The sequence below is a fragment of the Methyloversatilis universalis FAM5 genome, from assembly GCF_000214035.2.
Taxonomy (GTDB): domain Bacteria; phylum Pseudomonadota; class Gammaproteobacteria; order Burkholderiales; family Rhodocyclaceae; genus Methyloversatilis; species Methyloversatilis universalis.
Genome location: NZ_AFHG01000031.1, coordinates 1 through 57,285, shown reverse-complemented (window position 1 = coordinate 57,285; position 57,285 = coordinate 1). Strand labels below are relative to the sequence as shown.

Sequence of the window (57,285 nt, the reverse complement as noted above, 5' to 3'; positions counted from 1 at the left end):
ACAGCATGCCGACCGCCCAGGTGAGCATGATTCCGAGATGCACCAGCAGCGGTGTCAGGATGCTGGGCAGGATTTCGCGGAACAGGATGCGGCTGCGCGGATAGCCCATCATTTCCGCCGCCTCAACGAATTCCTGGTTCACCACGCCGAGCGCGATGCCGCGCGACAGCCGCACCACGCCCGGAGCGAAGGCCACCGCCACGGTGAGCACGATGATCCAGTGGTCGCGCCCGAGCATCGACACGATGAGCAGCACCAGGATGAGGTCGGGAAAAGCCATGAACACATCGGTGAACCAGACGATGGCCTGGTCCACCCTGCGCCGCGCGAAGGCAGCCAGCAGGCCGAGCGCAGTGCCCGCCGCCAGCGCGATGGCAGCGGAAGCGAGCGACATCCACACCACCGACACGCCACCGGCCAGCACCCTCGACCACACGTCATGGCCGATGTAGTCGTAGCCCAGCGGCGCACCGGCGGTCGGCCGGCCGTAGGTGATGCCGACCAGATCAGTGGGCGCGTGCGGCGCGAACAGCGGGCCGAACAGCGCGAAGCCCACCACCGCCAGCGTGAGCACCAGACCGAAGCGCACCTGCCGCGCGGACAGCACCGCGCGCAGCGAAGAGACGTGTGCGCTCATACCGACACCCGCCAGCTCTTGCCGGTGCGCCACAGCGACGCCGCGTTGCGCAGGCCGGGCGAACGGGCGCGGATGCGGGTGGCGGTGCGCAGCCGCGGCGTCAGCAGCACGGTAATGAGGTCGGCGGCCAGATTGATCACCACCACGCCGACGGTGATCACCAGCACGATGCCCTGGATCAGCGGCAGGTCGCGCATTTCGATGGCCGCATTCAGCGTGTTGCCGATGCCGGGATAGCTGAAGATGACTTCGGCCAGCACCGCGCCGCCGAACAGCACGCGGAAAGTCATGGCCACGCCCTGGATCGCCGGAATGAGCGCGTTCGGCACCGCGTGGCGCCAGATGATGCGGCGCTCCGGCACGCCGCGCAGCCGGGCGGCGGTGACGTATTCCGAATCCATCGCCTCGATCATCGAGGCGCGCACCAAGCGCAGCAGATAGGTGGCCACCGACAGCGCCAGCGTCGCGGTCGGCAGCACCAGATACTGCGGCTGGCGCCAGGCCGGCAGCGACGGGTCGAGCAGCGAGGCGGCCGGCAGAATGCTGAATACCGAGGTCGAGAAGATCATGACCAGGCAGATGCCGATCACGAAACCGGGCACCGCCTTGAACAGCACCACCGACGACAGCACCGCGCGGTCGGCCAGGCTGTCGCGCCGCAGCGCCATGAAAATGCCCAGCACCAGCGCCAGCGGAAAGGCCACCGCGGCCACCGCCAGCGTGAGCGTCAGCGAATTGGCGAAGCGGCCGGCCATCAGTTCGCCGACCGGCACGTTGGAATCGATGGAGCGCCCGAGGTTGCCGGACAGCACCTGCTGCGCCCAGTCGACGTACTGTAGGGCCAGCGGCCGGTCCAGCCCGAGCTGGCGGCGCAGCGTATCCACCGTGTGCTCCGGCGCCTCCGGCCCGAGGATGATGCGGGCCGGGTCGGAGGGCAGCGCCTGGGTGGCGCCGAACACGATGAATGAAATGACCAGCACCACGCCGATGCCCGACAGCAGGCGACCGACGAACCAGGGCAGCCAGGCCGGCATCCGGCCGCGCAGCGCCTTCAGCGCGGCCAGCGGCCCGGTGCTGGCCGGCGACGGCGCGCCGGCATGCAAGGGAACGCTGCTCATGTGGTGAGGCTCCGGCGCCAGATGCGGTCGGTGCGCCAGCCGGCGAAGCCGGTGCGATCAGGCGTGACGCCGCCGATGTCCTTCGACACCGCGTCAAGCACGTTCGAATAGCCCCAGATCAGCATGCCGCCGCTTTCGTGCTGTATGCGCTGCGCCTCGCCGATCAGCGCGCGGCGCTTGTCCAGATCCGGCTGGCCCAGCGCCTGCGTGATCAGTTCTGCGAAGCGCGGATCCTTGAAGTGGGTCTTGTTGCCGACCGCGCGCGGGCCGTCGTGCTGCTGCACGGTGAGCAGGAAGGGACGGGACACGCTGCCGCCGGTGCTGAAGGTCCAGTCGTTGCGTTTCGGGCCGGTGAAGATGGAGCCGTCGACCTTGGTCACGGTCACGTTCACGCCGGCCTTCTTCGCCTGCTGCGCGAACACCAGCGCCGCGTTTGCACCGGCGCCGCCGGCGGTCACCAGCTCCACGTCCAGACCGTTGCCGTGACCGGCTTCCTTCAGCAGGCGCGTCGCTTCGGCCAGATCCTGCCTGCGCTGCGGAATGTCGTGGTTGAAGGCGGGGTCGCTCGGCGAATACAGGTCGTTCGCCACCCTGCCTTGCCCCTGCAGCACGCGCGCCACCAGTTCATCGCGGTCGGCGATCAGGCGGAAGGCCTTGCGCACGCGCGGATCGTCGAACGGCGCCTTCTCCAGATTCATGTCGAACGAATGCCAGACATCGGTTTCCGACGCCACCACCTCGAAGCGGGGGTCCGCCTGCAGGAAGGCCAGCTGTTCGAACGGCAGATTCGGCGCGATGTCGATCTGCCTTGCCTGCAGTGCCTGCAGGCGGCCGGTCTGGTCGCTGAAGTCGAGAATCTCGACCTGGTCGAAATACGGCTGGCCGGCCTTGAAGTAATTGTCGAAGCGGGTGAACACCGAGCGCTGGCCGGGCGTGAAGCTCTTGAGCTTGTAAGGGCCGGCGCCGACCACATTGCTCACCGGGTCGTAGTCGGTCGGCACGATGCCACCCCAGCTCATCCAGCATTCGGCCAGCGCCACGAGGCCGGCGCCCTTCTCGAACGGAATGCGCACCGTGCGCTCGTCCAGCTTCTTCACGTCATTGCGCAGCAGCGAATACAGATAGCCGGCATACGGCGACGCGAGCTGAGGATCGGTCAGGCGCAGCAGCGAGAAGATGACGTCATCGGCGGTGATGGTCTTGCCGTGGTGGAACTCGAGGCCCTTGTGCAGCCGTATGGTCCATTCGGTCGCATCGGCATTCACCTCGGTCTCTTCGGCCAGCGCGAGCTTGGGGCGGGCATCGAGGCCCCACTCCCACAGCTTGGCGTACAGCGCCCAGCCGCGGAAGGCGCCACTGCCCACCGGCTTGTGCGCATCCAGATTGCCGGCCTGACCACCTTCGATCACGCCGAAGCGCACGGTGCCGCCGCGCCGCGGCGTGTCGGTGAGCACCGCCGCGCCATCCGGCGCCTTGCCGCCGTCGGAGCAGCCGGGCAGCAGCCCGCCCAGCACCAGCCCACCGCCGGCCGCGAGACCGGCGCGCATGAATGACCTCCGCGCTTGAAAACTCATTGAAACCTTCCGTACTAATCCGTGTATCGATGCCGCTGCAGCCCGTGCGCAGACGGCGACTAGCCGTGATTAGCAGGAGCCGTGCCATGGCGGACGACAGAAATCCTTATGCAGATTTGCTTTCCCGCAGATCGGGAAAGGCGCGCGACGGCGGGAGCGGAAGTGACGCAAGCGATTGTTTTGACATGGGTCAACTTCGATTCGCGCCATGCACCTCTGCACGATCGCCACATCCGGGTCAGGCACACGGCATCGTGCAGTCGCCCCCTGCGGCAGGTGCAGCGGCGATTGCGACAACCGTTTGAGCGGATGTGCGCAGCTAAGGCCGGGCTGTGGTGATTGCGACACGCAGCCCTGTGGGCGCGACGCCTCGCCGCGATCCGGCTGTGAAGGGAGGGCGTTGCAGGACACAGGCTCCGTCGCGGCGGGGGCGCCGCTCCCACGATGCCCCTGCGACGCGTATGCCTCTGTTGCAGCAGCAGACCCGCCCTGCGATCAGGCGCTTGCCGGCTTGCTCGCGCCGGCCAGAGAGCTCAGCGCAGCCCCGTGGGAGCGGCGCCTCGCCGCGATCGGCGGTGAAGAAAGCGCGTTGCCGGGCACTGGCCTCATCGCGGCGGGGGGCGCCGCTCCCACGACACCCACGCGACGTCTGTGCGTCTGTCGCGGGAGCGCCGCCTTCAGGCTCCGGCGCGCAGCCAGAGCTTGTCGAAACGCCAGGTGGGAAAGTGGGAATGTTCGGCTTCGGCGCCACCGACCCGCGTGGACAGCGCGTCCAGCGTATTGGCGAAGCCCCAGATGAGCAGGCCGCCGCGTTCGTGCTGGATGCGTTGCGCCTCGAGCACCAGCGGCCGGCGGGCCTCGACATCCGGCTGCTGTACGGCCTGGTCGAACAGTGCGTTGAAGCGCGCGTCTCTGAACTGGGTCTTGTTCGCCACCGCCTGGCCCGAATCCACCGAAAAGGCAGTCGCCAGCCAGGAGCGTCCGAGCGACGAGCCGGTGCTGATCTGCCACAGCTTGCGTTGCGGGCTGGTGAAGGTGGCGGCATCCACCTTGCGCAGATTCACGGTAACGCCGGCGCGGCGGGCCTGTTCGGCGAATACCAGCGCCGCGTTGTTGCCGACCGCATCCGTCACCAGGTCCACCGACAGCGCCTCGTGGCCGGCGGCACGCAGCAGCGCGCGGGCGCGTTCGACATCGTGCGGGCGCTGCGGGATGTCGCGGTTGTAGTTCGGATCCTGCGGGGCATACAGGTCGTTGGCCACCCGGCCCTGCCCGTTCAGCGCGCGTTTCACCAGCTCTTCGCGGTCGGCGATCAGGCGGAAGGCCTCGCGCACGCGGACGTCGTCGAACGGTGGCTTCGACAGATTCATGTCGAAGGACTGCCAGCCGTGGGTTTCGGACACCAGCAGCGACAGCCGCGGATCGCGCGTGATCAGCGGCGACTGTTCAGGCGCGATCGCGTTCGCCATGTCGATCTGGCCGTTCTGCAGCGCCGCCAGTCGCGCGGTCTGATCCTTGAAATCGATGATTTCCAGTTCGTCGGCGTAGGGCCGCCCCGCCTTGAAGTAGTTGTCGAAGCGCACGAACAGCGAGCGGCGCCCGGGCAGGAATTCCTTCAGCCGGTAAGGCCCCGCGCCGACCGGATTGGTGACCGGGTGATAGTCGGTCGGCACGATGCCGCCGAAATTGACCCAGGTGTCCGGCAGCAGCACGAAGCCACGCCCCTCCTTCGTATGCAGACGAACCGTGCGCGCGTCGAGCTTGTGGATCCGGCTGCGGTCGATGGCGCCGACCAGCGCGGTGTAGGGCGAATTGAGCGCCGGGTCGCTGAGCCGCAGGATGGAAAACAGCAGGTCATCCGCGGAAATGGTCTTGCCGTGATGGAACTCCAGACCGGGCCTGAGCCGCAGCGTCCAGGTGGTCGCGTCCGCGCTCACCTCGGTCTCTTCGGCCAGCGCCAGCACCGGCGTCATGTCGGCACTCCACTCCCACAGCTTCGAGTACAGCGCGAAGCCTCGGATGATGCTGCCCATGCCCGCCGGCTTGTGCGCATCGAGATTGCCGGCCTGGTCGCCGTCGATGATGCCCAGGCGCAGCCGACCGCCGCGGCGTGGCCTGTCGTCGCCTTCGACCGCCGGGGCAGCCGGATCGCCGCCCGGCGCGCAGCCGGCCAGCAGCGTGGCCGCACCCAGCGCCGCGGCCTGCCGCAGGAAGTCGCGCCGTCCGCCGCTGGCACTCACGCGGCGTCTCCACGCAGCCACAGCTTGTCGAACCGCCAGGTCGGGAAGTGCGAATGTTCGGCTTCGGCCCCGCCGACCCGACGCGAAATGCCATCCAGCGTGTTGGCGAAGCCCCAGATCAGCAGGCCGCCCCGTTCGTGCTGGATCTGCTGCGCCTCGTGGATGAGCGGGCGGCGAAGCGAGAGGTCAGGCTGTGCCAGCGCCTGGGCGAACAGTTCACCGAAGCGGCCGTCGTAGAACTGCGTCTTGTTCGACACCGCGCTCGGCGCATCGATGTGCAGCGCGGTCGACAGGAAGGACTGGCCCAGCGTGCCGCCGGTACTGATCGGCCACTGCAGCCGCTGCGGGCTGCCGAAAGTGGCGGCATCCACCTTCTTCACGTTCAGCGTGACGCCGACGCGGCGGGCCTGTTCGGCGAACACCAGCGCGGCATTGGTACCGGCCGCGCTGGCGATCAGGTCCACCGTCAGATTCTCCTGCCCCGCCGCCTTCAGCAGCGCACGTGCCTGCTCGAGGTCCTGCCGGCGCTGCGGAATGTCGTGGTTGAACGCCGGGTCCTGCGGTGAATACAGGTCGTTGGCGATGCGGCCCTGCCCGTTCAGTGCGCGCTTCACCAGATCCTCGCGGTCGGCCAGCAGCCGGAAGGCCTGGCGCACCCGGATGTCGTCAAAGGGCGGTTTCGACAGATTCATGTCGAAGGACTGCCAGCCATAGGTTTCCGACACCAGCACCGAGGCGCGCGGGTCGCGTTCGAGCAGCGGCACGTGCTCGGGCGAGATCGCGTTGGCGAGATCGATCTGGCCGTTCTGCAGCGCGGCCAGGCGCGAGGTCTGGTCCTTGAAATCGATGATTTCGATTTCGTCGGCGTAGGGCTGGCCCGGCTTGAAGTAGTTGTCGAAACGCACGAACAGCGAGCGCCGCCCGGGCAGGAATTCCTTCAGCCGGTACGGGCCGGCACCCACCGGATTGGTGACCGGGTGGTAGTCGGTCGGCACGATGCCGCCGAAATTGACCCAGGTGTCCGGCAGCGGCACGAAGCCGCGCCCTTCCTTGAAATGCACCCGCACCGTGCGGTCGTCCAGCTTCACCACCCGGCTGCGGTCGACGGCCGACACCAGCCCGGCATAGGGCGACGCCAGTTCCGGGTCGGTCAGCCGCAGGATGGAAAACACCACGTCATCGGCCGAAATGGTCTTGCCGTGGTGAAACTCCAGTCCGGGCCTGAGCCGCAGCGTCCAGTGCGTGGCGTCCGGGCTGACTTCGGCCTCTTCGGCCAGCGCCAGCGTCGGCGTCATGTCCGGCGTCCATTCCCACAGCTTGGAATACAGCGCAAAACCGCGGATGACGCTGCCGGTGCCTGCCGGCTTGTGCACATCGAGATTGCCGGCCTGGTCGCCGTCGATGATGCCCAGGCGCAGCCGGCCGCCGCGACGCGGCGTGGCATCACCGGGCGCTGACGCGACATCCGGTCGCGAAGCCGGTCTGTCGTCGCGGCCGCAGCCCGCCAGCAGCGACGCACCCAACGCTGCGGTGCCGGTGAGCAGGAAACGTCGGCGGTCCATGCGATCGGACATGACGGCCTCCGGCTCAGGCAGCGCTGCGCAGCGACGCGGTCACGTCGCGACGGCGGGACGGATTGAGCACCGGCACCTCGAAGCCGTGATCGAGATCGAGCAGCGGGAACAGCAGGTCGGCCACCCGGTGCGCCTCCTCGATCAGCGGCCAGCCGGACAGGATGAAAGCGCCCACACCCTGCGCCTGGAACTCGCGGATGCGCGCAGCGACGTTTTCCGCGCTGCCCACCAGCGTGGTGCCGGACAGCGGACCAAGCACGTTGAAGCCGTGCAGCGCCGGACCAGTCCAGATGTTCGGATAGATTTCGTAGTCGCGCGCCGGCGGCAGGCGGCCGGCCTTGATGGCCTCCAGATTCTTCTGCACCTGCGGGTTGTCGCTCCGGTAGCTCTCCAGTGTTTCGCCCGGCGGCAGCTGGCGTTCGATCGACTGGATCGCGTACTCGACCGAGGTGTTATCGACCAGGTACTGCGCGTAATCCCAGGCCTCCTGCTCGGTTTCGCGCACGATGATCTGCAGCCGGGTGCCGAATTCCAGCGTGCGGCCCAGCTTGGCCGCCTCGGCGCCGACGCGGCGGAACTTGTCTCCCAGGCGCTGCGGCGTGTCGGCGAAGCTCAGGTAGAGGTCGAGCAGCTTGACCGAATGCGCCACGCCGGCCGGCGAAGTGCCGGCGCCCCAGATCGGGAAGTGGCCCTGACTGGCCTGCGCCGGACCGCCGCGCGTGCTGCCGGCCGCGACATTGGGGCGCGGCGCGATCTTGATGTACTTGCCGTCGTAACCGGCGCTGCTGCCGGCGTATTGCTGGCGGAAGGCGTCCCAGTATTCCCAGCTGTAGTCGTAGCGTTCGTCGTGCGGGTAATGCACGCCCTGCGCCGGCAGCATGCGGTCGTTGCCATTGACCGCGTTGTAGATCAGGCGGCCGCCGGAAAAGCGCTGGATGGTCTGCGCGATCTGCGCCAACTTGAAGGGCTGGATCAGGCCCGGGTAAATGGCGGCCACGAACTTCATCCGCTTGGTCGCGGTAAGTACCGACGACGCCAGCACATTCACCTCGTCGCCGCCGGTGGCCAGCAGTGCGCCGTAGTAGCCCAGCTTGTCGATGGCCTGCGCCAGCTGGACCAGATGATCGTGACCGGTGGCCCAGCGGCCATGCGGCTCCCACGGCACGGTGCCGTCGGGTGCGGTCAGATACCAGAGAATCTTGATGCCCATGTCGATGTCCTCGTCGAAAGCGGCTTACAGCGAATAGGAGAACTGCGCCAGCACGCTGAACGGGCGCGTCGGCTGCAGGAATTCGGTGGTGGAACCGGCCAGGCCGTTGGAGAAGTTCAGCTGGTCGGTCACGTTCAGGAAGCGCAGCGCGGCATTCCACTTCGGCGCGCGGTAGTACAGCGACACATCGACGTTGTACTGGTCCGGCACGGTGACGGTCTTGCTCAGATTGGTCGCCCACTTGCTGGTCCACCACGCCACCACCTCGACGCCGAAGCCGTTGTCGAAGCGGTAGTCGACGAAGCCGGTCAGCGAATAGGCCGGAATGCCGGCGGCGTCGTAGCGGCCGGCGGTGCGGCCGTTCAGCCGGTTGCTGTCGCCCCACACGGTGGCGTTGTCGGCATAGAAGCCGAAGGGCGAGAAGCCGGCCGGGATGATGGAGGTGTACCAGGCATCGATCCAGGTCAGGTTCAGGCCGGAACTGATGTGGCGGTCAGGCTGGAAGCGGATGGCCGACTCCACGCCGCGCACCTTGAGCTGGTGCATGTTGCCGTTGGTGTCCGGCGAGGTGTCGCGGGTCTGGTAGAAGCCGGCCAGCGACGCGAACAGCTTGTTCGGAATGAGGTCGGCCTTCACCCCCAGCTCCTTCAGTTCGCTCTTGCTCTCGAAGGCCAGCGGATTGAGCTTGTTGCGGTAGTCGCCGGCAACGGACAGGCCGCCCCAGGTCAGCACGTTGGCGAAGCCGCCGGTATTCAGCGCGGTCGAGCGGTCCAGCGTGAAATACACCGAACTGTCGACCGTGGGCTTGTAATACACGCTGGCCTGATAGCTGGGCAGGTAGAAGCCCTCGGAATCCGAACGGTCCGGACCCAGCGGGTTGCGGATGCGTGCGTCGATGAAGCTCGCGTTGCCGCCGATGTTCAGGCCGAAGCGTTCGTTGAACAGCAGGTTGTGCTGGGTGAAGAAGCTGGCGGTGGTCCAGCGGCCCTCGGAGGTGTAGCTCGCGCCCGGCGTACCGCCGATTTCGGCGTACAGCCCGTTGCCGGCCGGGAACATGGCCGGAATGTTGAGCAGGCCGAAGTAAGGCGAATTCACCACCAGCGTGGCCGGGTTGCCGGCGGACCGCGCCGCGGTGGTGCCGATCCACGAGCCGGACGCGCCGCTCTGCAGCGGCAGGCCGTACAGGCCGCCCGGCGTCTTCAGGCTGGGGTCCAGCGTCAGGTCATACGGATTGATGTTGAAACTGTTGTTGGCGGCCAGCGTCTGGTAGCTCTCGCGCCGGTAGGTGACACCGGTGTTGCTGTCGTTGGTGAGCTTGATGCCGCCCAGATCGAAGGCATGCTTGCCGCGCAGCTCCAGCCGGTTCTCGAAAATCTTGTCGTCGAACTGAGACAGGAAAGACCCGACCGAATCGCCGGTGTCCGCCGAGCGCTCGTAGAAAGTGCTGTTGCGCAGAGACCATTTCGGCGACAGATCCCACGCCACCCGCAGCTGCGACGTGAGCCGGGTGGCGGTGTTCTTGTCCTCCTCGCGGCCGGACTGGGCCGGCGAAATGGCAGCCAGCCGGTTGCCGGGCGCATTCGGGTCATACACCCAGCCCACCACCGTGCCGGCCCCGCCCGGCCGCGCGACCAGCGCCGGGTTGGCGATGTACTGGCCCTGGGCGTTGCGGGTGCGGGTCTGCCAGCCGGCGACGCCTGCGGTGTTGTAGACCGGCGAATAGACGGTGCCACCGATGCGGATCAGCGGCGTGGCGCGGCCGGCCGCGTACTGCTTGCCGCCGCTGTCCACCAGCTGCTGGGTCACACGGTTCCAGCCGTGAGTGACGTTGAAGTCGTAGTAATCGTCGTAGCTCGCGTTCCAGTCGATGCGCAGGTCGTTGCGCGGCTTGAAGGCCAGCGCGCCGTAGAAGGCGTTGAAGTTGTTCTTGACGTTGTCGAAGTAGTCGTCGGCACGCTGGCCGGTGATGCTCACGCGATAGGCGGTCGTGTCGTTGATCGGCGCCGTGGTATCGAAGGTGAGACGGGCCTGCTTCCACGATTCGCCGCGCGGCGCCCACGCGCCGAACAGGCCGCTGACCGTGGTGAGCGGCTTTTCGAAGCTGGGCAGTTTGCTCAGGTAATTGATGTAGCCGCCGCTGGAGCTGCTCGGCCCGAACACCACCGATGACGAACCGGCCACGATGTCCGCGCCTTCATAGGCGTTGAAATTGGTCGGGTGGCGCACGTTGTAGCCGCGCTGGCCGTCCTGGAACACCTCGGTGTTCTGGCCTCGGATCTGCGGCGCGATCGACACGTTCTGGCCGCCGCCGCGGGTGATGCCCGGCGCGTACTTCACCAGATCGTCGGCGGTGCGGATCGGGTCGCTGCCCAGCTGTTCGGCGTTGATCTGCGACACCGAGCGCGGGGTGTCGACCACCGCGCCTTCGGTGCCGTAGATCGCGCCCTGCGGGCGGGTGGGCAGCACCGCGGTCTTGCGGTCACCGGCCGCACCCTTGACGGTGACCGTGGGCAGATCGCTGTCCTGCACCGCTTCGGACGACGGTGCGGCGGGCACCGCATCGGCCGCGTGCACCACGGCAGCCGACGACGCGAATGCGAACGAGGCGATCAGCGCCGGCAAGGGCTTGATGCGCACGGGAATCTGTCTGGAATTCTTCATGATCGGACGTCTTTCCTTCAATGTCCGCACAGCGCGGACCGTTGGACACACCGCTCTGGCGGCGGCGTATTCGCTTTTCCTGCCGGAACAGGACCCGACCCTGTTCAGCAGAAGGCGTGCCACCCCGGAAACCCGCTCCGGACAAGGAATTTGATGTCTGCAGCCATCAAACCCTGCGGCGTATTCGGCAGCGGACCGGCCCGCTGCGCACACCCGGTCGCAGCGCGCTGTCGTGAAATCGGCACCCTTGTCCGGCGATCACCGACGGCGCCAGAAAGAAAAACGGCGCCCGATGCATGCACCGGACGCCGTCATCGCGGAGTGACCTGCAATCAGGCGGCCGCAGCTTTCGGCGGCGGGGCCAGACGCGGCTTCGCCTGTACCCCGAGCGAAGGCACATCGAAGCCATGATCGAGATCGAGCAGCGGGAACAGCAGGTCGGCGACCCGGTGCGCCTCGTCGATCAGCGGCCAGCCGGACAGGATGAAGGCGTTGGTGCCCTGCGCCTCGTATTCGCGCAGGCGGGCGGCGACGTTTTCGGCACTGCCGACCAGCGTGGTGCCGGATGCCGGACCGAGAATGTCGAAACCGAACCAGGCCGGCCCCACCCACACGTTCGGATAGATTTCCAGGTCCTTCGCACTGGGCAGGCGGCCTGACAGCAGGGTGTCGACGTTCTTCTGGATGATGGGGTTGTCGCTTCTGTAGTTCTCGAGCGTCACGCCCGGCGGCAGCTGGCGCTCGGCGGAACGGCGTGCGTGCTCGACCGAGGACTTGCTCAGGAACCACTCGGCCTGCGCCCAGGCCTCCTCCTCGGTTTCCCGCACGATCACCTGCAGGCGGGTGCCATATTCCAGCGTGCGGCCGATCTTTGCCGCCTCGGCGCCGACGCGGCGGAACTTGTCGCCCAGCAGCGGCGGCGTGTTGGCAAAGCTCAGATAGACATCCAGCAGTTCGACCGAGTGAGCGACACCGGCAGGCGACGTGCCTGCGCCCCACAGCGGTATGCCCGGCAGCTGGGTCGGCGGGTTCCAGGTACCCATCGGGCTCGGGCCACTGCTGCGCGGTGCCAGCTTCACGAACTTGCCGTCGTAACCGCTGGTGTCGCCGGCATAGACACGCCGGAAGGCGTCCCAGTATTCGCGGCTGAAGTCGTAGCGCTCGTCGTGCGGGTAATGCACGCCCAGCGCAGCCAGCCCGGCATCGTTGCCGTTGATCACGTTGAACAGCAGGCGCCCGTTGGAGAACGCGTCGAAGGTCTGCGCGTACTTGGCCAGCACCGCCGGCGACAGTTCGCCCGGATGCTGGGCGACGAGGAAGCGCATGCGCTCGGTCGCCGAAATGAGGGCGGAAGCGACCACCAGGCTTTCATTGGCGCTGGTGCCCAGCAACGCGCCGTAATAGCCGAGGCGGTCGATGGTGACCGCGAGCTGTTCGAGATGGCGGAAATCGGTTTTCCAGCGGCCTTTCGGATCCCAGGGGTAAGGGCCATCGGGTGCGGTGAGATACCAGAGCAGCTTGATCGACATGAGTGGACGGTCCTTTTCTGTGCCGTGTGCTTGATGAATCGGGAACGCCTACTTCAGCAGCATTCATGCCATCCGCCTTGTGCCGACGCCGGCTGCGCACGGCATCGGCGCAAATGACCGGCCGGCGCCGGACCGTCGACCTCGGTCGCGCACGACGGCACCCGTCGCGCTGCGCCCAAGCCGACAGGGCTGCCGAAATTTCCACCGAGCGCGCGCAGCCGGTGCGCACCACTGCGCACCGAAGTACCCGAAACGCGCATGCCGACGTGTTTTCCGCATGGCACGCGACATGCAAGGCAGGCGGGCGACCTGCGCGCGCACCGGGACCACCCGGCGATGACGACGCGGGCCAGACATTTCAAGACAGGAAGAAGCTCCCCATGCACAGACGTACACAACTTTCGGCGCTGCTCATGCTCGCCTTCCCGCTGTTCGCGCAGGCACAGAGCGCCGACGCGAACGCCTCTGCCGCCGCAAAGGACGACAGCGCCGAACCGGCGCTGCAGAAACTGGTGGTGACCGCCCAGCGCCGCGAACAGTCGGCACAGGAAGTGCCGGCCGCGCTGTCGGTCATCAAGGGCCAGGACCTCGGTGGCAACGGCGACACCTTCCTGGGTGACGCGATCAAGTTCGTGCCGAACGCGGCCGCCCAGAAGGCCGACGGCGACACCCGCCCGCGCTGGTACATCCGCGGTCTGGGCACCGGCGACACCGGCGTGTCCACGGTCTACCCGACCGGCATCTACGCCGACGACGTCTATCTGAATGCGCCGATCGCCGGTGGCGTGGCGCTGTTCGACCTGAACCGCATCGAGGTGCTGCGCGGCCCGCAGGGCACGCTGTACGGGAAGAACACCACCGCCGGCGCGGTGAACATCCTGTCCAACAAGCCGGTGTTCGAGAACGGCGGCTATCTGACGCTGGGCGCCGGCACCAAGAAGCTGCGCACGATCGAAGGCGCGGTGAATGGCGTGGTGAGCGACACGCTGGCCATCCGCGCCTCCTTCTACGACGAACAGCGCGACGGCTTCACCCGCAATCCACTGCTCGGCGAGACCGTGGGCGACGTGGACAAGCGCGCTTACCGGCTTCAGTTCCTGTTCAGGCCGAACAGCGACTTCGACGCACTGGTGAAGCTGCATTCGCGCACCTACGACGGCGACGGCAACACCGGCTCGCTGCCGGTCGGCACCTATGCCGCCGGCTATGTGCGCCCGTCCGGCCGCATCCTGGAAGCGAACTTCCCGAGCACCAGCGAGCTCGAGCACGACGGCGCATCGGCCACGCTGAACTACCGCTTCGGCGGCTATCAGTTCACCTCAATCACCGCCTTCGACAACATCAAGAACAAGACCTTCAGCGACGCCGACAACCTGCCCTCGACCGCCGGCCAGACCGACCAGCGCAGCTATGGCAACACGCGCTACGACCAGGTGTCGCAGGAGTTCCGGCTCGCGTCGCCGAAGGAAGAACTGCTGCGCTGGATCGTCGGCGCCCACTACTTCCAGGAAGACATCGATTCGGTCGCGGTCACCGCCAACCTCACCACCGGCACGCCGCGCTTCCAGCAGACCAGCATCGAGCACGACACCCGCAGCTTCGCGCTGTTCGGCAACGTCACCTACGACTTCACCGAAAAGTTCTCCACCACCGCCGGCCTGCGCTGGACGCATGAAAAGAAGAAGCTGGACATCGGCCTGCTGACCTACCAGACCGCCGCCGGCTTCAATTCGAACCCGTGGTGGCGCGCCAACGCGCTGATCACGCCCGTGCTTTCGGGCGCGGCGACCGCCAATGGCTCGCGCCATCCGGAAGACAGCTGGAGCGAGTGGACCTTCGACATCACGCCGGAGTACCGCGTGACCGACAAGATCCTCACCTTCTTCCGCTACGCCCGCGGCTTCCGCTCCGGTGGCTTCAACACCGGCATCGGCGGCAACCTGAACACCGCCACCACGGTGAAGCCGGAATACCTCGACGCCTACGAGATCGGCGTCAAGACCGAATGGCTGAACGGCCGCCTGTTCGCCAACGCCAATGTGTTCCGCTACGACTACTCGGACATCCAGGTAAACCTGCTGACGCAGAACCCGTTCGGGCCGGGTGTGGTGACCGCGCTCACCAACGGCGCAAAGGGCAAGGTCGAAGGCGCGGAACTCGAACTGCTGGCCCGCCCGGTCGACGCGCTGGTGCTGCGCGGCAGCCTGGGCCTGCTCGAAACCGAGTACACCGACTTCGGCGTGAACACCGGCAACGCCTTCGTGCGTTCGCCCAAGCTCACGGCAGCGGTCGGTGCCGAATACACCTTCGGCCTCGGTGACGGCAGCCAGATCGTGGCCGCCGCCGATGCCAACTACCGCAGCCGCGAGTTCTTCCTGGTCGATCGCCAGAGCATCAACCAGTACCCGGACCTCACCCAGGAGGGCTTCAGCCTGTTCAACGCGCGCCTGAGCTATATCACGCCGAACAAGAAGCTGCGCGTCACCGGCTATGTCGACAACATCACCGACGAGCTGTACCAGAACCACGGCCGACCGAACGGCCCGAACGGTTCCGGTCGTTTCATCCACACCTACGGCTCGCCGCGCACCGTCGGCCTGACCGTGACCACGGTGTTCTGAGCGGACAGTCCATCCCCGCTGACGCGGACAGCCCTGCGGCTGTCCGCATTTTTCCTTCCCCCATACGACAGGACATGCGATGAGCCACGTTTCCGAAATCAGGGCACCGGCCGCTGCCGATCCCGCACGCGCCGTCACCATCATCCGCAGCGAAGAGGAGGCCATACGCGCCGCCCACGCCGCTGCTGCCATCATCGCCGAACTGGCGCGCGACCCGGCCAGCGAGAAGCAGCTGCCGGTACGCCAGGCCGAGCTGCTGTCCACCTCCGGCCTCACCGGCATATCGGTGCGCCCGGAATATGGCGGCCTGGGTGCATCGGTCAAGACCATTGTCGACACCGTGCGCATCATTTCCGCCGCCGATGGCGGCGTGGGCCAGATCCTGCAGATCCATCACGTGATGGCGCGCGGACTGGTCAATGCCGAATCCGAAGACGTGCGCGCCTTCTTCTCGCGCGAACTGCTGGCCGGCAAGCGGCTGGGCAATGCGCTGGCGGAGGTGGGCGGCAAGAACAAGTTCGACCAGAAGACCCGCCTCGAGACCGACGCCGACGGCACGCTGCGCCTCAATGGCGCAAAGTTCTACGCCACCGGTTCCTACCTCGCAGACTGGATTTCGGTTTCGGCCCGCGGCGCCGACGGCACGCCGGGTGGCGCGCTGGTGTCGCGTCACGCGCCGGGCGTCACCGCGCTCGACGACTGGCACGCCTACGGCCAGCGCCACTCGGTCAGCGGCACGGTGCTGTTCGACAACGTCGAGGTCGACCCGTCCATCCAGACGCCGCGCGGCAAGGGTCCCTTCCCGCGCACCGGCCTCACCTTCCCGCAGATCCTGCACGCGGCCATCGACACCGGCATCGCGTCAGGCGCACTGGCCGCCGCCATCGACTATCTGAACACGCACGCCCGCGCCTGGGTGGAAAGCGGTGTCGAGCGTCCGACCGACGAACCGCTCATCATCAATCGCATCGGTCAGTACGCGGTCGCGGTGCGCGCCGCCGAAGCCACGCTGCGCTATGCGGCCGACGTGTTCGACCAGCACCGCGCCGCACCGGACGATCATGACCTCGCGACCGAACTCATCCTCGCGGTGGCTACCGCGCGCGCGAAATCGGACGAGGCGTCGCTTGCGATCGGCAGTGACCTGTTCTCGCTGCTCGGCGCCAGCAGCTCGCTGGAAAAGTGGAACCTCGACCGCTTCTGGCGCAACGCACGCGTGCACACCACGCACGACCCGATACGCTGGCGCCTGCAGCACGTCGGCAATTTCTATCTGAACGGTGTCGATCCGGGCGAATACAACCAGATCACCCAGGCTCGCCAGGGCGTCTGATCCGGCTGGCTGCAGCCATGAAGGCCGGGGCCCTGCCCCGGCCTTCTGTCGTTCACAACGGCCTCAGCAGGTGGATGCAGAACGAGCACCGTCCGCGAGCGCGAACGCCCTGTTCAGGCGGCGTCCCGCCGCAGCCCCATGGGCAGGCACGCAGCACGGCGACTTGCGACCGGTACGCCGTGTGCATCCGGATCACTTTACGCCGCATGGAGGGCGGTGTCCGCCGACACCCGCGCCGCAAGCGCCGGGAGCCGCCCGGTGGTGGGCAGACGGCGCGGAAAGGGCCTCGCTGCCTGCCCTGACGGCTCAGCCCACCGCGCGCAGGCCGGCGCGCTCGATGCGCCCCTTGCCGGTGACCAGCGGCAGCACTTCCTCGCCGATCCGGTAGGCCTCTTCCAGATGCGGCGTGCCGGCGAGGATGAAGCCGTCGGCGCCCAGTGCGATCAGTTCGTCCAGTTTCTGTGCCGCCTGTTCGTAGGACCCGACGATGCCGATGGCCGGGCCGCCGCGCAGCAGGCTGAAGCCGGCCCACAGATTGGGGGCGATGATGAGGTCCTCGTAGCGCTGCGCGTCAGCCGGGCGGTAGCCCGCCTGACGGCTGACGCCCACCGAGTCGCCACCGCTCTGGCGGAAGGCATCTCGGCGTTCCGGGCCGAGCGATTCGAAGCCGGCCTTCACGTCGGCCCACGCTTCCTCTTCGGTCGGCCGCGCGATGATGTCGACGCGGATCGCGCACCGGATGCGCCGGCCCAGCGCCGCAGTGCGCGCCTTCACCCGGGCGAACTTCTCGGCCACCTGATCGAAAGGTTCCAGCCAGGACAGATAGAAATCGGCGTGCTTCGACGCCGAAGCCAGCGCGGCATCCGAAGAGCCGGAGAAATAGATTTCCGGCAACCCGGTGGACGCCAGCGCCTGCGGCAGCCTGCCCTGCTCCACCTGGTAGAAGCGGCCGTCGTAATCGAAGGGGCCGTCACCCTTCCAGACCCCCTTGAAGATGTCGAGGAACTCGGTGGTGCGGCCGTAGCGGTCGTCGTGCGAAAAGCGGTCACCCCACCACAGCTGGGCCGGGCCGCCACCGCCGGTGATGATGTTGAACAGCATGCGGTCGCCGCTCACGCGCTGCAGCGTGGCGGACATGCGCGCCGCCTCGACCGGATTCAGGAAGCCCGGCTGGAAAGCCAGCATGAAGCGGAAGGTTTTCGTTTCGCGCGCGAGGTGGGCGGCGATCACCCAGGGGTCATCAGTCATCGGGAAGGACGGAATGAGGCCGCCCTGGAAGCCGGAAATTTCGGCCGCCTTTGCGATCTGTGCCAGGTGGTCGATGTAGCTGCTGCCATCCGGTTCGCCGTACAGCAGGCCCGGCGCCTGATTGCCGTCGCGCAGCGGCCACCAGTCGCCGCGGGTCGACTGCGGCCTGCGCACGGTGCTGATGTCGCCATGCGTGGGCAGGCGCCAGAAGAAATCGATGGTCTGTGCGGTGGATGAAGCGTGGGTCATGATCAGGCGGCCTTCCTGCCGAGCAGTTGCCGCACGCGCGGCAGAAGGTGTTCGCCGACGCGATACACCTCGTCGAGCGAACGCGGTGAGGACAGTTCGAAACGATCGACGCCCTGCCGGTGCAGCGCGACGATGCGCGCGGCCAGTTCGTCGTAGCTGCCGACCAGCAGGTCCGGCGCATGGGCCAGACCTGCGCGCTCGGCTTCCAGCCGGGCACGCGCGCCGTCGTCGTGCGACACGATGCGGGCGCGCAGCGCCACCTGCGGCGAGCGGCCCGCGCGAAGCGCGGCCTCGCGCAGCAGCGCGATGCGCTCGCTCAGCGCCTCGCCCAGCGTGAAGGCGTGCACGTCGGCCAGCCGCGCCGAACGCTCGATGGCTTCGGCGCCATCGCCGGCCAGCGTCAGTTCGGGAAAGGGACGGCCGGACAGCGGCCCCTGGAAGCCGCCCTCCAGCACCGAGAAGAAAGGACCGTCGTGACTGAAGTGCGCGGACTCGATCACGCCACGCGCCACGGTGACGAAATCCTCGAGCCGTGCGCCGAGGTCGCCGCTGCCGACGAAATCGCCGAGCCGGCGCCGGCGCGCCGCATCGTCCGACGATTCGAGCGCCCAGCCGAAGCGGTTGCCGCTGTAGCGCTGGAAGCTCACCGCCTTCTTCGCCGCATACACCGCAGAGCCGGCACCGGGGCTGAAGGTGGCGACCAGTTTCAGCCTGCGCACCTCGCGCGCCAGCGCACCGAGCACGATGAGGGCGGCGTCGCCTTCCGGGTCGTCACTGGCGACCAGACCGTCAAAGGCCACCAGTTCGGCGGCGCGCGCCACCTGAACCACGTGATCGAAACTGCCGTAGCGGCCATGCCGCAGGTCGTTGGCCGCAGGCAGGCGCGGCGCGTTGCCGGCCGCCAGCGCGTCGAAGGCGCGGTTGCGCGCATCGTCCGCGCCGGGCAGGCGCCAGTAGAAAGTAGGCGACATCGGAAACTCCTCGGGTACGACGGGATGATGGGAATGCGATCAGCCTGGCCGGCGCCGGGTCAGCGGCACCACCGCCTCGCCGCGCGGCGCGTCGGTGGCGGTCAGTTCGGCCAGGATGTCGTCCTTGAGCCGATGCAGCAGCGGTGCGGCGCGGTCGCGCGGATGCGGCAGATCGACATCGACGATGTGCGCAATGCGGCCCGGATGCGCCTGCATCACCGCCACCCGGTCACCGAGGTAGAGCGCCTCGTCGACGTCGTGGGTGATCATGATCATGGTCGAGCCCTGGCTCATCCAGATGCGCTGCAGCTCGGTCTGCAGATGCACCCGGGTCAGCGCGTCGAGCGCGCCGAAGGGCTCGTCCAGCAGCAGCACCTTGGGTTCGTTCACCAGCGCCCGGGCGATGGCGGCGCGCTGGCTCATGCCGCCCGACAGCTGGTGCGGATAGGCCTGCTCGAAGCCGCTCAGGCCGACCAGCGCGATGTGCTCGCGCACCAGGCGGTCGCGCGCCGCGGCCGACATGTCGCGCCGGATCAGCGCGAACGCCACGTTCTGTTCCAGCGTCATCCACGGGAACAGCCGATGGTCCTGGAACACCAGGCCGCGTTCGAGCGAGGTGCCGGCGACGCGACGACCGTCGAGCGCGATATGGCCTTCATAGTCATCGTCCAGGCTGGCGATCAGTCGCAGCAGCGTCGACTTTCCGCAACCGGAGGGGCCGACGATGCTGAGGAATTCGCCCGGACGCACGTCGAGGTTCAGGCCGGTCAGCACAGTCAGTTCGCGCTGATCGAACAGGAAGCGCTTGCGCACCTCCTTCAGCTGCAGCGCGCCGGAGCGGAGCGCCGGCTGTTCAGGGGTGCGCACCGCGGCGCGCGAATCGATGTTCATGTCGAGGTTCCGGAATTCAGGGGGCGAAGCGGGCCAGCTCAGGTGCGCACCGGTCGCCAGCGCAGGGCGTGCCGGCTCAGGCGGGCCACCAGCAGATTGATCGCGAAGCCGGTCAGGCCGACCACCGCGATACACACCACCACGATGTCCAGCCGCGCCTGCAGCTGACCGTGCTGCATCACGGTGCCCAGCCCGAAGCCGGTCGGGAACAGCAGTTCGACGCCTATCGTCGCGATCCAGGCGAAGGCCACCGACTGCAGCAGGCCGGTGAAGATGGACGGCAGCGCCGACGGCCAGCGGATGCGCCAGAAGGTCTGCCACGGCGTGAGCCGGTACAGCCGGCCGACCTCGAGCATGCGTGCCTCGACGCCCTTGAGCCCCTCGTAGGTGTAGAGCACCGCCGGATAGAAGGCGGACAGCGACACCACGATCACCTTGGACAGATCGCCACTGCCGAACCACAGCCCGATCAGCGGCAGCCAGCCGAGCAGCGGCACCTGGCGCAGGCCGTGGTACAGCGGCGTGAGCACCCAGTCAACCGGCCGCAGCAGCGCCATCGCCGAACCCACCGCGAGCCCGGTCACGCTGCCCCAGAACAGCCCGCCGAAGGCATTGCGCAGACTGTTGCCGTAGGCGGTGAGCAGATCGCCGGATTGCCACAGTTCGCGCAGTGCGCCGGCCACCTGGGCCGCGGACACGAAGGCGAACGCATGCTCGCCACCGTGGCGCGCCTGGTGATCCCACAGCAGGATCAGCGCCAGCGGCACCAGCAGGCCGAGTGCGATGCGGGCCGGCAGACCGCCGCCGTACCTGCGCAGCGCCGCACTCATGCCTCCGCTCCTGCCGGCTGGGCACGCCAGCGCAGAAGACGTGCCTGCAGCAGCACGAAACCGCGGTCGAGCGCGAAACCGATGACGCCGCACACGACCACGCCCACCATGACCACGTCGAGCCGGAACATCTGGCGGCCCATTTCCATCATCTGCCCGATGCCGCTGTCGGCCACGATCAGTTCGGCCGCCACCAGCACCAGCCAGGCACGGGTCAGGCTGAGCCGCACGCCGGACAGCACGGACGGTACCGTGGCCGGTATCAGTACCCGCCACACCAGCGAGGGCAGCGGCGTACGGTAGATGCGCGCCACCTCGAACCAGGCCCTGGGCACACCGCGCACGCCGTCCAGCGTGGACAGTGCGGTCGGGAAGAAGGCCGCCTTGGCGATGATGACGATCTTGAACACCTCGTCGATGCCGAACAGCAGAATGAGCAGCGGAATGAAGGCCAGCACCGGCACCTGGCGCAGCGCCTGGAACAGCGGGTCGAACAGCCGCGCGAAGGTCGGCGACAGTGCGGCCGCCAGACCGAACAGCAGCCCGGCGCCGCTGCCGATCGAGAAGCCCCACAGCAGACGCTGCAGGCTTTCGCCCAGATGACGGGCCAGTTCGCCGGAGGCAGTGAGCTGGCCAAAGGCCGCGAGCACCGCCTGTGGCGACACCAGCACCTCGGGCGGAAACACCCGCGCTGCGCTCAGCACCTGCCAGGCCAGCAGCACCGCCAGCGGCGACGCCACCATGACGATACGGCGCAGCGTGGCTTCTTCGATGCGCGCAGCACTCACCGGGCCGCCACCTTCTGTTCGGCCTGCGGCGTCCAGTAGCCGTCGAGCGACAGACCGCCGGCGGACAGTTCGCGCAGCGCCGCAGCCAGGAAACGGTCGTCGATGATGTCCTCGACCGGCACCCGCTTCTGCACCAGGCCGTTGGCATGGATGTATTCGGCCACGTCGCTGAAGTGCTGGCGGTAGAAGCCGTCGAGCAGCGGCGAGAAACGGTCCTTCCAGCCCAGGCGCGGGTCATCGTAGTCGCGCGCGATCAGGTCCACCGGCAGGTTGCCGCGCGACGCCATCTGCAGCACCTTGTCGCGGTTCTCCTCCTGCGCCTGCCAGTGCGCCGCCTTCACGTAGGCCGCCACCACCAGCGTCGTGATGTCCGGATGCGCTTCGGTGAAATCGTGACGCGCCCACAGGCCGGTGCGCATCTTCCAGTGCAGCGGCGCGTCCTTGGTCGACCAGATGATGCGGCCGGCCCCCTGCTGTTCGGTCACCAGCGCCTCGCTCAGCGTGAAGGTGGCGTCCACCTTGCCGGCCGCCAGCGCCGCGTGGCCGGCCTGCGGGTTCAGGTTGTAGATCTTGAAATCGCTCAGCGTGAGTCCGTTCGCGTCGAGCAGCTTGGCGAAGGTGAGTTCCCAGGGCCGGCCACGGTGAATGGCGATGGACTTGCCCTTGAGGTCGCGTATCGACTGCGCCGCCAGCCCCTTGCGCACCACCAGATAGGCGTTGTTGCCCTGCCCCGGCGACAGCACGGTGCGGATGTCCACGCCGCCGGCCTTCGCGATCAGCGCCGGAAAATCGCCATAGGCCGCGAAATCGATGCGCTTGGCCGCGAAGCCCTCGTTGATCTGCGGCCCGCCGACCGCCGGCGACACCGGCTCAATCTTCAGCGCCACACCGCGGCGCGCCAGTTCCGCCTCCAGCCAGCCCTGCTCCAGGATGATCTGGGTTGCACCGCTGAACACCTGCTGGCCCTGATGCGGTGACGAAATCGCGGCAATGGTGAGCGTGGTCAGCGGTGCGGCGGCCGCAACGGGCCGGGCGGCTTCGCCGCGCTGCACATCGACTGGCGCCACTGGCTGTTCGGGTGACGGACGCAGCACCAGATAGGCGCCGAACGAAAAGGCGGCGGCGACGGCCCAGGCGAAGCGCCGGGTTGAGAGCGACATGATGAGCTTCCTGCTGCGAGCAACCGGACAGGACGGGATGTCCGTACCGGATATATCCGCTGCAGTGCAAGAAGGATGCCGAAGCTCGGGAAATCGACCGAAATCGTTGCCACATCGAGGTTTCATGGGCACGACGACGATTCACTGAGGGTCGTACCGCCGTCCTCCGCTGCCGATCTCCGCGCAGCGCTGCGCGAATCCGCGCACCGCTGTCCGCCGTGAGCAGACCCACCGTGTTTCTGTCGGGGTGACCACCGGCCGGAATCCCGCCGACAGCGTTACAGGCAATGGCAACGTTCGCGGTCCCATCGCGACCGGTGATCTCACCCACACCATCGATTCCCCGCAGGAGAGAACACCGTTCGCGATGAGGCCTTGATCCAGCGGCAGGTGGGTAATTCAGCCGCAGAACGCGATCGGTGATCGCGCCTATGCCCGGGTCAGGGTGCTCAGCAAGGTGAGCCAGGACGGCGCATCGAGGGCGGGCAGATCGCCGGCGGCCGCGGTGCGGCACAGACGCTGCAGCGTATCGGCAAAGGGCGTGATCGGGCCGGCGAAATGCAGGGTGCCCCCCTCACCGGAGGCGATCAGTACCGTGGGGAAATTCTCGATCTCTAGATCCAGATCGTCGAGCAGGTTCTCGTGAGTTTCCACGTCGGCCCAGACGAAACCGGCGTCGGGCCACTGGGTGGCGACGCCGTCGAAAAGGACGCGGAAATCACGACAGGTTCCGCACCATTCGGCACAGAGGCAGACGACGGCAAGGCTCATGGCGGAGGCACGACTCGGACGGGAACGACACCGCGTAACGATACCGCCTTTCGGCCACCGGGCGCCCTCATCGTCGCTCATGCCCTCATGCCGCAGTGGCCGCCACGGAGGACTGGCCGGCAGCGCGTCCGGCCCCTTGCGGGCACCGGACACTGTCCTTAAGCGGCAGCAGACTGCCGGCGCCCAGCCGCCTGCTCGCGACGGGCCACCTCCTCGCGCACCGCCGGGATGATCCAGCGGCCGTAGTCGATGGCGTCGTACAGCGGGTCGTAGCCACGGTTCAGGAAGGTGGTGACACCGAGGTCATAGTAGGCGAGCAGCGATTCGACGATGGTGTCCGGCGTGCCGACCAGCGAGGTCGAGTCCGTGCCGAAACCGATGGCGCTCGACGTACCGTAGTACAGCGCCTTGTCGTGCACCTCGCCGCGTTCGGCCACATCGACCTGACGCTGCGCGCCTCCGCTGTGGCCGCGGTCGATGCGCGCCACGTTGGCGTCGTGGTTGCGCTTGAGCGTGGCCGCGATGTCCTTCGCCTTGGCCCAGGCCAGGTCTTCGGTCTCGCCGATGATGAGGCGCACCGACAGGCTGACCCGCGGTGCCTCGACGCCGACTTCGGCGGCAATCGCCTTCAGCTTGTCGATGCGCGCCCTGATGTCGACGAGCGGCTCGGCCCACAGCGCGTACAGGTCGGTGTGCTTCACGGCGACGCGGTAGGCGGCGTCGCTCGACCCGCCGAGCGAGATCGGCACGTGCGGCTTCTGCAGCGGCTTGAGCGCCGAGTACGCCCCTTTCACGTTGAAGTACTTGCCCTCGTAGTCGAAGGGCGCGTCTTCGGTCCAGCTGCGGCGCACGATGTCGAGGTACTCGTCGGCCTGCGCGTAGCGCTCGTTCTTGTCGGTGAGGGTGTCGCCGTGCTCCGGTTCGGCGGCGTGGCCAGTGATGGCGTGCAGCCGGATGCGGCCACCGGTGACGTGGTCCAGCGTGGCGAAGGCGCGCGCCGCCACGGTGGGCGCCACCAGCCCCGGACGGTGCGCGATCATGAAGCCCAGGCGCTCGGTCTGCGACGCGGCATAGGCGGCCAGCACAGCCGGGTCCGGTCCGCCGTTGGCGATGAGCACGCGGTCGAAGCCGGCGTGTTCGTGGGCGCGCGCCAGATCGCGCAGGTAGTTCAGGTCGGGCTTCTGTCCGTAGGCGCCACGCGGCGCCAGCTGGTTGCGGGGGAACAGCCCCCCGACGAATTCGACGGCCATGGTCGTGTCCTTTCGATAATGGGTCGTGCGGTTTCAGGCGGCGCTGCGGCGCGCCTGTTCGGCTTTCTGCTGCGCACGACGGCGCGCTTCTTCGCGCACCACCGGAATGATCCAGCGGCCGTAGTCCAGCGTGTCGTGCAGCGGGTCGTAGCCGCGGTTCAGGAAGGTGGTGACGCCGATGTCGTGGTAGTCGAGCAGCGCCTGAACGACGGTGTCCGGCGTACCAACCAGCGCAGTCGAATCGTGCGTGCCGCCGACCGCGCTGGCGGTGGGCATCCACAGCGCGCGGTCATGGCGCTCGCCGCGCTCGGCGGCCGCCAGCAGGCGCTGGGTGCCGGTGCCCTGCACCCGGCCGGGCACCGCTTGATAGTTCTTCTTCAGCGCACCGACGATGTCGTGCGCGCGCTGCCACGCGATCTCTTCGGTCGGGCCGACGATGAGCCGCACCGACAGGCTGATGCGCGGCGAAGCGACGCCGGCAGCCGCGGCCGCCGCGTGCAGCTTGGCCACCTGTTCCTTCGCGTCGACCAGCGGCTCACCCCAGAAGGCGTAGAGGTCGGCGTGGCGCACCGCGATGTGATAGGCCGCGTCCGACGAGCCGCCGAAGGAAATCGGAATGTGCGGCGCCTGCAGCGGCTTGACCGGCGAGAAGCCGCCCTTGATGGTGAAGTACTTGCCTTCGTAGTCGAAGGGCTGGTCCGAGGTCCAGGTGCGGCGGACGATGTCGAGGTATTCGCCGGTGCGCGCGTAGCGCGCGTCCTTATCGACCAGGTAGTCGCCGTACTGCGGCTCGGCGGTGATGCCGGTGATGGCGTGCAGCCGGATGCGGCCGCCGGTGACGTGGTCCAGCGTGGCAAAGCTGCGTGCCGCCTGCGTCGGTGCCTGCAGCGCCGGGCGGTGGGCGATCATGAAACCCAGACGCTCGGTCTGCGATGCGGCGTAGGCGGCGATCCACTGCGCGTCGATGCCGTTGGCGATGAGCACGCGGTCGAAGCCTGCATGTTCGTGCGCACGCGCCAGGTCGCGCAGCCAGGCGAGGTCGAAGCCGGTCTGCTGGCCGCCGCCGGGGCCGGCCAGCTGGTTGCGGGGAAACAGCCCGCCGACGAACTCGACTTCGCCGGCGTCGTGGGCAACGGTGCCCGATTCGGATGTACTCATATGCGGCTCCTGTGGTGTTCTGCGCAGCCGCGCGATGCGGCCGGCCGGTGGGCAGCGGTTCAGCAACCGCCGTGCCATCAGCATGAGGGAAAGTGCCGCCACGCCGCAGACCAGCCACCGGCAAGGTTGGGCGGCCGCGGCGGGGGTCAGGGCCGAAGCAGCCCGGCGGCACGCTGCGTAAATGAACGCAGCGTGCCGCCGAAAACGCAGCAGCGCCCTGCCCGCGATAGCTCAGCGTGGCGGAATGGAAACCGCCGGCGCCTGATCCGCCCCCTGATCGCGACCGGTGGTGGCCGCCGGAGAACCGGCGCCTTCCGCTCGGAGCTGTCGCGCCGGATCCGGCATCAGCCGTTGGCGCCGCTGTGCCGCTGTTTCGTGTCGAGGCCGCTGGCAAAGGCGAGCGGGCGTTCGAAGCCGTCGCCTGCCGCCGCATCGTCATTGGCCGGCACGCGGGCGCCCACGCGCTCGCTGCGGAAGTGCGGCAGGATGTGCTCGCCGATGCGGTAGGCCTCTTCCAGATGCGGGTAGCCGGCGATGAAGAACAGCGAAATGCCCAGCGCCTGGAATTCGCGGATGCGCTCGACAATGGCAGCGTAATCGCCGACCAGCGCAAAGCCCGGTGGAATGCCGATGTAGCCGTAACCGGCCCACAGATTGGGCGCGATGAACAGGTCGTCGTAGTCGCGCACTTCCTTGTCGTGGTAGAGCTTGCGGCGCTTCTGGAAGGTGGGCGACAGCTGTTCGGTGATGGACGCGACCACATCGACCACGCCGGCCGCCACGCCTTCGTCAAAAATGCGCTTCGCCTCGGCACGCGCCTCGGCATCGGTGGCACGCGCGATCACGTCCACCGACAGGCCGAACTGGATGTCGCTGCGGCCGTACTTCAGCGCGCGTTCGCGCACGTCGCGGATGTGCTCGGCGACGATGGCCGGGTCTTCCGCCAGCAGCAGATAGTAGTCGGCGTGCTGCGCCGCGAATTCCTTGGCCGCGTCCGACGCCCCTGCGGTGCAGATGCGCGGGATCGGCGCCTTGCGCAGCGGACCGCGCAGACCACCGCCGCTGGCGCTGTAGTACTTGCCCCGGTAGGTGAAGGATTCCGAGCCGAAATAACCGCGCACCGCATGGACAAATTCACCGGCCCGCTCGTAGCGCTCGTCGTGCGGCAGCTCGTCGCCGATGGCGCGCTGCGCCGCTTCCGAACTGCCCTGGATGATGTTCCACACCAGCCGTCCGCCGGTCGCGCGCTGGTAGGTGGCGGCCGCCTGGGCCGCGTTCCACGGGCTGGTCGAACTCGGGTGAAAGGCGGCGACGAACTTCAGGCGCTTCGTTTCGCGCGCCAGCAGCGAGGACACGATCCATGGCTCTTCGCCGAACTGGGTATTCACCATCAGCACGCCGTCGAAGCCGGCGATCTCGGCGCCACGCGCGATCTGCGACAGGTAGTCGATATAGGTGAAGTCGTCGCCGACGACGAAGTTCGATACCGCGCCGGTACCCGGGCGCGACGGGTTGTTCCAGTCGCCGCGGTTGCGCGGGTCGCCTGGCAGGTGGAAGGTTTCGCCGTGCAGCGGCAGGCGGGTGAAGAATTCGATGCTCATGTCCGGGTCCGTCCATTCAGTGGATGCTGCGCCGCATCGGCGACGCACCCGGCTTCAGCACCATCCATGCCATGCGCAAACGCGCTCGGCCTGCGCCCGCCCGCCCCACCGGCTGCGCAGATCGGCGCAGGCACCCGCTCGGGTGCGGCGCGGGATCGGCAGCGCCACCGGCCAGTGCAGCAAAAGCGACAGCGACCTCCCAGCACAACGGCATTCCGGTGACGAAGATCACGGACGGGCACTGGCACGCAACGTGCTGACGGCCACCGCCCTGCCTGCATACTGCACGCGCACCGGAACCCGCCCTCCTTCAAAGACTCACAGCCGGCCTACGCCCGTACGACACCGTTCATGAACGCGCCCCAGCACCGCAGCCCTGCCCCCGAAACCCTCTGGTATGCCCGCGGCCCGGTACCGACGCCGCTGGGCATCGCCGCCCAGCAGGGCTGGCTGAACCAGGCCTTTTCCCAGTTCGGCACCGAAGCGCACGCGCTGTCGGAATCCGGCGATCCGGCCGTGCGCCAGTCCTTCTACGACCACACCCAGCCGAATTCGGTCCGCCAGAGCGGCAGCATCGCCGCGCTGTGGGCGCGCGCCCGTGGCAGCGACACCCGGCTGATCGGCCTGACCTGGACCGACGAATACCAGGCGCTGATCGCGCTGCCCGAATCCGGTATCCGCACGGTGAGCGACCTGCGCGGGCGGCGCATCGGCCTGCCGCGGCATGTCGACCGCACCGTGGACATCTTCCGCATCTCGGCGCTGCGTGGCTGTCTGAACGCGCTCGCCACCGAAGCGATCAGCGAACACGAAGTCGAATGGGCCGACATCGACGTGGTCGCACCCGACATCACGGCGCTGCACGAGCCCCATCCCTACAGCGCCGAAGCGCGTGCGCTGCTGCGCGGCGAAGTCGATGCCATTTTCGTGAAAGGTTCGCAGGGCGCCGAAGCGAGCCACTGGCTGGCGGCGCATACCGTGATCGACATCGGCCGCCACCCGGACCCGGCACTCCGCTGTAACAACGGCACACCGCGCACGCTGACGGTGGACGCCGCGCTGCTGGACAACTACCCGCAGCTGGTCGAAAGGGTGCTGCGTGAAGTGCAGCGCGCCGCGCAGTGGGCCGAGAACAATCCACTGCTCACCCGCCAGTTCATCGCGCGCGAAACCCGCAGCAGCGAATACTGGGCCGCGCACGCCTACGGCGAAGACGTGCATCGCCACATGCACACCACGCTGGAGCCGGTGTATGTCGATGCGCTGCAGCGCTACGCCGACTTCCTGTCGGCGCGCGGCTTCATCGCGCATCCGGTCGACGTGCGTGGCTGGATCAGCGACGCGCCGCTGGCCGCGCTGCGCGCATCCGCACCGCAGGGCGCCAGCTACGCGCGCTGAGGCCAGCAGCGCCGGCATTTCAGTCAGGCGAATAATCTCAGCAGGGATTCTTCGTTCGCATCTGCTGCACCGCAAACTAGCATCCGGTGCATGAACGACATTACCCGCCCCCCGCAGTCGCCGGATGCACCGACCCTGATCGCGTTCGAAAATCCGCAGGAACTGAGCCTGCTGATCCGCGCGACCGCGGTCGTGTTCGCCGACCCGAAGTCGAAGGCCCTGCTGTCGCGCATCGAGCGCATCGCGCCCAGCGACGCCACCGTGCTCATCACCGGTGAAACCGGTACCGGCAAGGAACTGGTCGCCCGCCACGTGCACGCACTGAGCCACCGGCGCAGCGCGCCCTTCGTCGCCATCAACTGCGGCGCGTTCTCGGAAACGCTGATCGAGAGCGAACTGTTCGGCTACGAGCGCGGCGCCTTCACCGGCGCCATGCAGAGTCGCGCCGGCTGGTTCGAGACGGCGCACGGCGGCACCCTCTTCCTGGACGAGATCGGCGACCTGCCGCTGCCGATGCAGGTGAAGCTGCTGCGCGTGCTGCAGGAACGCGAAGTGGTGCGGGTCGGTTCGCGCAAGCCGATCCCGATCGACGTTCGGCTGATCGCGGCAACCAACGTGAAGCTGCAGCAGGCGGTGGAAGCCGGACATTTCCGTGAGGACCTGTACTACCGGCTGCAGGTGATCTCCCTGCCTCTGGTGCCGCTGCGCGACCGGCCGCTGGACATCCTGCCGCTGACCGAACACTTCATGAAGCTGTACAGCCGGCAGCTCAGGCTGCACAACGTGAAGCTGTCGGACGGCGCACTGCAGGCGCTGCAGTCCTACCCGTGGCCGGGCAATATCCGCGAACTGGAAAACGTGGTCCATCGCGCGCTGCTGGTGTGCCACAACGGCGAAGTGCTGGAGGCCGACCTGCAGCTGCCTCAGCTGGGCCAGATGGTGCAGTTGCGCCGGAACGAAAGCCGCGTCGACGCACCGCCCGCTCCGGTCGTGGCGGCACCGCCCGCACCGGTGCCTGCCGCCGGCGAGGCCACCGACAGTCCGCCCGACGCGGGCGTCGATCCGCTGGAGCAGGACTTCCGCGCGGCGCTCGCCGCCCTGCTGGAAGCCGGCCGCCCTGACCTGCTGGCCACGCTGATGGACTGGATCGTGCGCGACGCCTACACCGTCGGCGCCGGCAACCAGATCCGCACCGCGCAGCTGCTCGGCATCAGCCGCCATGTGCTGCGCACCCACCTGCGCCGCAGCGGCCTGCTTGCCTCGCAGACCGACGGCAGTGACGAGGACGAAGGCGCCGAAGCGGGCGACGCGCTGGCGGAATCGCTCTGACGGCGCGCCTCGGAGGACGCGGCACTCGCGCCGCGATCGATCCGCTCCCCCGCCCCGCATGTCTGCTGGCTACTGAAATGAAAAGGGCACCCCTCGGGGTGCCCTTTTCATTTCAGCCTCGCTTCATGCTGTCCAGCCGGCTCACGCCGCCTTGCGTTCTCCGCGCAGCAGTTCGAGCGCTGCTTCCAGCGGGCGGCGATCGATCCACGCGTCGAAGTCGAAGTCGCGGTCGAGGAAGCCGTAGGCCAGCAGGAAGTCGCGCTGGCGGCGGAACAGCTCGACCTTCTCGTCCGACAGGTCCGGATGCAGCGACAGGTGGAAGTCATTGCGGTAGGCCGCGGCCACGCCATCGTCACCGGAGCGGGTTTCGGCCTTCAGGATTTCGCGCACTTCCGGCAGATGGGTGGTGGCCCAGTCGGCCGCACGCAGGGTCTGTGCGAGGAAGCGCACGACGATGTCGAAGTGCCTGTCCAGCGTGTCCTGATGCACCGTGATCGGACGCGGCGTACCGTTGTTCACGCGGTGGCGGCGGTCCTCGAAGGCATCGAGATCGATGCCGACCACGACACCGGCTGCACGCGCGGCATCCACTGCCGACGCGCCCTTCACATACACCGCGTCGACCTTGCCCTCGACCAGATCGGCAATGCCTTCCCACAGCCGGCTCAGGCCACGCGACGGATCGCCGGTGGCGGTTTCGCGTGCCGGCGAGCCACCGGAACCGACCTCGACCAGCTTCACGTCGTCAAACGTGAGGCCGGCGACCGCCAGTGCGCCCTTGTAGCCGGCCAGCGACATCGCGCGGGCAATGCTGCGGCCACGGGTGGTCGGCGTGATCGGGAATTCGGTCAGGCGCGGCAGCGCGAGACGCTTGCCCTTCAGATCGGCCGGCGACGTGATGCCGGCATCCGGACGCACCAGGATGGCCTGGGCTTCGTCTATCCAGGTCAGGCCGATCAGACGGGTCGGCGCGCCCTGGGCGCGGGCGGCGATGGCCAGCAGATTGCCGCCCTCGCGGATCAGGCCCGGCAGTTCATGGTCGTAGTGGTGGCGTGCCAGTTCGCGGCCGGCGTTTTCCTGCAGCGTGGACACCGGCAGTTTGTCGCGCGCGAACTCCTCCTCCAGCCAGCCCAGCTTGTAGGCCAGGCCGGTGGCGGTGGGCACCGGGCAGCGGGTAAACCAGACGCGCTCGAGCGCGCTGCCCGCCTGGGCGGTTTCGGTCTGTACGGTCATCGGTCGTGCTCCTCGATATTGTTGCGTTGGGTGCAGTCAGGCGCCGGCCGGCAGACCGGCGCCTTGCATTGCGGAATGCGGATCAGAGATCGCTCGGGCGCAGCAGGCCCAGCGAACCCGCCTTTTCGTACAGACCGGCCATCTTCCACTGCTGCTTCAGCACGCCCGGGCCGTAGTCGCGCGAACCACCGATGGCTTCGGCTTCGAGCTGGATGCGCGCGCCCTCTTCCAGCAGCAGGATGAATTCCGCGGTCTTGCGCAGGCCTTCGCGGCCCCACACGGTGGAGCCGCCGTTGGCTTCGAGGATGGCGGTGTGGTGGATGTCCTGCTTCAGCACGTCGAGGATGAAATCCACCTCCTGCTGACGGCGGTCGATATAGACCGGCAGTTCGCGGATCAGGTTGTAGCGCTGCACCGGCACGTAGCGGATGGGCAGCGTGCGGTGGGTCTGCGCCCACGCACCGAGCGCCGGCGAATGCACGTGCGAAATGGTGGTGACGTCCGGGTGCTGCTCGAACAGCTTCTGGTAGCGCTTGGCGCCGGCGCCGCTCTTGCCCAGATAGACCGTGCCGTCGAAACCCACCACGGTGGCGCGCACCGGCTGGCCGCGGTTGAACGGGCCCGGATAGTTCACCGTCACCAGCTTGTCGCCGTCCGGCGTGCGCTCGACGAAACCCACGGTGCCATTGGCGGTGAGGGTGCCGGTTTCACGGAACACCTCGAAGGCCAGCGTCGCCTCCTCCTTCACCTTCTGCACGAATTCTTCCAGCTCGCTGCTCAGGCCCACGCCTGCGTCTGCTTCTGCGACTGCCATGTGAATCTCCTGTCTGTCCTCTGCACGGTGGTCGCGCCGGCCGCTGCCGGGCGCGAAGCCGTTCATGCAATGCATGCACGGCGCATGGACGGTTTGGCAATTTCGGTGCCAGTCGCCGCGCCGCGCTCGGCATCGGGCGCGCAAACCCATGAGCGGAAAGGAAAAGCGCGCCGCCGGCGGCGGCCGGAATCATGCCGAAGACATGAAACAACCACCCTGAGCCGCTGCGCCGATCCGCACCGCGCGCCCGCCGTCGTGCGCAAACCCGCATGGCCTGCCGCATTCCGCGCAGCAGGCCGCAGCGGGCCGGCACGCTGTTCGCGATTCGGCAGCGCTGCGGCCGGTGCCGCGCACGCTGCGCCGATTCGCGCAGCAGAAACAGTCATATCGATTTCACGGCTGCGTGAAAGCAAGGCGGATCAAGGGTTTGCGCACGCATGACCGGACAGGCACGGACATTGCACAGAGGGCGCATGGCGACCGCGGTCGCACTGATTCACGCATCGAAATTCACGCATTGAAGGAGAACCGCCATGAACGCATGCCAAAGGCAAGGGAGCACCGCATGAGCGCCGTCATACAGGCCATCGATCTCGGTCTGCCGGTTCAGGCCCGCCTGCCTGAAGCGGTACGGCGCGTCCGTCCGCCACAGGCATCGGCCTCCACCACGCAGGTCGCGCCGCTGGTGCCGGCCGCGCCCACTGGGCGCTCGCCGGTCCCGACCTGGCTTCTGGTCGCGTTGCTGGTGGTGGGGGCACACGCGGTGGTGGTCGGTGCGAAGCTCGGCACCTCGCAGCCGGTGCCGGTACGCAATGAGGTGCTGGTCGAACTGGTGAAACCGGTGGTGGTGCCGCCGCAGCAGAAGCCGGAACCGCCCAAGCCGAAGCCCGAGCCGCCCAAGGTGGTGAAGAAGCAGGCTTCGCCGCCACCGCCCCAGCCGGCACCGGCGCTGCGCACGCCGGTAGCGAGCGAGGTGATTCCGGCCGACGCGGTGGTGATCCAGGAGAACACCACCGCCGCGCACACCACCGGCCCGGTGGTCGCCGCGCCGCCGGCACCGCCAGCCCCCGAGCCGGTGAAGGAAGAGCCGGTGACCGAGCCGAATGCCTATGCGTCCTACCTGAGCAATCCGCCGCCGGAATACCCGTCGTTCGCGCTGCGCCAGGGCTGGGAAGGCAAGGTGATCCTGCGGGTGCGGGTGCTGGCCAGCGGCAAGCCGTCGGCGGTCGAGGTGAAGACCAGCAGCGGTCGCAAGTCGCTGGACGAAGCCGCGGTCGCCGCGGTGCGCGGCTGGACCTTCGTGCCCTCCAAGCGCGGCAGCACGCCGATCGACGGCTGGGCCACGGTGCCCATCGAATTCAAGCTTTCAAACTGAACACGCTTTCAACACGAGGAATACGGCATGTCACTCTTCAACTCCGATATCGAAATCCCGACCACGCTGCTGGTCGAAGCCACGCTGTGGGTGCTGGTCGCCTTCTCGGTCGCGACCTGGACCCTCATCCTGATCAAGGGCATCCAGAACTGGCGCGTGAGCCGCCAGAACCGCCAGTTCCGTACCGACTTCTGGCATGCGCCAAATCTGCAGGCGGCGTCCGAACTGGATGGCCACGACGGCCCGATCGCCCGCCTTGCCCGCGCCGGTTTCGCCTCGCTGGGCGACGCTGACCGCCACAGCGATCTGGAGCACAGCGGCGACCGTCAGGACCAGCTGGAGCGCGCGCTGCGCCAGCAGTACCAGAAGGAACGCCGCGGTCTGGAAGCCGGCCTGGCGGTACTCGCCAGCATCGGCAGCACCGCGCCTTTCGTCGGTCTGTTCGGCACCGTGTGGGGCATCATGCAGGCGCTGGTGGACATCGGCAAGAACGGCTCGGCCAGCCTGGAAGTGGTGGCCGGCCCGATCGGCGAGGCGCTGATCGCCACCGGCGTCGGCATCGCGGTCGCGGTGCCGGCGGTGCTCGCCTACAACGTGTTCCTGCGCCGGGTGAAGGCGGTGTCCGCCGACATCGACGACTTCTCGGCCGACCTCATCAATCTGTCGCGCCGTGCCGGCTTCCGTGTCGGCCGCGGCACTTCGGACAGCCCCTCCCCTGCCCGCCCGGCCGATCCGCGTGCCGCCCACGGCGCCGACACGCCGGCCCTGCGCGAGGTGTTCGCATAATGGCCATCTCGTCCGCTGCCGATCAGGACGAGGTCCTGAGCGAAATCAACATCACCCCGCTGGTCGATGTGATGCTGGTGCTGCTGGTCGCCTTCATCGTGACCGCGCCGCTGCTGAACAACGCGGTCAAGGTGAATCTGCCCAAGACCGCCGCCACCCAGCCGCCGGAACAGAAGGCGCCGCCGGTCACGGTCAGCGTCGATGCCGCCGGCAAGGTGTACATCGACCGCGACGAGGTGGCGCAGTCTGCGCTGGAAGGCGCGCTGCGCAGCCGCGTGGCCGCCAATCCGGATCTCACGCTGCACCTCAGTTCGGACGAGGCGGTGGCCTACGGTAATGTCGCGAAGGTGATGGCGTCGATCGAACGCGCCGGCGTCACCAAGCTGGCCGTGCTCACATCGACCGGCGAGTGAACATGCACGACACGCGTCCCCCGGGCGCGGCCCGGGCGGACGCCCCGGCGCCGCAGCCGGGCAGGCCTCCGGTCAGCGACCGGTTCCTGCCCGGCTTTCTGTTTCTGACCGTGCTCGGCGGCATGACCATAGGCCTGGGCAAGGTGGCGACCACGCTGTTCGCGCTGGAACTAGGCGCCACCGGCGGCGAGATCGGCTTCATTTCGGCCGCCGAATCGCTGGGCATGATGCTGGTCACCGTGCCGGCCGGCTTCATCATCGCGCGCTACGGCGCGCGCCGCGTCTACTTCACCGCCAGCATGGGGCCGGCGGTGCTGTCGCTGCTGCTGCCGTGCGCACCGCTGTGGTGGCTGCTGGCCGCCGGGCGCGGGCTGATCGGCCTGTGCATTCCGTTCCGCATCGTGTCGATGAACAGCAGCTTTCTCGAAAAGCTGCGCACGCTGGGCCCGTCCAGAACCGGCTGGTACCGCGCCACCAACTCGATCGGCATCGCCATGATCGGTCCGGCCGTGGCGCACGCGCTGATCAGCCGGCACGGCCCGGCCGTGGCCTTCGCCACCTGTGCCCTCGCCTTCCTGCTGCTGGCGCTGCTCGGGCGCGTGCTGCTGCCGGCGGCGGAAACGCGGCCGCCGGCCGCGACCGTCGACACCGACGCCGGCGTACTGCGGCAGATCCGTGCTCTGCTGGCCGACCGCGTGGTGCTGGAAAGCTGCCTGATCGAATACCTGAGCAGTTCGACCTCGTCGCTGCACGGCACCTTCATCCTGGTGGTGGCCATCGCCGGCCTCGGCCTGCCGCAGGGCGAGGCGGTGCAGCTGGTGATGACCCACGGCGTGGCGTCGGTCAGCGCGCTCTTCCTGCTCGGCGTGCTGCTGCACCGGCTGCCGCGTCCACTCGCCTATGGCGCGAGCTTCGCGCTCGCATGCAGCGGCCTGCTGCTGCTCGGCACCGGCCGCGACTTCGTCACGCTGGCCGCAGGCGGCATTGCGCTGGCCAGCGGCTCGGCGCTCATCCATCTGGTGAACATGGACCAGATGAGCCGCCACCCGATCTCGAAAAGCAAGATTTCCGGGCTCTACAGCCTGGCCCAGATGAGCGGCAGTTTCTCCGGCGCGCTGATCGGCGGGCTGCTCGCCCACATCGTGTCGGCGCAGCAGGTGTTCATCGCCTGGCTGCCGGCGGTGTGCGCCGGCGCGCTGCTGCTGTGGCGGCGCGCCCGCCGCCCGGCCCTGCCGGACACGCTGTCCACCTCGCATCCCTGATTTCCACCGGACTCCACCATGCCCCGCATAGACGACGCCTCGATCGCCCGGCTGTTCACCGACGCCCGCTCCATTCACCGCTTCGATGGCCGCGCAGTCGATGACGCTACGCTGCACGCGCTGTACGACCTGCTCAAGCTCGGGCCGACCGGCTTCAACGCCCAGCCCGGCCGCTACCTGTTCATCCGCAGCGCCGAAGCGAAGGCGCAGCTGGCCGACGGCATGTCCTCGGCCAACCGCGACAAGACGCTGGCCGCGCCGCTGAATGTGGTGGTCGCTTACGACACCCGCTTCCACGAACATCTGCCGACCCAGTTCCCGGCCTACGACGCCAAGGCCTTCTTCGACCAGTCGCCGGACTGGATAGAACCGACCGCGCGCACCAACGCGACGCTGCAGGCCGCCTATCTCATCTTCGCGGCGCGCGCGCTCGGGCTGGATGTGGGCCCGATGTCCGGCTTCAAGGCGGACAGGGTCGATGCCGCCTTTTTCCCGGACGGCCGCTACCGCTCTCTGCTGCTCGCGAACATCGGTTACGGCGTGCGCGACGGCCTGCCGCCGCGCGGCCCGCGCCTTGCCTTCGACGATGCGGTGAGCGTGCTGTGAGCGGGGGCAAGACAGGGCTGCGCCCGCTGTTCCGGAATTCGCCGATGCTGCGCTGCCTGGCGCTGTACCGGCTGATGCCCGGCCGTTTTGCGCTGACCGCCGGGCTGTTCGTGCTGGTGAACATCGGCGTCGCCTTCCAGCAGTGGATGGTGGGCCGCGCGGTCAATGACGTCGAGGCCGGACGCGCGGTCAGCCGCGCCGCCGACGGCAGCCTGGACTGGACCGTGGCGCTGCACTGGCTGCTGGCCATCGCCGGCATCGCGGCGCTGCGCTCGGTGCTGCAGTACTTCGGCGGCATCATGTCGCTGGTGATTGGGCAGGACCTGCTCACCGTGCTGCGCGAACGCATCCTGGCCCAGGTGCAGCGGCTGGATCTGGCCTACCACTGGCAGCACGGCGTGGGCGAACTGGTCACCCGCACCACGCGCGACGCCGACAAGGTGCGCGATGCGCTGATCAATTTCTGGCGCCAGGTATTCGAAACATCGCTGGTGCTGATCGCCACCGTCGGCCTGCTCAGCTGGTACCACCCCTGGCTGGGCGTGGTGCCGCTCGCGATGACGCTGGCCGGACTGGCGCTGTTCGTGGCGCAGACCGACCGTCTGGTGTGGCTGGACCGCGCGGTCGGCGAAGCCTACGACCAGGTGAACCAGGAACTGAGCGAAGGCGTGAATGGCGTGCGCGTGATCAAGTCCTTCGGGCTGGAAGCGCAGCGCATCGACATTTTCGCCGGCCATGTCGGCCTGTTCATGACTCAGGCGCGCGCAGCGCTCGCCTACGCCGCCTCACGCATCCCGCTGCCGCAGACCGTGGTCGCGCTGAGCCATGTGTGGATACTGGCCTTCGGCGCGCATCTGGTGCAGCAGGGCCGCATCGGCATCGGCGAACTGGTGGCCTCGCTGCTGGTGGCGAATATGCTGGTGTTCCGCATTGAGGGCATCGGCCGGGTGATGCAGGTGTTCGCCGATGCCCGCTCGTCCGCCGCCCGCATCTGGGAACTGCTGGATGCCGAACCCGGCATCACCGGCGGCCCGGCCCCGCTGCCGGCCGGGCCGCTGGGCCTGCGTCTGCAGCAGGTCGGCGTGCGCGCCCCCGGTGGCAGCACCCACATTCTGGACGACTGCTCGTTCGACATCGCGCCGGGCGAAATCGTCGCGGTGGTCGGCAGCACCGGCGCCGGCAAGAGCACGCTGGCCAGCCTGCTGCCCCGTCTGCTCGACGCGGAAGAAGGCCGCGTGCTGGTCGGTTCGCCCGAGGCGGGCTGGCAGGACGTGCGCACGCTGCGGCTGGACGAACTGCGGCACCGGGTGCACGTGGTGCCGCAGGAGAGCTTCCTGTTCTCGGACACGCTGGAAGCGAATCTGCAGGTGTCCCGTCCGCAGGCCAGCCATGTCGAACTGCTGGACGCGCTGGAACAGGCCGGCGCCGGCGAAGTGCTGGAGCGGCTGGAGCATGGCCTGCAGACCCGGCTGGGCGACCGCGGCGTCACGCTCTCCGGCGGCCAGCGCCAGCGCATCAGCCTGGCGCGCGCGCTGGTCGCGCAGCCAGACATTCTGGTGCTGGACGACGCCACCAGCGCGCTCGACGCGCTGACCGAACGGCGCGTGCTCGACAACATCCGGCGCCTCGGTCATTCAGGAAACGGTCGCCACGGCCGGCCGATCACCGTGCTGCTGATCGCCAGCAAGCTGTCGACGCTGCTGCTGGCGGACCGGGTCGCGCTGCTCGCGCGTGGCCGCATCGTCGCCGAAGGCACCCACCGTGCCCTGACCGAAACGAGCGCGGAATACCGCGATCTGCTCGGCCTCAATCCGAACTGAAGCCATGGCCAACAACGCTTTCCGCGGACACACCGCGCTCAACGACATCGAACTGGAACAGGCGCTGGCGAAGAAGGCGCTGGACCGCAGCATGTTCTGGCGGCTGCTGCCGCTGCTCGCGCCGGTGCGCGGCCGCATCGCCGCCGTGGTGCTGCTGGAACTGCTGCTGGTGGGCGCCATCTTCGTGCGCCCCTGGTTCCTGCGCGAGGTGATCGACCACGGCTTCGTGAAGACCGCCACCGGCCTGGTGCTCGATGGCGACGTGATCACCTGGATGGCTATCGGCATCGCGGCGAGCTGGGTGGTGCGCTTCGTGCTGTCCGGCCTGTCGCAGTACCTGGCCGGCTCGGCCGCCATCGCCATCCTGAACGAACTGCGCATACGGGTGTTCCGCCATGTGCAGGCGCTGTCGGTGCGCTATTTCGACCAGACCAAGGCCGGCCGCATCATTTCGCGCGCCGACCGCGACGTCGATGCGCTCGAGCCGCTGCTGATCCAGGGACCGCCGGAACTGCTGTCGGCGCTGTTGCGCTTCGTGGTCGCCGCGGTCGCGCTGTGGTGGCTGTCGCCGCTGCTGCTGGCTGCGCTCGCCAGCGTGGTGCCGGCACTGCTGTTCGGCACCTGGCTGTTCAAGCGGGTGTCGCAGCGCAATTTCGCGAAGGTGGCCGAAGCGCGCGCGCGCTTCACCGCCCATCTGGTCGAAACCGTGTCCGGCGTGCGCATCATCAAGCAGACGGTGAACGAAGACGCGAATGCACGCACCTACCGCGGTCTGCTGGATGACTTCAACGGCACGCTGGTGCGCGGCTCGATACGCTCGAACTGGTTCCTGCCGCTGACCCAGGTACTCAGCGCCATCGGCATGGGCGGCCTGCTGCTGGCCGGCGGCATCGGCATCGCCGAAGGTTCGCTCACGATCGGCCAGATGGCGCAGAGCCTGTTCTACGTCTTTCTTTTCCTCGGCCCGCTGCAGGAACTGAACGACCTGTTCGAGCGCTACGCGACCGGTGCCTCCTCGGCGCAGCGCATTTTCCTGATGCTGGACACCGAGCCGGAAATCGCCGATCCGCGCCACCCGCGCACGCCGCTGGTGCGCGCCGGCGAAGTGGAGTTCGACCGCGTCACCTTCAGCTATCTGCCCCGGGCCGCGCGACCGGTCATCCGCAATCTCAGCCTGCACATTCCGGCCGGCCAGGTGCTGGCCATCGTCGGCCCGACCGGCCACGGCAAGAGCACGCTGGTGCAGCTGCTCACCCGCTTCTACGAGGTGAACGACGGCGCGGTGCGCATCGACGGGCAGGACGTGCGCGACTACGCGCAGCACACGCTGCGCCGCACGGTGGGCGTGGTGCTGCAGGACAACGTGCTGTTCTCCGGCAGCGTGCTCGACAACCTGCGGCTGGCCGCACCCGGTGCCCGTGACGAGACGCTGATCGCCGCCGCGCGCGAACTGGGCGCGGACGAGGTGCTGGAGCGACTGAAGGACGGCTACCACACCCAGGTCGGCCCGCTGGGCGCCCATCTGAGCCACGGTCAGCGCCAGCTGGTATGCCTGGTGCGCGCCTATCTCGCCAACCCGTCGGTGCTGGTGCTGGACGAGGCGACCTCGGCGGTGGACATCCAGACCGAGCGGCGCATCCAGTCCGCCTTCCGCCGGCTGTGCGAAGGCCGCACCGCCATCGTGATCGCCCACCGGCTGGCCACCATACGCGACGCCGACCGGATCGCGGTGATCTGGAACGGCGAGGTGGCCGAACTGGGCGCCCACGCCGACCTGATGCAGCGCGGTGGCGCCTATTCGCGGCTGTATGCCGCGTACGAGGAGGCCTCGGTCGAGGACGCCGCAGTCCGCGATGAAGCGGTCCCGGCGCCAGCAACGGTGTAAGGACTGCCGCGGTTTTCGCGTGCGGCACCGAACCGGTGGCGGAACGTGGATGAAGGCCGCATCGCGACCGGTGTTCGCTCCCAGGGTATCGGCCCCTTTCGCAGGAGCGACCACCGGTTGCGATCCAGCGTCACACCCCGCCCTGCAGTGCCGTGTTTTCCACATTCCCACGGCATGCGATGCCGAATTTGCGGCAGGCAGGCGCGTCCGATCCGCGCGAACCGTTGGCAGGGTGGAACGAAACGCTGTCATTTCAATCACTTGCACCCGTCATCAGCCGCTGGCACGAAAGCTGCGAACCGGTTGCTGCATCCGTGCCGGAACAGCGGACACGATCACGCCGACAACATGGACGAGGACGGGAAGATGAGCGAAACGAACACGATAGACAGCCTGTGGTACACCCGCTGCCCGGTGCCGACACCGCTGGGTCTGGCCGCACGCCAGGGCTGGTTCGACGACGAGTTCCGCGGCGACGGGCTGACGCTGCGCACGCTGCAGGACACCGCGGACCCGGCACTGCGCGAATCGCATTACGACCACAGGCTGCCGGCCTCCTTCCGCCAGGGCGGCAACGTGCCGGCGATCTGGGCGCGCGCGCGCGGTGCCGATACCCGGGTGATCGGCCTCAACTGGGTCGATGAGGCCCAGCTCATTCTGGCGCGGCCCGACAGCGGCCTGCGCGGCCCGGCCGATCTGGCAGGCAAGCGCATCGGCGTGCCGGTGCATGGCAACAGCATCGATCACCAGCGTGCCAGCGCGCTGCGCGGCATCACGGTCGCGCTGGAAGTGGGCGGCCTGCAGGTGAAGGACGTCACGCTGATCGACCTCGCGGTGCCGGCACGCCCCGCCACCACAGGCTGGAATGCCGCCGGCGGCAGTTACGCCACTGAGTTCGAGGCGCTGGAAACTGGCAAGGTCGACGTCATCTTCACCAAGGGCGCCCGCGGCCTGCAGGCGGCGGTCGAGCGCGGCGCCCATATCCTGTACGACCTGCGCAGCCATCCCGACCCGCGCAAGCGCGCCAACAACGGCGCACCGCGCCCGATCACGGTCGATGCGGCGCTGATCGCCGCGCGTCCCGATCTGGTGGTGCGCTTCCTGCGCCGCATCGTCGACATCGGCGCATGGGCGAAGGCGCACGCGGAGGAAACCGTCGCCTACATCGCGCGCGAATCCGGCTCCACCGACGACTGGGTGCGCCGCGCCTACGGTGCCGATATCCACCTGCAGCAGGGTACGGACCTCGCGCCGGCCTGGGTGGAGGCACTCAGCGGCTACAAGGATTTCCTGCTCGAGTGGGGCTTCATCACCGCCGACTTCGACGTGCAGGCCTGGATAGACCCGGCACCGCTGGCCGAAGTGCGCCGCCAGCTCGAGCGCGCAGCCGCCTGAAGCGCGACGGCCCCGCACCGGCCCGCCACGCGGGCCGGCTTCCATTCACCCGAATCAAGGTTTACAGCATGAGCCGTCTCAAAGTCGTCGTCGTCAATGGCAGCCCCACCCGCCCGTCACGCACCCGTGCGCTGGCCGAGTCCGTGCTGGCCGAAATCCAGCGCGAGGTCGCGGTCGATAGCGACATCGTCGATCTGGCCGACATCGGCACCGCACTCGGTGCCCACCTGTTCCGCAACGCGCTGCCCGCATCGCTTGAAGAGGCGCTGCGCAGCATCGAAGGCGCGGACCTGCTGCTGGTCGCATCGCCGGTCTACAAGGGCAGCTATCCCGGCCTGTTCAAGCATGTATTCGATCTGGTGGCGCCGGAAGCGCTGACCGGCAAGCCGGTGCTGCTTGTCGCCACCGGTGGCGGCGACAAGCATGCGCTGGTGATCGAGCACCAGCTGCGCCCGCTGTTCGGCTTCTTCCGCGCGCAGACGCTGCCGACCGGTGTCTATGGCGCGGAAGCCGACCTGAAGGACTACACGGTGAGCAGCGAGGCGCTGGCGTCGCGCGTGGTCGATGCCGCGCTCGAAGCGGCGCGGGCACTGCGCCAGCTCGGCGCGGAATCGGCCTCCGCCGCCACCGCCCGTTCCGCGCGCACCAGCGTGGCCGCCTGAGCGCGATGCACAAGCGCGCCGACCGCGACACGCGGTGGTGCTCGGCCGGCCGTGCCATGACGCATGCCCGCACGCAGCCACCGCGCAACGAAGCCGGCCCGGCGACCAGCAACGGTCGCGTCGGGCCGCCCCTGAAAACGCCTCCGAACGGAATCCCGACATGAACGCACCCGACAGGGCTGACACCCAGCAGGACATCGACCTCGTCTCCTTCGTCGAAGAGGCCCGGCGCGACGCCCAGCACGCCTTCAACTTCCTGCGCGAAACCGGCACGCTGTCCGCCAGCCTCACCTTTCACGTGAGCCACCGCATTCCGGGTCACGACCGGCTGCTGACGATACGTTTTCCGTCGCCGTGGGACACCGACCGCTCACCGCGGATTTCGGTGTCCGCTTTCTCCGATCATCCGGAATCGGTGCTGAACGAGGAGCGGCTGGATGCCGACACCGTCATCCACGCGCACACGCCGTATCTGGCCGCGTGGTCGCTCGCGCACAAACCCTTCCCGATTCTCTACGTCGCGGCCCAGCGCCATCTGCTGGCGCGGGAAATCCCGAATCATCTGGAGCGCACCCGCAGCGTGCTCGAGGTGGTGCGCGAACGGCTGGACACGCAGCCGGAACTGGCGCCGCCACCGGCGCTGCTGGAATCGAATGGCGGTGCCAATTTCTGGGGCCGCGGCATCGTGAAGACCGCCCAGCTCATCCTGCTGATCGAGGAGGCGGCGCGCTTCCAGGCCATCGCCGCGCAGATCGGCGGCGCCCAGCCCTACACGCCGGGAGCGATCGAACTGCAATGGCGACGCACCGGCCTGCTGGACAGGGCACTCGCCTACAAGGGCTGAACCGCTCACTCCTCCTCGTGCGCATTGCGGGCGTTCGCGCTCCGTATCGCATCAGGTTCGCCGGGCCGCAGGGCCCGGCTTTTTTCTTCCCGCGCGCGTCCCCTTATCCATCTCACGCCACCCGAACCGCCATGACCGACACCGCCCGCATCGCCGATCACGACATCCATCCGCTGTTCATCAATCGCTGGTCACCGCGCGCCTTCACCGGCGAAACCATTCCCGAAAACGAACTGTTCCGGCTGTTCGAGGCGGCGCGCTGGGCACCTTCGGCCAACAACAGCCAGCCCTGGCGCTTCATCTATGCCCGGAGGAACGAAGGCCGCTGGACCTATCTGCTGTCGCTGCTGAATCCGGGCAATCAGGTGTGGGCAGAAAACGCGTCCGCACTGGTGGTGCTGGTAAGCCGCACCCATCACCAGCGGCCGGGCGAAAGCGAAACCAGCCCGCTGCGCACCCACGCGCTCGACGCCGGTGCCGCCTGGGCCAGCCTCGCCTTCCAGGCTGAACTGTCCGGCTGGCGTACGCACGCCATCGGCGGCTTCAACCGCACTGCCGCACCGGGCGTACTGGGCATCCCCGACGGCTACTCGGTGGACATCGTGATCGCCATCGGCCGCCAGACCGACGCGACAACGCTGTCGCCGGAACTGCAGGCACGGGAAAAACCCAATGCCCGCAAGCCGCTGACCGAATTGGTGGCCGAAGGGCGCTTCGCGTTCGACTGAACGCGGGCCGGCCCTGCAGAAAAAACGGCGAAGCGCATGTCTGCGCTTCGCCGTTTTCCTTGCTGCATCACCGTCTGCCGGCCGGACCTACACCTTGCGCTGCCCCGCCAGCCGCCGGATGACGGTGGCGAAGCGATCAACCTCTTCGCAGGTGTTGTAGAAGGCCAGCGACGGACGCACCGTGGTTTCGACGCCGAAGCGGCGCAGGATGGGCTGCGCGCAATGGTGGCCGGTGCGCACCGCAATGCCTTCCTGGTTCAGCGCACGGCCGACTTCGTCAGTCGAGTAGCCCTTCAGCACGAAGGACAGCACGCTGGCCTTGTCGGCCGCGGTGCCGATCAGCCGCACACCCGGGATGTCGCGGATCGCGTGCGTGGCATAGACCAGCAGGTCATGCTCGTAACGCGCGATGTTCTCGATGCCCACCCGGTCGACGTAATCCAGCGCCGCGCCCAGCCCCACCGCATCGGCGATGTTGCCGGTCCCGGCTTCGAAACGCGCCGGCGGCGGATGGAAGATCGTGCGCTCGAAGGTGACGTCCTGGATCATGTTGCCGCCGCCCTGCCAGGGCGGCATGTCTTCCAGCACGTCGCGCTTTCCGTACACCACGCCGATGCCGGTCGGGCCGAAAATCTTGTGGCCCGAGAAGACGAAGAAATCGGTATCGAGCGCGCGCACGTTCACCCGCATGTGCGACACCGACTGCGCGCCATCGACCAGCGTTCTGGCGCCGGCCCGATTCGCCAGATCGACGATCTCCTGCACCGGCACCACGGTGCCCAGTGCGTTCGACACCTGGGTGACCGCCACCAGCTTCGTCTTCTCGTTCAGCAGGCGCTTGTACTCCTCCAGCAGCACCTGACCGCTGTCGTCGACCGGAATCACGCGGATCTTCGCGCCCTTCTCGGCCGCCAGCTGCTGCCACGGCACGATGTTGGCGTGGTGTTCCAGATTGGACACGATGATTTCGTCGCCGGCGCCGATGTGCTTCGCACCCCAGCTCTTGGCCACCAGATTGATGGCTTCGGTGGCACCGCGCACGAAAATGATTTCCTCGACCGAACCGGCGCCGATGAAGCGCGCCACCTTCTGCCGCGCCGCCTCGTAGGCATCGGTCGCCCGGGCGGCCAGTTCGTGCGCCGCGCGGTGGATGTTGGAATTCTCGTGCGCGTAGAAGTAGGCCAGCCGGTCGATCACCGCCTGCGGCTTCTGCGTGGTCGCCGCATTGTCGAACCACACCAGCGGCTTGCCATTCACGCGCTCGGCGAGGATGGGGAAATCGCGCCGCACCGCATTGACGTCGAACGGCGGGTGACGGCCGGCGTCGGCGTTCGGCACCCGGCCGGCGTGGCCGACGGTGGGCACTGACTGCGGCTGCACGAAGTAGTAGTCCGACGCTGCCGGCGCCGCCGAGACCGGCAGTGCGGGTTCGCGCGACGGTGCAGCCAGCAGTGCACGCAGGGCGTCGCCACCGGGCAGGCCGAAGGACTGCGCGCTCACGCGGTCGTCGTCCGGCACGCTGACAGCGCCCTGGGATGCACCGCCGGGCGCCGACTGCAGCGCACTCGCCTCGCCCAGGAAGTAATAGGGCGAAGACGGTACCGAAGCGCCCCCCGCCTGCGGCGAAGCGTGCCCCACCACCGGCAGCGCCGCCGCATAGGCTTCGGGCACGCCCTGCACCCCGCCGGCACGCGGTGCGCCGACCGGTACCGCGTCGACTGCCGCATCCGGCAGTCCGTTGCCCGCACTCGAATGCGGCACCAGTGCCGGCGACGAGGCGCCGAGCGACAGCGCGTGCTGCGGCGCCACCGGTGCCGCGGCGAAAGCCGGGCTGGACGGCGCATCGGCCGGCAGCGGCAGCGCGGGCGCCTGCGGCGACGGCGTGGGTGCCGCACTCAGCGGTGCGTCGAACGACGGCGGCGTCTGGCCGGGCAGCGCAGCGAACAGTTCGCTGGCCAGCCGCGACAGGATGGATTCGTCCGGCGCCCCGGGCGGCAGCGGTGAGCTCAGGCCGCTCACGTTACTGCTTGTAGGTGTCGGGATACTCATGGTACTTGCCGATCTCCACGTCATCGAGCACAGCCAGCGCGTCTTCGGTCAGCACGGCCAGGGAGCAGTACAGCGAAATCAGGTAGGACGCGATCGCGTTGCGGTTGATGCCCATGAAGCGCACCGACAGCCCCGGGCTCTGTTCGCCGGCAATGCCCGGCTGGAACAGGCCGACCACGCCCTGGCGCTTTTCGCCGGTGCGCAGCAGGATGATCTTGGTCTTGCCGTCCTCGACCGGCACCTTGTCCGACGGAATCAGCGGCAGGCCGCGCCAGGTCAGGAACTGCGAACCGAACAGGCTCACGGTGGGCGGCGGCACGCCGCGACGGGTGCACTCGCGGCCGAAGGCGGCGATCGCCAGCGGGTGGGTCAGGAAGAAGCCCGGCTCCTTCCACACCTTGCCGATCAGGTCGTCCAGATCGTCCGGCGTCGGCGCGCCGGTCAGCGTGGAAATGCGCTGGTCGTCATGCACATTGGCCAGCAGGCCGTATTCCGGGTTGTTGATCAGTTCGCTTTCCTGACGCTCCTTGATCGTTTCGATGGTCAGGCGCAGCTGCTCCTTGATCTGGTCGTGCGGGCTGCTGTACAGGTCGGACACGCGGGTGTGCACGTCGAGCACCGTGGTGACCGCGTTCAGGAAGTACTCGCGCGGCTGTTCGTCGTAGTCGACGAAGATCTGCGGCAGTTCGGCTTCGTCACGCTGCGAGCACGCAACGCGCACGTCCTGCGGGTTCTTCACCCGGTTCACGCGGTAGATGCCGGCCTCGACCGGCAGCCACTGCAGCAGGTGCACCAGCCAGCGCGGCGTGATGGTGGACAGCTGCGGGACGGTCTTGGTGGCATTGGCAAGCTGGCGGGCGGCGTTGTCGCCAAGTGCCAGCTGTTCGGGCGTATCGGCCATGTGAGGCTCCTTCAGGGGATGAATTCCGTTTATGCGAAATGCTGCTAAGCAAATATCTGTTTCTTCTAAGCACCGATCAACCGGCTATAGCCATCAATGCCGGCTGTGCGCGCTTCATGCGGAGGCCTGCTCCGACGCCGGCCAGCCGGCGGCACGGCCGGGGTCGGCCAGCAGTGCGCTGCCCGCTTCGCAGCGGGCCAGCAGATGAGAGGTGGGCAGATCGAGCGCGAAAGCGAGCTTGGCCACGGTGGCCAGCGAGGGCATCGCGCCGCCGCGCTCGACTTCACCGAGATAGGAGCGGTTCAGTTCGGCGCGCTCGGCCAGCACCTCCTGCGACCAGCCGCGGGCTTCGCGCACCTCGCGCACCGCGCGGCCGAAGCGGCGGGTGAGCGCATCCGCCACCGCCGGCGGCAGTACGACCGGACGCGGGCTCATGACGCCGCCAGCTCCGTTGGGAGCACGCTGGTGTGCTGGGAGCTGGCCTGGGTGATGTGGCTGCCGGCCGGTACGCTGCGGGTGAGCCACACATTGCCGCCTATGGTCGAACCACGCCCTATCGTGACCCGGCCCAGAATGGTGGCACCGGCGTAGATGACCACATCGTCCTCGACCACCGGATGCCGCGGCAGGCCCTTCTGCAGCGTGCCTTCCTCGTCGGTCGGGAAACGTTTGGCGCCCAGCGTGACCGCCTGGTAGAGCCGCACCCGTTCGCCAATCACCGCGGTTTCGCCGATCACTACACCGGTGCCGTGGTCGATGAAGAAGCCGGCGCCGATCTGCGCCCCCGGATGAATGTCGATGCCGGTGGCCGAATGCGCGGCTTCGGCGATGATGCGGGCCACCAGCGGCGCGCCCAGCGCATACAGCCGGTGCGCGATGCGGTGATGGATGACCGCGATCACGCCCGGATAGCACAGCAGCACTTCGTCCACGCTGCGCGCGGCCGGGTCGCCCTGGTAGGCCGCCAGCACGTCGGTGTCGAGCAGCGCGCGCAGCTCGGGCAGCGCCAGCGCGAATTCGGCGACGATGGCGCGCGCCAGCGCGTCGACCTCGGTCTGCGGCGTGTTCGCGCGGCGGGCGTCGTAGCGCAGTTCCAGCCTGACCTGATGCAGCAGGCCATTGAGCGCGGCGTCCAGCGTGTAGCCGATGAAGAAATCCTCACTTTCCTGATGCAGGTCGGACGGACCGAGCCGCATCGGGAACAGGGCCGCGCACAGCGCTTCGGCAATGTCGCGCAGCGCGTCGCGCGAAGGAAACTCGCGCGCGCCACATTCGGTCTGGCGCTGCTGCGCGCCACGCCAGCGCGCTCGGATGTCGCGCAGCTCGGTCACGATGCGATCGAGCTGCCAGGAACCTTCGGACTCGACCGCCCTCGTGAGGCCGCCTTTCTTGAGCGTCATGCGGGATCTCCGTTGCCGGGTGATTGAAGGCAGCCGCCCGGCGGCCGCCGGTGAATCTTCAGTCCTGCTGCCAGGGCAGGCTGCGCACCACCCAGCCACCGCTGTTGCGGCGCTGGCCGTCGCCATTCAGTTCGCCCTCGAAACCTTCGAGCACATTGAACACGTGGCGGAAACCGGCCTTGGCGGCCGCTTCGGCCGCAGCCGCCGAACGCTTGCCGCTGCGGCACAGCAGCAGGATGACCACGTCCTTGCCGACGCGGGTTTCCAGCTCCTTCACGAAACGCGGATTGCGGGTCATCGAGGTGCCCGTGGCCCAGGCCACATGCACGCTGCCCGGCACATGACCGACGAACTTGCGTTCTTCCGCGGTGCGCACGTCGACCAGCACCGCCTCACCGGCGCTCACCAGCGCCCAGGCCTGTTCCGGCGTGACGCCGCCGGCATAGAGCAGCGCATCGTGTTCGGCCCGTTCGCGGGCGATGGACAGCGGCGGCGCGTCGAGCACCGCCGGACGGGTTGCGGACGCAGTCGCGCCCTGGATTGCTGCAGTCATGGTTCATTCCTCCTCGGCAGGACATCGCCGTCCCGGGGCCTGCGGAGGAAGGACACCTCATCGCGCCACGCCGGGCCGGCACCGCGTCGCTGCGTCGGCAGCCGCTGCGGTGACGCCAATCTATCGGCCGCCACCGCGCACTCAAACCAATTGAATTTCAGATCCAATCCATGGAAAGCAGCGCAGGATTTCCGCTAAGCGCCGCTGCATAAGCTCAGCAGAATTGATTGGTTGGGCGCGGCCCGGGGGCGCACTACAGTGGTCCCATGAACAGCCCGGACTTTTCTCGCCCCGTGCGCGCCGAAGGCCATGACACGCCGCAGCGCACCGAACCGCCGCCGGAGCCCGCCCTGCACGCCCAGCCCATTCCGCTGGTCGACAAGGTGCTGGCCGCGGTCGTGTTCAGCCTGGGCATCGCGCTGCTGTACAGCACCTTCATCCTGATCGAATGACGGCGGACGCCGTCGGCACCCCGCGGAGGACATCATGAGCACGGTTGCCACCGCCCGCTCCGCTCTCGAACGCTATCTGCACGACCTGCCGCGCAGCGCCGACGGCGGGCACGCGGTATGGTCCACGCCGGAAGGCCGGGTCGCCGGCCGCTTCCTGCGCAGCAGCCTGTCGTCGGTGTTCCAGCCGCTGATCCATCTCGACCGCGGGCGCGAAATCGGCCACGAGGCCTTCATCCGATCCTTCGACGAGACCGGCGGCGACCTGTCGCCCTGGAACCTGTTCGCCAACGCGGCCAGCGACGAGGCGCTGATCGAACTGGACCGGCTGTGCCGCACGCTGCACGTGCTGAACTACTTCGGCCGCGCCGGCGACGACGCCAGCCTGTTCCTGAACGTGCATGGCCGGCTCATGCTGGCGGTGGGCGAAGACCATGGCAGTGCCTTCGGCCGGGTGCTGTCGGCGCTGGACATCGAACGCCGCCGCATCGTGATCGAGTCGCCGGAGGCGATGAGCAGCGACCTTTCGCTGCTTGCCTACGTGCTGCTGAACTACCGCTACAACGGTTACCGGGTCGGCGTGAATCTGGCGCGTGGCGAACAGATCGGCGAACTGGTACGTCATGTGCGGCCGGATTTCGTGAAACTGGACGGCGGCCGTGACGACACGCTGCGTGACATCAGCCGGCATGCCGACCTGTGCGCCCGTCACGGCATTCAGCTCATCGTGAAGCGGGTCGGGCAGGACGGACTGGCGCCACGGCTGCGCGAGGCCGGCGTCGCGCTGGCCCAGGGCCACGCACTGGGCCGGCCGCGGCCTGCCACACCCGCCGCCCGCCGGCTTGCTTATTCCGAAGAGTGATAAGTACATCGTTTCTTGTTACTTCACGCGCTCATCACTCGCGCCTAAGCTGCAGCGCTTACCCCTTTCCGGAGTCGTCATGCTCATCCGTCGCAGAACCCTGATCTCGGCCGCTCTTCTGTCGCTGCTGGCCGCCGCCCTGCCGGCGCACGCCGACGCCACGCTGCTCAACGTGAGCTACGACGTGGCGCGCGAGCTGTACAAGGACATCAACCCGGCGTTCATCGCGCAGTGGAAGGGCAAGACCGGCGAAACGCTGACGCTGAACCAGTCGCACGGCGGTTCGAGCAAGCAGGCCGGCGCGGTGATCGGCGGACTGGAAGCCGACGTGATCACGATGAACCAGTCGCCGGACATCGACATCCTGGTGAAGAACAATCTGGTGTCGCCGGACTGGCGCAAGCGCCTGCCGAACGACGCCGCGCCCTACACCACGACCACGGTTTTCCTGGTGCGCAAGGGCAACCCGAAGGCGATCAAGGACTGGTCCGACCTGGTGCGGCCGGGCCTGCAGGTCATCGTGCCCAACCCGAAAACCTCGGGCAACGGCCGCTACACCTATGTCGCGGCCTGGGGCTATGCGCTGTCCAAGCACAATGACGACGCGGCCGCTGCGAAGGATTTCGTGAGCAAGCTGTTCGCCAACGTGCCGGTGCTGGACGGCGGCGGCCGCGGCGCCACCACCACCTTCACCCAGCGCGGCATCGGCGACGTGCTCATCACCTTCGAGAACGAGGCGGTGCTGCTGGACAAGGAAGTCGGCGGCGACCAGTTCGACATCGTGTATCCGTCGCTGTCGGTGGAAGCCGCCGCGCCGGTCGCGGTGGTGGACAAGGTGGTGGACAAGCGCGGCACCCGCAAGCAGGCGGAAGCCTATCTGCAGTACCTGTTCTCGCCGGAAGGCCAGGACATCATTGCGAAGCACCACTTCCGCCCGCGCAACGAGACGGTGCTTAAGAAGTATGCAGCGCAGTTCCCGGCCATCCGCACCTTCACGGTCGAAGGCCGGCTGGGCGGCTGGGAGGCGGTGCAGAAAACCCATTTCGCCGACGGCGCGCTGTACGACCAGATCGTCACCCGCCGCTGACCGGACGAAGCCGGACGCCGCGCGTCCGGCTGCAGCCATGACCCAGAATCTCGCCACCCTGCCCGGCCGCCGCCTCACCTTTCCCCGTCCGGGCGAGCGCTCGCTGACCACCCGCGCTTCGGCGCTGGTGTTCGAAGACCCCTCATCGGTCTCGCTGCTGGGCGACATCGAGCGCATCGCCGCGCGCGACGTGACCGCGATGGTGATCGGCGAAACCGGCACCGGCAAGGAGCTGGTCGCCCGCCACATCCACGCGGTGAGCGGCCGCAGTGGCCCCTTCGTCGCGGTGAACTGCGGTGCGCTGAGCGAATCGCTGATCGACGCCGAACTGTTCGGCCACGAGGCCGGTGCCTACACCGGCGCCACCCACGCGCGCGCCGGCTGGTTCGAGGCCGCCGACGGCGGCACGCTGTTCCTCGACGAGATCGGCGACATGCCGCAGGCGCTGCAGGTGAAACTGCTGCGGGTGCTGCAGGAGCGGCAGGTGGTGCGCCTCGGCGCACGGTCACCGCAGCCGGTCGACGTGCGGCTGGTGGCCGCCACCAACGTCGATCTGTGGCGCGCGGTGCAGGCCGGCCGCTTCCGCTCCGACCTCTACTACCGGCTCAATGTGGCGCCGATCGCGCTGCCGCCGCTGCGCGAGCGGCGCGGCGACATTCCGCCGCTGCTCGACTACTTCATCGAACTGTACGGCCTGCGCCTGGGCATCGAGGGCGTGGGCATCACGCCGCAGGCACGCGAGGCGCTGGTGGAGTACGACTGGCCGGGCAATATCCGCGAACTCGAGAACGTGGTGCATTACGCGCTCATCGTGAGCCGCAACGGCCGCATCGACATCGAAGACCTCAGGCTGGCCGGCGCCAGTTGCGCGCCCTCCGGCCCGGCCGTCGAAGAAACGCCGGAACAGCTGCTGGCGCGCATCGAGCGCGACCTGCGCGGCCTGATGGCACGCGGCGCGCCCGCGCTGTATGACACGCTGGAACGGCTGGTGGTCACCACCGCCTTCGACGCCTGCCAGCGCAACCAGGTGCACGCCGCCGACGCGCTGTCGATCTCGCGCTACGTGCTGCGCACGCTGCTCAAGCGCCACGGCCTGATCGACACCCCGGCGGCCGGGCGCTGACGCGTCCGCGTTCCGCCGGCGCTGTGCGGCCCTGCACAGCGCCTTCCGCCGCGCTCTCGCCCATGCTCTTCCGCTTTCGCCTCCCGCACCGGACACCCACCGGCGCCAGACACGGTTCAGCGCCGAGCTGCCGCTGCGTGCTTCGCCACGGCGCACCGGCGATGCAGAGTCCGTGTCCGGCGTTCGCACCGGCCGCCACCTCCACCCACCTCTTCCATGCATTCGGAATGATCCGCAAGACATCCGGCGGTGTGCGGATTCACGCATTCCCGCTCACAGCGCTGTAGAGACCGGCACAGGCTTTCCGTGCATCGGTCACGACCGTGCGTGGAAAGTGACGACTGCGTCACGAAATCTTCATGTCCAGCGCGTGGCACACCTCTTGCGATAACCCCCTGCAATGGCGCGCCTGCCCGATGCAACCGAACCTCCGGGCGACATTCATCCGGCATCCGTAGCGCACCGACCGATCACGACAGGACACGACACCATGACCGCACCCGACAAGGAAATCCTCTGCACCCTCGGCCCCGCATCGCTGAATGACCGCGTGCTCGCGCGGCTGGAGGAGCTGGGCGTCAATCTTTTCCGCATCAACCTCTCGCACACCAAGCTGCAGGACCTGCCCAGGGTGATCGACTTCATCCGCAGCCGCAGCGCGGTGCCGATCTGCCTCGACACCGAAGGCGCGCAGATCCGTACCGGCGACATGCTGAATGGCGAGATCGCGGTGCGCGAGAACAGCATCGTGCATGCGCACAAGCTGCGCGTGCCGGGCGACGCGTTCAACTTCAATCTCTATCCGGACGACGTGATCGACAAGCTGGAGGTCGGTGACTTCATCAGCATCGATTTCAATTCGGTGCTGGTGCAGGTGATTTCGCGCGACGACGCCAAGGTGGCGATGCGGGTGCTGCACGGTGGCGTGATCGGCCAGAACAAGGCGGTCACCGTGGAGCGCGACATCGCGCTCGACACGCTGACCGCCAAGGACATCGCCGCGCTGGAATACGGCCGCTCGGTCGGCATCCGTCACGTGGCGCTGTCCTTCGCCAACCGCGGTTCGGACGTCGACCAGGTGCGGGCGCTGGTCGGTGACGACACCTTCCTCATTTCCAAGATCGAGTGCCGCAACGGCCTGATCAATCTGGACGAGATTTCCGAAAGGTCGGACGCGCTGCTGATTGACCGCGGCGACCTGTCGCGGCAGGAGCCGATCGAACGCATCCCGGCGCTGCAGAAACTCATCATCGCGCGCGGACAGGCGCACCGGCGCAAGGTGTATGTCGCCACCAATCTGCTGGAATCGATGATCACCGCGCCGCGACCGACCCGGGCCGAAGTGAATGACGTGATCAACACCCTGCTCGACGGCGCCGACGGTCTGGTGCTGGCAGCCGAAACCGCGATCGGCAAGGACCCGGTGGGCTGCGTCGCCATGATCGTGAAGCTCATCCGCGAATTCCGCGTGCTCAATGCGCGTACGCCGGCGCCGCATCACGAGGGGCTGGCCTATGTGCCGACCGACCCGACCTCCCTGCTGATCGAGCCGCACGGCGGCACGCTGGTGAACCGGGTGAGCCCGGCGGCGGCCATCGCCGATCTCGACACGCTGCCGCGACTGACCGTGCGCGACACCGACCTGCTGGACGCGCACCAGATCGGCGTCGGCACTTTTTCGCCGCTGACCGGTTTCATGGACCGCGAAACGCTGATCAGCGTGCTGCACCGCAAGCGGCTGCCGGACGGTGCGGCCTGGACCGTGCCGGTGCTGCTGCAGGTGGACGCCGAGCGCGCCCGCACGCTGGCCGCCGGACAGCGCCAGGTGCTGACCGACGACGCCGGACGTGCCCATGCGGTGATCGACGTGAGCGAGGTATACCGCCACGATCTGGACGAGATCGGCCACCTGGCTTTCGGCACCGCCTCCACCGAGCACCCGGGCGTGGCCCGGCTGCTCCGCAACGGCGACCACTTCGTCGCCGGCGCCATCACGCTGATCGAGGAGCGGCCCTCGCCCTGGCGCGAATTCGAACTGACGCCGCGGCAGAGCCGCTTCATCTTCGCGCACAAGGGCTGGAGCAAGGTGGTGGCTTTCCATGGTCGCAACATCAGCCATCGCGTGCACGAGCACCTGCAGCTGCAGGCGCTGGAGCGCACCAATGCCGACGGCCTGTTCATCAATCCGGTGATCGGCCCGAAGAAGCCGGGCGACTTCCTGCCGCGCCCCATCCTGCGCAGCTACCAGATGCTGATCGACTTCGGCCTGTACCCGAACGGCAAGGTGCTGCTCGGCGCACTGGCCACCTACCCGCGCTACGCCGGTCCGCGCGAGGCGGTGTTCAACGCGATCTGCCGCAAGAACATCGGCTGCAGCCACTTCATCGTCGGCCGCAACCACGCCGGCGTCGGCGATTTCTACGACGACCGCAGCTACCGCGCCCTGTTCGACGAACTGGGCGACACCGGCATCACGCCGGTGTTCTTCGACGCCATCGGCTACAACCCGGCCACCGGCGCCTACGAAAGCGGCCTGCACGACGACGCGCAGGCGATCAGCGGCACCCGGGTGCGCGATTCGCTGCTGCGCGGCGAGCCACTGCCCGACTGGTATGTGCGCGGCATCGTGCAGGACATGATCAGCGCCGAACTGAAGGCGGGCCAGCCGCTGTTCCACGCATGAGCACCGGAGACACCGCAATGGAACAGAACGCCGTGGCCCGGTTCTGGCTCAAGGTGGACAAGACCGTCCGCCACCACGCGAAGAAAACGCTCACCGACCTGCGCGGCGCCTGGTGGGACCGCACCCGGCTGCGCGCGGAACGGCCGGTATTCGTGGTGAGCGGCAGCCGCTCCGGCACCCAGATGCTTTACAAGACGCTGACCGAATCGTCGGCCATCGGCTCGCTGAACCGGGAAATCTACGCGGTGTGGGACCGCCTGCACCACCCGGCACACAAGGACTGGGACAGCCATGTGCTGGACGCCTCCGACGCGCGTGACAGCGACCGCGACCTGATCACCCGCTACTTCTACGCGCATACCGGCCGTACCCGCTTCGTCGACAAGAACAACCAGCACGGTCTGGCGGTGCCCTATCTGCACGCGCTGTTTCCGGATGCCACCTTCGTCTACATCAAGCGCAATCCGGGCGACACGCTCAATTCGATGATCGAGGGCTGGCACAGGCCCGAGCGCTTCGGCACCTGGGCGCGCGACCTGCCGGCGCAGGTGGCGGTGGACGGCGGCCGGCTCACCCGCTGGTGCCACTACCTGCCGCGCGGCTGGCGCGACTACCTGAACGCGCCGGTCGAAGAGGTATGCGCCTTCCAGTACGAAGCCATCCACCGCGACATCCTGAACGCAAAGGCCGCGATTCCGTCCGGACAGTGGATAGAGGTGTTCTACGAGGACATCGTGCGCAACCCGACCGACGGGCTGTTCGACATTTTCGACCGGCTGGATCTGCCCTTCGACGAGGGCATACGCGCCCACGCCGCCTCGCTGCTCGACAAGCCCTATGACCCGCTGTTCGAGATCAGGCTGGAGAAGTGGCGGCAGCACGCGCACGCCGGGAAGATCGAACGGGTGCTGCCTTCGCTGCAGCGGATCGCGGCCGACATGGGCTACGCCACCGACACGCGCGGAGCAGCCGCATGACCGCGTCTTTCGCATCCGCGGCGCTGCTGGAAGCGCTGACCTTCGCCGCGCTGAAGCATCAGGGTCAGACCCGCAAGAGCGCGGACCGGGCGCCCTACATCCATCACCCGATCGCGGTCGCCACCATCCTGGCCCGCGAAGGCGGCGTGCAGGACACCGACACGCTGATCGCCGCGCTGCTGCACGACACGCTGGAGGACACCGATACCAGCGAAGCGGAGCTGCAGCGGCATTTCGGTGCCCGGGTCGCCGCCATCGTCGCCGAACTGAGCGACGACATGACGCTGCCGAAGCCGGAACGCAAGGCGATACAGGTGCTGCGGGCGCACGACTACAGCCCGCCGGCCCGACTGGTCAGGCTGGCCGACAAGATCGCCAACGTGCGTGACGTGATCGACAACCCGCCGCAGGACTGGCCGCTGGAGCGGCGCGTCCGCTATCTGTCCTGGTCGGGCGAAGTGGTGGCCGCGCTGCGCGGCACGCACGCCGAACTGGAGGCGCGCTTCCACGCCGCGGTGCGCCGCGGCTTCGCGGCGCTGACAGAAGTACCCGGGGCTGCGGCGCGCACCGCATATTCATCGGCGGAATAAGCTCTGCAAAGAGAATGATCTAAGCAACGCATTTCTTCTTGGTTCGCACCGCCCGGGCGGCTCCCTACAGTGCAATCCATCGCATTGATTGACCGCACACGGAGCCCCACCATGAAAACCGCCCTGCGTACCCTCGCCGCCAGCCTGCTGCTCGGCACCGCTCTCGCCGGCAGCGCCCTGGCCGCCGACATCACCCTGCTCAACGTGTCCTACGACCCGACCCGCGAGCTCTATCAGGACTTCAACGCCGCCTTCGCCAAGCACTGGAAGGCGAAATCCGGCGACAACGTCACCATCAAGCAGTCCCACGGCGGCTCCGGCAAGCAGGCCCGCTCGGTCATCGACGGCCTCGAAGCCGACGTGGTCACCCTCGCCCTGGCCTACGACGTCGATGCCCTGCACGACAACGGCAAGCTCATCCCCGCCGACTGGCAGAAGCGCCTGCCCCACAACGCCTCGCCCTACACCTCCACCATCGTGTTCCTGGTGCGCAAGGGCAACCCCAAGGGCCTGAAGGACTGGAACGATCTGGTCCGGCCCGGCGTCGAGGTCATCACCCCCAACCCCAAGACCTCGGGCGGCGCGCGCTGGAACTACCTCGCCGCCTGGGCCTACGCGGCCAAGCAGCCGGGCGGCTCGGACGCCAC

Annotated in this window: 49 protein-coding genes (1 of these 49 only partly in view); 24 read left to right on the top strand and 25 right to left on the bottom strand. The window is 68.0% G+C overall.

What is annotated here, in order from left to right; genetic code table 11:
• The 7 genes from METUNV1_RS04810 to METUNV1_RS04780 form a co-directional block, all read right to left on the bottom strand.
• On the bottom strand, window positions 1-637 hold the 5' portion of the coding sequence (locus tag METUNV1_RS04810; protein ID WP_008059412.1) for an ABC transporter permease. Its footprint begins 206 nt before the window's first position; only the first 637 of its 843 coding nucleotides appear in the window; it begins with the start codon at window positions 635-637; its stop codon lies off the left edge, out of view.
• Complete coding sequence (locus METUNV1_RS04805) at window positions 634-1,755, bottom strand: ABC transporter permease (protein WP_008059411.1); 1,122 nt, start codon at window positions 1,753-1,755, stop codon at window positions 634-636. The genes METUNV1_RS04810 and METUNV1_RS04805 overlap by 4 nt, the downstream gene beginning before the upstream one ends.
• Window positions 1,752-3,302, bottom strand: a complete 1,551-nt coding sequence (locus METUNV1_RS04800) for an ABC transporter substrate-binding protein (RefSeq protein ID WP_008059405.1) — start codon at window positions 3,300-3,302, stop codon at window positions 1,752-1,754. The genes METUNV1_RS04805 and METUNV1_RS04800 overlap by 4 nt, the downstream gene beginning before the upstream one ends.
• A 704-nt stretch (window positions 3,303-4,006) precedes the next feature.
• Window positions 4,007-5,569, bottom strand: a complete 1,563-nt coding sequence (locus tag METUNV1_RS04795) for an ABC transporter substrate-binding protein (protein WP_008059403.1) — start codon at window positions 5,567-5,569, stop codon at window positions 4,007-4,009.
• Window positions 5,566-7,143, bottom strand: coding sequence for an ABC transporter substrate-binding protein (locus METUNV1_RS04790; protein ID WP_008059394.1), 1,578 nt, complete (start codon window positions 7,141-7,143; stop codon window positions 5,566-5,568). The genes METUNV1_RS04795 and METUNV1_RS04790 overlap by 4 nt, the downstream gene beginning before the upstream one ends.
• A 13-nt stretch (window positions 7,144-7,156) precedes the next feature.
• On the bottom strand, window positions 7,157-8,353 hold the full coding sequence (locus tag METUNV1_RS04785; RefSeq protein ID WP_008059393.1) for an LLM class flavin-dependent oxidoreductase: 1,197 nt from the start codon (window positions 8,351-8,353) through the stop codon (window positions 7,157-7,159).
• Between the two features lie 24 nt (window positions 8,354-8,377).
• Entirely contained in the window at window positions 8,378-11,014 is a 2,637-nt protein-coding gene (locus METUNV1_RS04780; protein WP_008059392.1) for a TonB-dependent receptor, read from the bottom strand.
• Here METUNV1_RS04780 and METUNV1_RS04775 point away from each other — a divergent pair.
• On the top strand, window positions 11,013-11,168 hold the full coding sequence (locus METUNV1_RS04775; protein WP_157257860.1) for a hypothetical protein: 156 nt from the start codon (window positions 11,013-11,015) through the stop codon (window positions 11,166-11,168). The two genes, METUNV1_RS04780 and METUNV1_RS04775, sit on opposite strands and share 2 nt — an antisense overlap.
• A gap of 178 nt (window positions 11,169-11,346) precedes the next feature.
• Here the strand turns inward: METUNV1_RS04775 and METUNV1_RS04770 are convergent, their stop codons facing one another.
• Window positions 11,347-12,543 (bottom strand): LLM class flavin-dependent oxidoreductase, encoded by a 1,197-nt coding sequence (locus METUNV1_RS04770; protein ID WP_008059391.1) that lies wholly within the window; start codon window positions 12,541-12,543, stop codon window positions 11,347-11,349.
• 380 nt (window positions 12,544-12,923) lie between these two features.
• Here METUNV1_RS04770 and METUNV1_RS04765 point away from each other — a divergent pair, with 380 nt between their 5' ends.
• Together METUNV1_RS04765 and METUNV1_RS04760 are read left to right on the top strand one after the other, a co-directional pair.
• A complete protein-coding gene (locus METUNV1_RS04765; RefSeq protein ID WP_008059389.1) occupies window positions 12,924-15,164 on the top strand; it encodes a TonB-dependent receptor in 2,241 nt (746 codons plus the stop codon).
• A 79-nt stretch (window positions 15,165-15,243) separates the two neighbouring features.
• Window positions 15,244-16,497 carry an acyl-CoA dehydrogenase family protein gene (locus METUNV1_RS04760; protein WP_008059388.1) on the top strand — a complete coding sequence of 418 codons (1,254 nt, stop codon included), beginning with the start codon at window positions 15,244-15,246 and terminating at the stop codon, window positions 16,495-16,497.
• Window positions 16,498-16,803: 306 nt separating this feature from the next.
• Here the strand turns inward: METUNV1_RS04760 and METUNV1_RS04755 are convergent, their stop codons facing one another.
• The 10 genes from METUNV1_RS04755 to METUNV1_RS04710 form a co-directional block, all read right to left on the bottom strand.
• The gene (locus METUNV1_RS04755; RefSeq protein WP_008059383.1) at window positions 16,804-17,994 is read right to left on the bottom strand and encodes an LLM class flavin-dependent oxidoreductase; all 1,191 of its coding nucleotides are present in this window, start codon (window positions 17,992-17,994) and stop codon (window positions 16,804-16,806) included.
• Window positions 17,995-17,996: 2 nt separating this feature from the next.
• Window positions 17,997-18,965, bottom strand: coding sequence for an LLM class flavin-dependent oxidoreductase (locus METUNV1_RS04750; protein WP_008059381.1), 969 nt, complete (start codon window positions 18,963-18,965; stop codon window positions 17,997-17,999).
• A gap of 39 nt (window positions 18,966-19,004) precedes the next feature.
• Window positions 19,005-19,856 (bottom strand): ABC transporter ATP-binding protein, encoded by an 852-nt coding sequence (locus tag METUNV1_RS04745; protein WP_008059379.1) that lies wholly within the window; start codon window positions 19,854-19,856, stop codon window positions 19,005-19,007.
• Window positions 19,857-19,894: 38 nt separating this feature from the next.
• On the bottom strand, window positions 19,895-20,686 hold the full coding sequence (locus METUNV1_RS04740; protein WP_008059377.1) for an ABC transporter permease: 792 nt from the start codon (window positions 20,684-20,686) through the stop codon (window positions 19,895-19,897).
• Window positions 20,683-21,474, bottom strand: a complete 792-nt coding sequence (locus tag METUNV1_RS04735) for an ABC transporter permease (protein ID WP_008059375.1) — start codon at window positions 21,472-21,474, stop codon at window positions 20,683-20,685. The genes METUNV1_RS04740 and METUNV1_RS04735 overlap by 4 nt, the downstream gene beginning before the upstream one ends.
• Window positions 21,471-22,634 (bottom strand): ABC transporter substrate-binding protein, encoded by a 1,164-nt coding sequence (locus METUNV1_RS04730; RefSeq protein WP_008059372.1) that lies wholly within the window; start codon window positions 22,632-22,634, stop codon window positions 21,471-21,473. The genes METUNV1_RS04735 and METUNV1_RS04730 overlap by 4 nt, the downstream gene beginning before the upstream one ends.
• Window positions 22,635-23,063: 429 nt before the next feature.
• Window positions 23,064-23,486, bottom strand: a complete 423-nt coding sequence (locus METUNV1_RS04725) for a thioredoxin family protein (protein ID WP_232416261.1) — start codon at window positions 23,484-23,486, stop codon at window positions 23,064-23,066.
• Between the two features lie 77 nt (window positions 23,487-23,563).
• Window positions 23,564-24,655 carry an LLM class flavin-dependent oxidoreductase gene (locus tag METUNV1_RS04720; protein ID WP_008059369.1) on the bottom strand — a complete coding sequence of 364 codons (1,092 nt, stop codon included), beginning with the start codon at window positions 24,653-24,655 and terminating at the stop codon, window positions 23,564-23,566.
• A 33-nt stretch (window positions 24,656-24,688) separates the two neighbouring features.
• On the bottom strand, window positions 24,689-25,813 hold the full coding sequence (locus METUNV1_RS04715; protein ID WP_008059368.1) for an LLM class flavin-dependent oxidoreductase: 1,125 nt from the start codon (window positions 25,811-25,813) through the stop codon (window positions 24,689-24,691).
• A 344-nt stretch (window positions 25,814-26,157) separates the two neighbouring features.
• On the bottom strand, window positions 26,158-27,414 hold the full coding sequence (locus METUNV1_RS04710) for an LLM class flavin-dependent oxidoreductase (RefSeq protein WP_008059367.1): 1,257 nt from the start codon (window positions 27,412-27,414) through the stop codon (window positions 26,158-26,160).
• 351 nt (window positions 27,415-27,765) lie between these two features.
• Between METUNV1_RS04710 and METUNV1_RS04705 the strand changes: the two genes are divergently transcribed.
• Both METUNV1_RS04705 and METUNV1_RS04700 read left to right on the top strand, forming a co-directional pair.
• Window positions 27,766-28,812, top strand: a complete 1,047-nt coding sequence (locus METUNV1_RS04705) for an ABC transporter substrate-binding protein (protein WP_008059365.1) — start codon at window positions 27,766-27,768, stop codon at window positions 28,810-28,812.
• Window positions 28,813-28,902: 90 nt separating this feature from the next.
• Window positions 28,903-30,141, top strand: a complete 1,239-nt coding sequence (locus METUNV1_RS04700; RefSeq protein WP_008059364.1) for a sigma-54 interaction domain-containing protein — start codon at window positions 28,903-28,905, stop codon at window positions 30,139-30,141.
• Between the two features lie 141 nt (window positions 30,142-30,282).
• Here the strand turns inward: METUNV1_RS04700 and METUNV1_RS04695 are convergent, their stop codons facing one another.
• Window positions 30,283-31,374 (bottom strand): ABC transporter substrate-binding protein, encoded by a 1,092-nt coding sequence (locus METUNV1_RS04695; RefSeq protein WP_008059355.1) that lies wholly within the window; start codon window positions 31,372-31,374, stop codon window positions 30,283-30,285.
• A gap of 82 nt (window positions 31,375-31,456) precedes the next feature.
• On the bottom strand, window positions 31,457-32,188 hold the full coding sequence (locus METUNV1_RS04690) for a class II aldolase/adducin family protein (protein ID WP_008059353.1): 732 nt from the start codon (window positions 32,186-32,188) through the stop codon (window positions 31,457-31,459).
• A gap of 565 nt (window positions 32,189-32,753) precedes the next feature.
• Here METUNV1_RS04690 and METUNV1_RS04685 point away from each other — a divergent pair.
• The 11 genes from METUNV1_RS04685 to METUNV1_RS04635 all read left to right on the top strand — a co-directional run bounded on the left by METUNV1_RS04685 (window position 32,754) and on the right by METUNV1_RS04635 (window position 43,964).
• Window positions 32,754-33,563 (top strand): energy transducer TonB, encoded by an 810-nt coding sequence (locus tag METUNV1_RS04685; protein WP_008059351.1) that lies wholly within the window; start codon window positions 32,754-32,756, stop codon window positions 33,561-33,563.
• Between the two features lie 27 nt (window positions 33,564-33,590).
• Window positions 33,591-34,349 (top strand): MotA/TolQ/ExbB proton channel family protein, encoded by a 759-nt coding sequence (locus METUNV1_RS04680; protein ID WP_008059349.1) that lies wholly within the window; start codon window positions 33,591-33,593, stop codon window positions 34,347-34,349.
• On the top strand, window positions 34,349-34,762 hold the full coding sequence (locus METUNV1_RS04675; protein WP_008059347.1) for an ExbD/TolR family protein: 414 nt from the start codon (window positions 34,349-34,351) through the stop codon (window positions 34,760-34,762). The genes METUNV1_RS04680 and METUNV1_RS04675 overlap by 1 nt, the downstream gene beginning before the upstream one ends.
• Before the next feature lie 2 nt (window positions 34,763-34,764).
• Window positions 34,765-36,024: an MFS transporter gene (locus tag METUNV1_RS04670; protein WP_008059345.1), complete on the top strand. Its 1,260-nt coding sequence runs from the start codon at window positions 34,765-34,767 to the stop codon at window positions 36,022-36,024.
• Window positions 36,025-36,042: 18 nt separating this feature from the next.
• Window positions 36,043-36,630 carry a malonic semialdehyde reductase gene (locus tag METUNV1_RS04665; protein WP_008059342.1) on the top strand — a complete coding sequence of 196 codons (588 nt, stop codon included), beginning with the start codon at window positions 36,043-36,045 and terminating at the stop codon, window positions 36,628-36,630.
• Window positions 36,631-36,674: 44 nt separating this feature from the next.
• Window positions 36,675-38,450 carry an ABC transporter ATP-binding protein gene (locus METUNV1_RS04660; protein WP_008059340.1) on the top strand — a complete coding sequence of 592 codons (1,776 nt, stop codon included), beginning with the start codon at window positions 36,675-36,677 and terminating at the stop codon, window positions 38,448-38,450.
• Between the two features lie 4 nt (window positions 38,451-38,454).
• Window positions 38,455-40,335: an ABC transporter ATP-binding protein gene (locus METUNV1_RS04655; protein ID WP_008059338.1), complete on the top strand. Its 1,881-nt coding sequence runs from the start codon at window positions 38,455-38,457 to the stop codon at window positions 40,333-40,335.
• A gap of 366 nt (window positions 40,336-40,701) precedes the next feature.
• Window positions 40,702-41,730 (top strand): ABC transporter substrate-binding protein, encoded by a 1,029-nt coding sequence (locus METUNV1_RS04650; RefSeq protein WP_043359092.1) that lies wholly within the window; start codon window positions 40,702-40,704, stop codon window positions 41,728-41,730.
• Window positions 41,731-41,798: 68 nt separating this feature from the next.
• A complete protein-coding gene (msuE, locus tag METUNV1_RS04645; RefSeq protein WP_008059334.1) occupies window positions 41,799-42,392 on the top strand; it encodes an FMN reductase in 594 nt (197 codons plus the stop codon).
• Window positions 42,393-42,552: 160 nt separating this feature from the next.
• On the top strand, window positions 42,553-43,236 hold the full coding sequence (locus METUNV1_RS04640) for a class II aldolase/adducin family protein (RefSeq protein WP_008059333.1): 684 nt from the start codon (window positions 42,553-42,555) through the stop codon (window positions 43,234-43,236).
• A 131-nt stretch (window positions 43,237-43,367) separates the two neighbouring features.
• Window positions 43,368-43,964 (top strand): nitroreductase family protein, encoded by a 597-nt coding sequence (locus METUNV1_RS04635; protein ID WP_008059331.1) that lies wholly within the window; start codon window positions 43,368-43,370, stop codon window positions 43,962-43,964.
• A gap of 87 nt (window positions 43,965-44,051) precedes the next feature.
• On the opposite strand, the gene METUNV1_RS04630 is transcribed toward METUNV1_RS04635, so the two are convergent.
• The 5 genes from METUNV1_RS04630 to METUNV1_RS04610 all read right to left on the bottom strand — a co-directional run bounded on the left by METUNV1_RS04630 (window position 44,052) and on the right by METUNV1_RS04610 (window position 48,867).
• The gene (locus METUNV1_RS04630; RefSeq protein WP_008059325.1) at window positions 44,052-45,983 is read right to left on the bottom strand and encodes a family 2A encapsulin nanocompartment cargo protein cysteine desulfurase; all 1,932 of its coding nucleotides are present in this window, start codon (window positions 45,981-45,983) and stop codon (window positions 44,052-44,054) included.
• A 1-nt stretch (window position 45,984) separates the two neighbouring features.
• Entirely contained in the window at window positions 45,985-46,914 is a 930-nt protein-coding gene (locus METUNV1_RS04625; protein WP_008059324.1) for a family 2A encapsulin nanocompartment shell protein, read from the bottom strand.
• A gap of 114 nt (window positions 46,915-47,028) precedes the next feature.
• Window positions 47,029-47,349 (bottom strand): helix-turn-helix domain-containing protein, encoded by a 321-nt coding sequence (locus tag METUNV1_RS04620; protein WP_008059323.1) that lies wholly within the window; start codon window positions 47,347-47,349, stop codon window positions 47,029-47,031.
• A complete protein-coding gene (epsC, locus tag METUNV1_RS04615) occupies window positions 47,346-48,314 on the bottom strand; it encodes a serine O-acetyltransferase EpsC (protein WP_008059320.1) in 969 nt (322 codons plus the stop codon). The genes METUNV1_RS04620 and epsC overlap by 4 nt, the downstream gene beginning before the upstream one ends.
• Before the next feature lie 58 nt (window positions 48,315-48,372).
• On the bottom strand, window positions 48,373-48,867 hold the full coding sequence (locus METUNV1_RS04610) for a rhodanese-like domain-containing protein (RefSeq protein WP_008059319.1): 495 nt from the start codon (window positions 48,865-48,867) through the stop codon (window positions 48,373-48,375).
• A 266-nt stretch (window positions 48,868-49,133) separates the two neighbouring features.
• Here METUNV1_RS04610 and METUNV1_RS04605 point away from each other — a divergent pair, with 266 nt between their 5' ends.
• The 8 genes from METUNV1_RS04605 to METUNV1_RS04570 form a co-directional block, all read left to right on the top strand.
• Entirely contained in the window at window positions 49,134-49,319 is a 186-nt protein-coding gene (locus METUNV1_RS04605) for a hypothetical protein (RefSeq protein WP_043359079.1), read from the top strand.
• 34 nt (window positions 49,320-49,353) lie between these two features.
• On the top strand, window positions 49,354-50,178 hold the full coding sequence (locus METUNV1_RS04600; protein ID WP_008059316.1) for an EAL domain-containing protein: 825 nt from the start codon (window positions 49,354-49,356) through the stop codon (window positions 50,176-50,178).
• 79 nt (window positions 50,179-50,257) lie between these two features.
• Window positions 50,258-51,265, top strand: a complete 1,008-nt coding sequence (locus tag METUNV1_RS04595; protein ID WP_008059315.1) for a sulfate ABC transporter substrate-binding protein — start codon at window positions 50,258-50,260, stop codon at window positions 51,263-51,265.
• 37 nt (window positions 51,266-51,302) lie between these two features.
• The gene (locus METUNV1_RS04590) at window positions 51,303-52,388 is read left to right on the top strand and encodes a sigma-54 interaction domain-containing protein (RefSeq protein WP_008059313.1); all 1,086 of its coding nucleotides are present in this window, start codon (window positions 51,303-51,305) and stop codon (window positions 52,386-52,388) included.
• A 490-nt stretch (window positions 52,389-52,878) separates the two neighbouring features.
• Complete coding sequence (locus METUNV1_RS04585; protein ID WP_008059311.1) at window positions 52,879-55,071, top strand: pyruvate kinase; 2,193 nt, start codon at window positions 52,879-52,881, stop codon at window positions 55,069-55,071.
• 17 nt (window positions 55,072-55,088) lie between these two features.
• Window positions 55,089-56,048, top strand: a complete 960-nt coding sequence (locus tag METUNV1_RS04580; RefSeq protein ID WP_043359077.1) for a sulfotransferase family protein — start codon at window positions 55,089-55,091, stop codon at window positions 56,046-56,048.
• Window positions 56,045-56,638: an HD domain-containing protein gene (locus METUNV1_RS04575; RefSeq protein WP_008059307.1), complete on the top strand. Its 594-nt coding sequence runs from the start codon at window positions 56,045-56,047 to the stop codon at window positions 56,636-56,638. Before METUNV1_RS04580 ends, METUNV1_RS04575 begins: the two co-directional genes overlap by 4 nt.
• Before the next feature lie 111 nt (window positions 56,639-56,749).
• The coding region (locus METUNV1_RS04570) for a sulfate ABC transporter substrate-binding protein (protein WP_043359075.1) at window positions 56,750-57,285 on the top strand (536 nt) is incomplete at its 3' end.

Excerpts from the sequence above, each read along its gene's own strand:
- METUNV1_RS04805 (WP_008059411.1), bottom strand. The coding sequence starts at position 1,755 with ATGAGCAGCGTTCCCTTGCATGCCGGCGCGCCGTCGCCGGCCAGCACC.
- METUNV1_RS04800 (WP_008059405.1), bottom strand. The coding sequence starts at position 3,302 with ATGCGCGCCGGTCTCGCGGCCGGCGGTGGGCTGGTGCTGGGCGGGCTG.
- METUNV1_RS04790 (WP_008059394.1), bottom strand. The coding sequence starts at position 7,143 with ATGTCCGATCGCATGGACCGCCGACGTTTCCTGCTCACCGGCACCGCA.
- METUNV1_RS04785 (WP_008059393.1), bottom strand. The coding sequence starts at position 8,353 with ATGGGCATCAAGATTCTCTGGTATCTGACCGCACCCGACGGCACCGTG.
- METUNV1_RS04775 (WP_157257860.1), top strand. The coding sequence starts at position 11,013 with ATGATCGGACGTCTTTCCTTCAATGTCCGCACAGCGCGGACCGTTGGA.
- METUNV1_RS04780 (WP_008059392.1), bottom strand. The coding sequence starts at position 11,014 with ATGAAGAATTCCAGACAGATTCCCGTGCGCATCAAGCCCTTGCCGGCG.
- METUNV1_RS04770 (WP_008059391.1), bottom strand. The coding sequence starts at position 12,543 with ATGTCGATCAAGCTGCTCTGGTATCTCACCGCACCCGATGGCCCTTAC.
- METUNV1_RS04765 (WP_008059389.1), top strand. The coding sequence starts at position 12,924 with ATGCACAGACGTACACAACTTTCGGCGCTGCTCATGCTCGCCTTCCCG.
- METUNV1_RS04760 (WP_008059388.1), top strand. The coding sequence starts at position 15,244 with ATGAGCCACGTTTCCGAAATCAGGGCACCGGCCGCTGCCGATCCCGCA.
- METUNV1_RS04755 (WP_008059383.1), bottom strand. The coding sequence starts at position 17,994 with ATGACCCACGCTTCATCCACCGCACAGACCATCGATTTCTTCTGGCGC.
- METUNV1_RS04750 (WP_008059381.1), bottom strand. The coding sequence starts at position 18,965 with ATGTCGCCTACTTTCTACTGGCGCCTGCCCGGCGCGGACGATGCGCGC.
- METUNV1_RS04745 (WP_008059379.1), bottom strand. The coding sequence starts at position 19,856 with ATGAACATCGATTCGCGCGCCGCGGTGCGCACCCCTGAACAGCCGGCG.
- METUNV1_RS04740 (WP_008059377.1), bottom strand. The coding sequence starts at position 20,686 with ATGAGTGCGGCGCTGCGCAGGTACGGCGGCGGTCTGCCGGCCCGCATC.
- METUNV1_RS04730 (WP_008059372.1), bottom strand. The coding sequence starts at position 22,634 with ATGTCGCTCTCAACCCGGCGCTTCGCCTGGGCCGTCGCCGCCGCCTTT.
- METUNV1_RS04725 (WP_232416261.1), bottom strand. The coding sequence starts at position 23,486 with ATGAGCGACGATGAGGGCGCCCGGTGGCCGAAAGGCGGTATCGTTACG.
- METUNV1_RS04720 (WP_008059369.1), bottom strand. The coding sequence starts at position 24,655 with ATGGCCGTCGAATTCGTCGGGGGGCTGTTCCCCCGCAACCAGCTGGCG.
- METUNV1_RS04715 (WP_008059368.1), bottom strand. The coding sequence starts at position 25,813 with ATGAGTACATCCGAATCGGGCACCGTTGCCCACGACGCCGGCGAAGTC.
- METUNV1_RS04710 (WP_008059367.1), bottom strand. The coding sequence starts at position 27,414 with ATGAGCATCGAATTCTTCACCCGCCTGCCGCTGCACGGCGAAACCTTC.
- METUNV1_RS04705 (WP_008059365.1), top strand. The coding sequence starts at position 27,766 with ATGAACGCGCCCCAGCACCGCAGCCCTGCCCCCGAAACCCTCTGGTAT.
- METUNV1_RS04700 (WP_008059364.1), top strand. The coding sequence starts at position 28,903 with ATGAACGACATTACCCGCCCCCCGCAGTCGCCGGATGCACCGACCCTG.
- METUNV1_RS04695 (WP_008059355.1), bottom strand. The coding sequence starts at position 31,374 with ATGACCGTACAGACCGAAACCGCCCAGGCGGGCAGCGCGCTCGAGCGC.
- METUNV1_RS04690 (WP_008059353.1), bottom strand. The coding sequence starts at position 32,188 with ATGGCAGTCGCAGAAGCAGACGCAGGCGTGGGCCTGAGCAGCGAGCTG.
- METUNV1_RS04685 (WP_008059351.1), top strand. The coding sequence starts at position 32,754 with ATGAGCGCCGTCATACAGGCCATCGATCTCGGTCTGCCGGTTCAGGCC.
- METUNV1_RS04680 (WP_008059349.1), top strand. The coding sequence starts at position 33,591 with ATGTCACTCTTCAACTCCGATATCGAAATCCCGACCACGCTGCTGGTC.
- METUNV1_RS04675 (WP_008059347.1), top strand. The coding sequence starts at position 34,349 with ATGGCCATCTCGTCCGCTGCCGATCAGGACGAGGTCCTGAGCGAAATC.
- METUNV1_RS04670 (WP_008059345.1), top strand. The coding sequence starts at position 34,765 with ATGCACGACACGCGTCCCCCGGGCGCGGCCCGGGCGGACGCCCCGGCG.
- METUNV1_RS04665 (WP_008059342.1), top strand. The coding sequence starts at position 36,043 with ATGCCCCGCATAGACGACGCCTCGATCGCCCGGCTGTTCACCGACGCC.
- METUNV1_RS04660 (WP_008059340.1), top strand. The coding sequence starts at position 36,675 with ATGCTGCGCTGCCTGGCGCTGTACCGGCTGATGCCCGGCCGTTTTGCG.
- METUNV1_RS04655 (WP_008059338.1), top strand. The coding sequence starts at position 38,455 with ATGGCCAACAACGCTTTCCGCGGACACACCGCGCTCAACGACATCGAA.
- METUNV1_RS04650 (WP_043359092.1), top strand. The coding sequence starts at position 40,702 with ATGAGCGAAACGAACACGATAGACAGCCTGTGGTACACCCGCTGCCCG.
- msuE (WP_008059334.1), top strand. The coding sequence starts at position 41,799 with ATGAGCCGTCTCAAAGTCGTCGTCGTCAATGGCAGCCCCACCCGCCCG.
- METUNV1_RS04640 (WP_008059333.1), top strand. The coding sequence starts at position 42,553 with ATGAACGCACCCGACAGGGCTGACACCCAGCAGGACATCGACCTCGTC.
- METUNV1_RS04635 (WP_008059331.1), top strand. The coding sequence starts at position 43,368 with ATGACCGACACCGCCCGCATCGCCGATCACGACATCCATCCGCTGTTC.
- METUNV1_RS04625 (WP_008059324.1), bottom strand. The coding sequence starts at position 46,914 with ATGGCCGATACGCCCGAACAGCTGGCACTTGGCGACAACGCCGCCCGC.
- METUNV1_RS04620 (WP_008059323.1), bottom strand. The coding sequence starts at position 47,349 with ATGAGCCCGCGTCCGGTCGTACTGCCGCCGGCGGTGGCGGATGCGCTC.
- epsC (WP_008059320.1), bottom strand. The coding sequence starts at position 48,314 with ATGACGCTCAAGAAAGGCGGCCTCACGAGGGCGGTCGAGTCCGAAGGT.
- METUNV1_RS04610 (WP_008059319.1), bottom strand. The coding sequence starts at position 48,867 with ATGACTGCAGCAATCCAGGGCGCGACTGCGTCCGCAACCCGTCCGGCG.
- METUNV1_RS04605 (WP_043359079.1), top strand. The coding sequence starts at position 49,134 with ATGAACAGCCCGGACTTTTCTCGCCCCGTGCGCGCCGAAGGCCATGAC.
- METUNV1_RS04600 (WP_008059316.1), top strand. The coding sequence starts at position 49,354 with ATGAGCACGGTTGCCACCGCCCGCTCCGCTCTCGAACGCTATCTGCAC.
- METUNV1_RS04595 (WP_008059315.1), top strand. The coding sequence starts at position 50,258 with ATGCTCATCCGTCGCAGAACCCTGATCTCGGCCGCTCTTCTGTCGCTG.
- METUNV1_RS04590 (WP_008059313.1), top strand. The coding sequence starts at position 51,303 with ATGACCCAGAATCTCGCCACCCTGCCCGGCCGCCGCCTCACCTTTCCC.
- METUNV1_RS04585 (WP_008059311.1), top strand. The coding sequence starts at position 52,879 with ATGACCGCACCCGACAAGGAAATCCTCTGCACCCTCGGCCCCGCATCG.
- METUNV1_RS04580 (WP_043359077.1), top strand. The coding sequence starts at position 55,089 with ATGGAACAGAACGCCGTGGCCCGGTTCTGGCTCAAGGTGGACAAGACC.
- METUNV1_RS04575 (WP_008059307.1), top strand. The coding sequence starts at position 56,045 with ATGACCGCGTCTTTCGCATCCGCGGCGCTGCTGGAAGCGCTGACCTTC.